72 protein-coding genes (1 of these 72 running past the window's edge) are annotated in these 51,230 nt (G+C 61.1%); 37 read left to right on the top strand and 35 right to left on the bottom strand.

The annotated features are described in order from the left end of the window. The 5 genes in view from DyAD56_RS15750 to DyAD56_RS15770 are tightly spaced (at most 46 nt apart) and all read right to left on the bottom strand, a layout consistent with a single transcriptional unit that may run on beyond the window. Window positions 1-233: the 5' end (the start) of a VRR-NUC domain-containing protein gene (locus tag DyAD56_RS15750; RefSeq protein ID WP_199179002.1), read on the bottom strand. Its footprint begins 280 nt before the window's first position; the window shows 233 of its 513 coding nt (coding positions 1-233); its start codon is at window positions 231-233; its stop codon lies beyond the left edge, outside the window. Further along, complete coding sequence (locus DyAD56_RS15755; protein WP_146010538.1) at window positions 226-453, bottom strand: hypothetical protein; 228 nt, start codon at window positions 451-453, stop codon at window positions 226-228. Before DyAD56_RS15755 ends, DyAD56_RS15750 begins: the two co-directional genes overlap by 8 nt. Before the next feature lie 46 nt (window positions 454-499). After that, on the bottom strand, window positions 500-1,012 hold the full coding sequence (locus DyAD56_RS15760) for a winged helix-turn-helix domain-containing protein (protein WP_102303724.1): 513 nt from the start codon (window positions 1,010-1,012) through the stop codon (window positions 500-502). After that, complete coding sequence (locus tag DyAD56_RS23940; protein WP_102303725.1) at window positions 1,009-1,578, bottom strand: hypothetical protein; 570 nt, start codon at window positions 1,576-1,578, stop codon at window positions 1,009-1,011. Before DyAD56_RS23940 ends, DyAD56_RS15760 begins: the two co-directional genes overlap by 4 nt. After that, window positions 1,544-2,368, bottom strand: a complete 825-nt coding sequence (locus tag DyAD56_RS15770; protein ID WP_102303726.1) for a helix-turn-helix domain-containing protein — start codon at window positions 2,366-2,368, stop codon at window positions 1,544-1,546. Before DyAD56_RS15770 ends, DyAD56_RS23940 begins: the two co-directional genes overlap by 35 nt. A 78-nt stretch (window positions 2,369-2,446) precedes the next feature. Here DyAD56_RS15770 and DyAD56_RS15775 point away from each other — a divergent pair, with 78 nt between their 5' ends. Then, complete coding sequence (locus DyAD56_RS15775) at window positions 2,447-2,695, top strand: hypothetical protein (RefSeq protein ID WP_102303727.1); 249 nt, start codon at window positions 2,447-2,449, stop codon at window positions 2,693-2,695. A gap of 168 nt (window positions 2,696-2,863) precedes the next feature. On the opposite strand, the gene DyAD56_RS15780 is transcribed toward DyAD56_RS15775, so the two are convergent. Genes DyAD56_RS15780 through DyAD56_RS15790 form a run of 3 tightly spaced genes read right to left on the bottom strand, consistent with a single transcriptional unit; the run spans window position 2,864 to window position 3,543 of the window. Further along, window positions 2,864-3,103 carry a hypothetical protein gene (locus DyAD56_RS15780; RefSeq protein ID WP_102303728.1) on the bottom strand — a complete coding sequence of 80 codons (240 nt, stop codon included), beginning with the start codon at window positions 3,101-3,103 and terminating at the stop codon, window positions 2,864-2,866. Beyond that, on the bottom strand, window positions 3,093-3,293 hold the full coding sequence (locus DyAD56_RS15785) for a hypothetical protein (protein WP_102303729.1): 201 nt from the start codon (window positions 3,291-3,293) through the stop codon (window positions 3,093-3,095). Before DyAD56_RS15785 ends, DyAD56_RS15780 begins: the two co-directional genes overlap by 11 nt. Before the next feature lie 40 nt (window positions 3,294-3,333). Next, window positions 3,334-3,543, bottom strand: a complete 210-nt coding sequence (locus tag DyAD56_RS15790; RefSeq protein ID WP_102303730.1) for a helix-turn-helix domain-containing protein — start codon at window positions 3,541-3,543, stop codon at window positions 3,334-3,336. Window positions 3,544-3,548: 5 nt separating this feature from the next. On the opposite strand from DyAD56_RS15790, the gene DyAD56_RS23945 reads away from it, so the two are divergent. Then, complete coding sequence (locus tag DyAD56_RS23945) at window positions 3,549-4,313, top strand: hypothetical protein (protein ID WP_158241363.1); 765 nt, start codon at window positions 3,549-3,551, stop codon at window positions 4,311-4,313. Window positions 4,314-4,348: 35 nt separating this feature from the next. Beyond that, window positions 4,349-6,007 carry an MASE1 domain-containing protein gene (locus tag DyAD56_RS15795; RefSeq protein ID WP_233202512.1) on the top strand — a complete coding sequence of 553 codons (1,659 nt, stop codon included), beginning with the start codon at window positions 4,349-4,351 and terminating at the stop codon, window positions 6,005-6,007. Window positions 6,008-6,029: 22 nt separating this feature from the next. Here DyAD56_RS15795 and DyAD56_RS15800 read toward each other — a convergent pair whose 3' ends face one another. Beyond that, window positions 6,030-6,488, bottom strand: coding sequence for a hypothetical protein (locus tag DyAD56_RS15800; RefSeq protein ID WP_146010539.1), 459 nt, complete (start codon window positions 6,486-6,488; stop codon window positions 6,030-6,032). Between the two features lie 200 nt (window positions 6,489-6,688). Between DyAD56_RS15800 and DyAD56_RS15805 the strand changes: the two genes are divergently transcribed. The 16 genes from DyAD56_RS15805 to DyAD56_RS15880 all read left to right on the top strand — a co-directional run bounded on the left by DyAD56_RS15805 (window position 6,689) and on the right by DyAD56_RS15880 (window position 15,333). Continuing rightward, window positions 6,689-6,928 carry a hypothetical protein gene (locus DyAD56_RS15805; RefSeq protein WP_102303733.1) on the top strand — a complete coding sequence of 80 codons (240 nt, stop codon included), beginning with the start codon at window positions 6,689-6,691 and terminating at the stop codon, window positions 6,926-6,928. Beyond that, complete coding sequence (locus tag DyAD56_RS15810) at window positions 6,925-7,191, top strand: hypothetical protein (protein ID WP_102303734.1); 267 nt, start codon at window positions 6,925-6,927, stop codon at window positions 7,189-7,191. Before DyAD56_RS15805 ends, DyAD56_RS15810 begins: the two co-directional genes overlap by 4 nt. Continuing rightward, window positions 7,188-7,379 carry a hypothetical protein gene (locus tag DyAD56_RS15815; protein ID WP_102303735.1) on the top strand — a complete coding sequence of 64 codons (192 nt, stop codon included), beginning with the start codon at window positions 7,188-7,190 and terminating at the stop codon, window positions 7,377-7,379. Before DyAD56_RS15810 ends, DyAD56_RS15815 begins: the two co-directional genes overlap by 4 nt. Further along, a complete protein-coding gene (locus DyAD56_RS15820; protein ID WP_102303736.1) occupies window positions 7,376-7,624 on the top strand; it encodes a hypothetical protein in 249 nt (82 codons plus the stop codon). The genes DyAD56_RS15815 and DyAD56_RS15820 overlap by 4 nt, the downstream gene beginning before the upstream one ends. A 231-nt stretch (window positions 7,625-7,855) precedes the next feature. Further along, a complete protein-coding gene (locus tag DyAD56_RS15825; RefSeq protein WP_102303737.1) occupies window positions 7,856-8,218 on the top strand; it encodes a hypothetical protein in 363 nt (120 codons plus the stop codon). Next, window positions 8,215-8,412, top strand: a complete 198-nt coding sequence (locus DyAD56_RS15830) for a hypothetical protein (protein ID WP_102303738.1) — start codon at window positions 8,215-8,217, stop codon at window positions 8,410-8,412. Before DyAD56_RS15825 ends, DyAD56_RS15830 begins: the two co-directional genes overlap by 4 nt. A 144-nt stretch (window positions 8,413-8,556) precedes the next feature. Then, window positions 8,557-8,748 (top strand): hypothetical protein, encoded by a 192-nt coding sequence (locus DyAD56_RS15835; RefSeq protein WP_102303739.1) that lies wholly within the window; start codon window positions 8,557-8,559, stop codon window positions 8,746-8,748. A 295-nt stretch (window positions 8,749-9,043) separates the two neighbouring features. After that, window positions 9,044-9,607, top strand: a complete 564-nt coding sequence (locus DyAD56_RS15840; RefSeq protein ID WP_102303740.1) for a DUF1566 domain-containing protein — start codon at window positions 9,044-9,046, stop codon at window positions 9,605-9,607. A gap of 9 nt (window positions 9,608-9,616) precedes the next feature. Further along, entirely contained in the window at window positions 9,617-10,051 is a 435-nt protein-coding gene (locus DyAD56_RS15845; protein WP_102303741.1) for a four helix bundle protein, read from the top strand. Next, window positions 10,048-11,400 (top strand): RNA-directed DNA polymerase, encoded by a 1,353-nt coding sequence (locus DyAD56_RS15850; RefSeq protein ID WP_102303742.1) that lies wholly within the window; start codon window positions 10,048-10,050, stop codon window positions 11,398-11,400. The genes DyAD56_RS15845 and DyAD56_RS15850 overlap by 4 nt, the downstream gene beginning before the upstream one ends. Before the next feature lie 12 nt (window positions 11,401-11,412). Beyond that, window positions 11,413-11,805, top strand: a complete 393-nt coding sequence (locus DyAD56_RS15855) for a hypothetical protein (RefSeq protein WP_102303743.1) — start codon at window positions 11,413-11,415, stop codon at window positions 11,803-11,805. 13 nt (window positions 11,806-11,818) lie between these two features. Continuing rightward, complete coding sequence (locus DyAD56_RS15860) at window positions 11,819-12,013, top strand: hypothetical protein (protein WP_102303744.1); 195 nt, start codon at window positions 11,819-11,821, stop codon at window positions 12,011-12,013. Continuing rightward, the gene (locus DyAD56_RS15865) at window positions 12,010-12,600 is read left to right on the top strand and encodes a DnaJ domain-containing protein (protein ID WP_102303745.1); all 591 of its coding nucleotides are present in this window, start codon (window positions 12,010-12,012) and stop codon (window positions 12,598-12,600) included. The genes DyAD56_RS15860 and DyAD56_RS15865 overlap by 4 nt, the downstream gene beginning before the upstream one ends. Continuing rightward, complete coding sequence (locus DyAD56_RS15870; RefSeq protein WP_102303746.1) at window positions 12,597-12,839, top strand: hypothetical protein; 243 nt, start codon at window positions 12,597-12,599, stop codon at window positions 12,837-12,839. The genes DyAD56_RS15865 and DyAD56_RS15870 overlap by 4 nt, the downstream gene beginning before the upstream one ends. Beyond that, window positions 12,836-13,363 (top strand): hypothetical protein, encoded by a 528-nt coding sequence (locus tag DyAD56_RS15875; protein ID WP_199179003.1) that lies wholly within the window; start codon window positions 12,836-12,838, stop codon window positions 13,361-13,363. The genes DyAD56_RS15870 and DyAD56_RS15875 overlap by 4 nt, the downstream gene beginning before the upstream one ends. Before the next feature lie 98 nt (window positions 13,364-13,461). Beyond that, window positions 13,462-15,333, top strand: a complete 1,872-nt coding sequence (locus DyAD56_RS15880) for a DNA cytosine methyltransferase (protein ID WP_102303747.1) — start codon at window positions 13,462-13,464, stop codon at window positions 15,331-15,333. A 2-nt stretch (window positions 15,334-15,335) separates the two neighbouring features. On the opposite strand, the gene DyAD56_RS15885 is transcribed toward DyAD56_RS15880, so the two are convergent. Further along, the gene (locus DyAD56_RS15885) at window positions 15,336-15,992 is read right to left on the bottom strand and encodes a hypothetical protein (protein WP_102303748.1); all 657 of its coding nucleotides are present in this window, start codon (window positions 15,990-15,992) and stop codon (window positions 15,336-15,338) included. 70 nt (window positions 15,993-16,062) lie between these two features. Continuing rightward, window positions 16,063-16,302 carry a hypothetical protein gene (locus DyAD56_RS15890; RefSeq protein ID WP_102303749.1) on the bottom strand — a complete coding sequence of 80 codons (240 nt, stop codon included), beginning with the start codon at window positions 16,300-16,302 and terminating at the stop codon, window positions 16,063-16,065. Between DyAD56_RS15890 and DyAD56_RS15895 the strand changes: the two genes are divergently transcribed. The 5 genes from DyAD56_RS15895 to DyAD56_RS15915 all read left to right on the top strand — a co-directional run bounded on the left by DyAD56_RS15895 (window position 16,301) and on the right by DyAD56_RS15915 (window position 20,917). Then, on the top strand, window positions 16,301-17,017 hold the full coding sequence (locus DyAD56_RS15895; protein WP_102303750.1) for a hypothetical protein: 717 nt from the start codon (window positions 16,301-16,303) through the stop codon (window positions 17,015-17,017). The genes DyAD56_RS15890 and DyAD56_RS15895 overlap by 2 nt on opposite strands. Then, window positions 17,017-17,223 carry an excisionase gene (locus DyAD56_RS15900; RefSeq protein ID WP_102303751.1) on the top strand — a complete coding sequence of 69 codons (207 nt, stop codon included), beginning with the start codon at window positions 17,017-17,019 and terminating at the stop codon, window positions 17,221-17,223. Before DyAD56_RS15895 ends, DyAD56_RS15900 begins: the two co-directional genes overlap by 1 nt. Beyond that, window positions 17,175-18,341, top strand: a complete 1,167-nt coding sequence (locus DyAD56_RS15905; RefSeq protein ID WP_102303752.1) for a DUF3596 domain-containing protein — start codon at window positions 17,175-17,177, stop codon at window positions 18,339-18,341. Before DyAD56_RS15900 ends, DyAD56_RS15905 begins: the two co-directional genes overlap by 49 nt. Before the next feature lie 245 nt (window positions 18,342-18,586). Continuing rightward, window positions 18,587-19,849: an integrase arm-type DNA-binding domain-containing protein gene (locus tag DyAD56_RS15910; RefSeq protein ID WP_102303753.1), complete on the top strand. Its 1,263-nt coding sequence runs from the start codon at window positions 18,587-18,589 to the stop codon at window positions 19,847-19,849. A 174-nt stretch (window positions 19,850-20,023) separates the two neighbouring features. Next, the gene (locus tag DyAD56_RS15915; RefSeq protein ID WP_102303754.1) at window positions 20,024-20,917 is read left to right on the top strand and encodes a hypothetical protein; all 894 of its coding nucleotides are present in this window, start codon (window positions 20,024-20,026) and stop codon (window positions 20,915-20,917) included. Window positions 20,918-21,069: 152 nt separating this feature from the next. On the opposite strand, the gene DyAD56_RS15920 is transcribed toward DyAD56_RS15915, so the two are convergent. The 3 genes from DyAD56_RS15920 to DyAD56_RS15930 form a co-directional block, all read right to left on the bottom strand. Next, window positions 21,070-21,936: a hypothetical protein gene (locus DyAD56_RS15920; RefSeq protein ID WP_233202514.1), complete on the bottom strand. Its 867-nt coding sequence runs from the start codon at window positions 21,934-21,936 to the stop codon at window positions 21,070-21,072. A gap of 445 nt (window positions 21,937-22,381) precedes the next feature. Then, window positions 22,382-22,825 (bottom strand): hypothetical protein, encoded by a 444-nt coding sequence (locus DyAD56_RS23950; protein ID WP_158241365.1) that lies wholly within the window; start codon window positions 22,823-22,825, stop codon window positions 22,382-22,384. 22 nt (window positions 22,826-22,847) lie between these two features. Continuing rightward, window positions 22,848-23,096 carry a DUF4113 domain-containing protein gene (locus DyAD56_RS15930; RefSeq protein WP_199179004.1) on the bottom strand — a complete coding sequence of 83 codons (249 nt, stop codon included), beginning with the start codon at window positions 23,094-23,096 and terminating at the stop codon, window positions 22,848-22,850. A 142-nt stretch (window positions 23,097-23,238) separates the two neighbouring features. Between DyAD56_RS15930 and DyAD56_RS15935 the strand changes: the two genes are divergently transcribed. The 4 genes from DyAD56_RS15935 (at window position 23,239) to DyAD56_RS15955 (ending at window position 25,936) form a co-directional block, all read left to right on the top strand. Then, window positions 23,239-23,586, top strand: coding sequence for a helix-turn-helix domain-containing protein (locus tag DyAD56_RS15935; protein ID WP_158241366.1), 348 nt, complete (start codon window positions 23,239-23,241; stop codon window positions 23,584-23,586). Window positions 23,587-23,914: 328 nt separating this feature from the next. Beyond that, complete coding sequence (locus tag DyAD56_RS15940; RefSeq protein ID WP_199179005.1) at window positions 23,915-24,175, top strand: addiction module antidote protein; 261 nt, start codon at window positions 23,915-23,917, stop codon at window positions 24,173-24,175. Window positions 24,176-24,272: 97 nt separating this feature from the next. After that, on the top strand, window positions 24,273-24,545 hold the full coding sequence (locus DyAD56_RS15945; protein WP_199179006.1) for a hypothetical protein: 273 nt from the start codon (window positions 24,273-24,275) through the stop codon (window positions 24,543-24,545). A gap of 302 nt (window positions 24,546-24,847) precedes the next feature. Further along, a complete protein-coding gene (locus DyAD56_RS15955; RefSeq protein WP_146010541.1) occupies window positions 24,848-25,936 on the top strand; it encodes a hypothetical protein in 1,089 nt (362 codons plus the stop codon). A gap of 71 nt (window positions 25,937-26,007) precedes the next feature. Here DyAD56_RS15955 and DyAD56_RS15960 read toward each other — a convergent pair whose 3' ends face one another. Next, a complete protein-coding gene (locus tag DyAD56_RS15960; protein WP_102303760.1) occupies window positions 26,008-26,262 on the bottom strand; it encodes a hypothetical protein in 255 nt (84 codons plus the stop codon). A gap of 56 nt (window positions 26,263-26,318) precedes the next feature. Here DyAD56_RS15960 and DyAD56_RS15965 point away from each other — a divergent pair, with 56 nt between their 5' ends. From DyAD56_RS15965 to DyAD56_RS15975, 3 genes are all read left to right on the top strand, one after another. Continuing rightward, window positions 26,319-26,516 carry a hypothetical protein gene (locus DyAD56_RS15965; protein ID WP_146010542.1) on the top strand — a complete coding sequence of 66 codons (198 nt, stop codon included), beginning with the start codon at window positions 26,319-26,321 and terminating at the stop codon, window positions 26,514-26,516. 105 nt (window positions 26,517-26,621) lie between these two features. Next, a complete protein-coding gene (locus DyAD56_RS15970; RefSeq protein ID WP_102303762.1) occupies window positions 26,622-26,837 on the top strand; it encodes a hypothetical protein in 216 nt (71 codons plus the stop codon). Between the two features lie 58 nt (window positions 26,838-26,895). Then, entirely contained in the window at window positions 26,896-27,834 is a 939-nt protein-coding gene (locus tag DyAD56_RS15975; RefSeq protein WP_233202516.1) for an SOS response-associated peptidase family protein, read from the top strand. Between the two features lie 49 nt (window positions 27,835-27,883). Here the strand turns inward: DyAD56_RS15975 and DyAD56_RS15980 are convergent, their stop codons facing one another. Next, the gene (locus DyAD56_RS15980; RefSeq protein ID WP_102303764.1) at window positions 27,884-29,305 is read right to left on the bottom strand and encodes an ATP-binding protein; all 1,422 of its coding nucleotides are present in this window, start codon (window positions 29,303-29,305) and stop codon (window positions 27,884-27,886) included. 213 nt (window positions 29,306-29,518) lie between these two features. Between DyAD56_RS15980 and DyAD56_RS15985 the strand changes: the two genes are divergently transcribed. Beyond that, entirely contained in the window at window positions 29,519-29,830 is a 312-nt protein-coding gene (locus DyAD56_RS15985) for a hypothetical protein (protein WP_102303765.1), read from the top strand. Window positions 29,831-29,906: 76 nt separating this feature from the next. Here DyAD56_RS15985 and DyAD56_RS15990 read toward each other — a convergent pair whose 3' ends face one another. The 19 genes from DyAD56_RS15990 to DyAD56_RS16080 form a co-directional block, all read right to left on the bottom strand. Continuing rightward, window positions 29,907-30,563, bottom strand: a complete 657-nt coding sequence (locus DyAD56_RS15990; RefSeq protein WP_102303766.1) for a recombinase family protein — start codon at window positions 30,561-30,563, stop codon at window positions 29,907-29,909. 369 nt (window positions 30,564-30,932) lie between these two features. After that, a complete protein-coding gene (locus DyAD56_RS23955; protein WP_343125308.1) occupies window positions 30,933-31,409 on the bottom strand; it encodes a response regulator in 477 nt (158 codons plus the stop codon). Between the two features lie 212 nt (window positions 31,410-31,621). Beyond that, window positions 31,622-31,918 (bottom strand): hypothetical protein, encoded by a 297-nt coding sequence (locus DyAD56_RS16000; RefSeq protein ID WP_102303768.1) that lies wholly within the window; start codon window positions 31,916-31,918, stop codon window positions 31,622-31,624. A gap of 71 nt (window positions 31,919-31,989) precedes the next feature. Beyond that, complete coding sequence (locus tag DyAD56_RS16005; RefSeq protein ID WP_102303769.1) at window positions 31,990-33,489, bottom strand: hypothetical protein; 1,500 nt, start codon at window positions 33,487-33,489, stop codon at window positions 31,990-31,992. Window position 33,490: 1 nt separating this feature from the next. Next, on the bottom strand, window positions 33,491-36,301 hold the full coding sequence (locus DyAD56_RS16010; protein ID WP_102303770.1) for a hypothetical protein: 2,811 nt from the start codon (window positions 36,299-36,301) through the stop codon (window positions 33,491-33,493). Continuing rightward, window positions 36,298-36,588: a hypothetical protein gene (locus tag DyAD56_RS16015; RefSeq protein ID WP_102303771.1), complete on the bottom strand. Its 291-nt coding sequence runs from the start codon at window positions 36,586-36,588 to the stop codon at window positions 36,298-36,300. The genes DyAD56_RS16010 and DyAD56_RS16015 overlap by 4 nt, the downstream gene beginning before the upstream one ends. Before the next feature lie 184 nt (window positions 36,589-36,772). Continuing rightward, window positions 36,773-37,066 (bottom strand): DUF5681 domain-containing protein, encoded by a 294-nt coding sequence (locus tag DyAD56_RS16020; RefSeq protein ID WP_102303772.1) that lies wholly within the window; start codon window positions 37,064-37,066, stop codon window positions 36,773-36,775. A gap of 5 nt (window positions 37,067-37,071) precedes the next feature. Beyond that, entirely contained in the window at window positions 37,072-37,920 is an 849-nt protein-coding gene (locus DyAD56_RS16025; RefSeq protein WP_146010544.1) for a hypothetical protein, read from the bottom strand. A 430-nt stretch (window positions 37,921-38,350) separates the two neighbouring features. Continuing rightward, window positions 38,351-38,698, bottom strand: a complete 348-nt coding sequence (locus DyAD56_RS16030; protein WP_102303774.1) for a hypothetical protein — start codon at window positions 38,696-38,698, stop codon at window positions 38,351-38,353. Beyond that, window positions 38,688-38,945: a hypothetical protein gene (locus DyAD56_RS16035; RefSeq protein ID WP_102303775.1), complete on the bottom strand. Its 258-nt coding sequence runs from the start codon at window positions 38,943-38,945 to the stop codon at window positions 38,688-38,690. Before DyAD56_RS16035 ends, DyAD56_RS16030 begins: the two co-directional genes overlap by 11 nt. After that, window positions 38,942-39,250, bottom strand: coding sequence for a hypothetical protein (locus DyAD56_RS16040; RefSeq protein WP_102303776.1), 309 nt, complete (start codon window positions 39,248-39,250; stop codon window positions 38,942-38,944). Before DyAD56_RS16040 ends, DyAD56_RS16035 begins: the two co-directional genes overlap by 4 nt. Then, a complete protein-coding gene (locus DyAD56_RS16045) occupies window positions 39,247-39,507 on the bottom strand; it encodes a hypothetical protein (protein ID WP_102303777.1) in 261 nt (86 codons plus the stop codon). The genes DyAD56_RS16040 and DyAD56_RS16045 overlap by 4 nt, the downstream gene beginning before the upstream one ends. After that, window positions 39,504-40,352 (bottom strand): hypothetical protein, encoded by an 849-nt coding sequence (locus DyAD56_RS16050; protein ID WP_146010545.1) that lies wholly within the window; start codon window positions 40,350-40,352, stop codon window positions 39,504-39,506. The genes DyAD56_RS16045 and DyAD56_RS16050 overlap by 4 nt, the downstream gene beginning before the upstream one ends. 686 nt (window positions 40,353-41,038) lie before the next feature. Beyond that, entirely contained in the window at window positions 41,039-42,172 is a 1,134-nt protein-coding gene (locus DyAD56_RS16055; RefSeq protein ID WP_102303779.1) for a hypothetical protein, read from the bottom strand. Further along, window positions 42,169-44,958, bottom strand: a complete 2,790-nt coding sequence (locus tag DyAD56_RS16060) for a toprim domain-containing protein (protein ID WP_146010546.1) — start codon at window positions 44,956-44,958, stop codon at window positions 42,169-42,171. The genes DyAD56_RS16055 and DyAD56_RS16060 overlap by 4 nt, the downstream gene beginning before the upstream one ends. Window positions 44,959-44,983: 25 nt before the next feature. After that, window positions 44,984-45,178, bottom strand: a complete 195-nt coding sequence (locus DyAD56_RS23655) for a hypothetical protein (RefSeq protein WP_146010547.1) — start codon at window positions 45,176-45,178, stop codon at window positions 44,984-44,986. Between the two features lie 638 nt (window positions 45,179-45,816). Then, a complete protein-coding gene (locus tag DyAD56_RS16070) occupies window positions 45,817-46,227 on the bottom strand; it encodes a hypothetical protein (protein ID WP_102303782.1) in 411 nt (136 codons plus the stop codon). Continuing rightward, window positions 46,224-46,478, bottom strand: a complete 255-nt coding sequence (locus tag DyAD56_RS16075) for a hypothetical protein (RefSeq protein WP_102303783.1) — start codon at window positions 46,476-46,478, stop codon at window positions 46,224-46,226. The genes DyAD56_RS16070 and DyAD56_RS16075 overlap by 4 nt, the downstream gene beginning before the upstream one ends. Next, window positions 46,475-46,717, bottom strand: coding sequence for an AlpA family phage regulatory protein (locus DyAD56_RS16080; protein WP_102303784.1), 243 nt, complete (start codon window positions 46,715-46,717; stop codon window positions 46,475-46,477). The genes DyAD56_RS16075 and DyAD56_RS16080 overlap by 4 nt, the downstream gene beginning before the upstream one ends. 381 nt (window positions 46,718-47,098) lie before the next feature. Between DyAD56_RS16080 and DyAD56_RS16085 the strand changes: the two genes are divergently transcribed. The 5 genes from DyAD56_RS16085 to DyAD56_RS16110 all read left to right on the top strand — a co-directional run. Further along, entirely contained in the window at window positions 47,099-47,350 is a 252-nt protein-coding gene (locus DyAD56_RS16085) for an AlpA family phage regulatory protein (RefSeq protein WP_102303785.1), read from the top strand. Window positions 47,351-47,608: 258 nt separating this feature from the next. Beyond that, the gene (locus DyAD56_RS16090) at window positions 47,609-49,096 is read left to right on the top strand and encodes a site-specific integrase (RefSeq protein WP_102303786.1); all 1,488 of its coding nucleotides are present in this window, start codon (window positions 47,609-47,611) and stop codon (window positions 49,094-49,096) included. A gap of 18 nt (window positions 49,097-49,114) precedes the next feature. Continuing rightward, the gene (locus DyAD56_RS16095; protein WP_102303787.1) at window positions 49,115-50,230 is read left to right on the top strand and encodes a DUF3800 domain-containing protein; all 1,116 of its coding nucleotides are present in this window, start codon (window positions 49,115-49,117) and stop codon (window positions 50,228-50,230) included. Window positions 50,231-50,252: 22 nt separating this feature from the next. Next, window positions 50,253-50,873 (top strand): hypothetical protein, encoded by a 621-nt coding sequence (locus DyAD56_RS16100; protein WP_102303788.1) that lies wholly within the window; start codon window positions 50,253-50,255, stop codon window positions 50,871-50,873. A gap of 173 nt (window positions 50,874-51,046) precedes the next feature. Beyond that, window positions 51,047-51,230: transposase (locus tag DyAD56_RS16110; RefSeq protein WP_146010548.1), on the top strand; the 184-nt coding region annotated here is incomplete at its 3' end.

Consider the following 51,230-nt stretch of genomic DNA (forward strand, 5'->3'; position numbering starts at 1 on the left):
GGAATCGCGAAGGTGCGCTTAGCGGCGCGCGCATAGCGCGGGTCTCGCAGCGCCAGCGAATCAACGCGCTGGATGAAGTCGACCTGCTCGCGGTGTTCTGGGTCGTCGCGCTTCACCTTCGGCGCCGACGGCAGCACGGGGAGCGTCGGCGTCTTCGGTACCGAGGGCAGGCGCGCACGCATGCCAGCGGGCATGTCGTCGACGCTGCGATAGCGGAGCGCGCCCTTAGGCATCGATGTCCACCTGCATCAGGTCGCGCTCGAGGTATTGGCTCACGCGCAAGCGGGACTCTTGGTTGCCCGCATCTTGCGGACCGATGCCCAGCTCCTTGCACGCCTGCCAGTAATCCCGCTTCTCCCGGCGACAGACGTAGCAATACCCACGCACGCGCTGCGAGCGCCACCTGATCCACTCAGGAAAATGCACGCCATGGCGCGCACAGCAGATCAGCACCTTCGTCCCTCGGAAAGGGAGCGTCGAATGCCGACGGGGGCGATCCTCACCCAACATAGCCGCCCCTCATGATCTCGCCGAGGCGACTGCGCATATCCACCGCCAGCCGATCCACCGAAAACTTGGTGCCATTGGCCGGCGAGGAGCGATAGGTACCGACAAGACTATCGATGTGCCGGTCCATGGCGGTGCCGTACTCGGCGTGGTGGTGGAGCGCCACTGCGCCCTCGCCATTGCAGCCGATGAACACTGCGACCTCACCGTGATCACGGAGGATCTCTGCGACTCGGCGCGATGCCGAGCCAACCGAGGCAAGCGTTACTTCACCGAGCTCGACCATGCCGGCCGTGGCAATGGAGAATAACTGCGTCGGACGGCCGTTCTGGTACTTGACCCGGTTTCGGACAGACTTCACCAGGCCCTCCGACTTCAGGAGGTTCAGCGCACGGCGCACCACGCTGTCACCCAGCGCCAGTTCTTTCATCATCGCCTCGACGGTCATGGACTCACGCTGGAGCGCGGCGTAAATGCGCGAGGCGGCTGGGCTCATGCTGATCACGCAACCTGCTCCTGAGCCTGAGCGCCCGAGCCAAGGATCTCGGCCATGCGCGCCAGTTCGCGACGCACCGTTTCGTCGTTCGCTGGCACCGGCTTCGCTGGCTTCTCGTGCTTGATCACCCCGGCGACCGGCGGAGGCAGTGGCCATCCCCGCATCACGTGCTCGCACGTCAGTTCGTAGGCCTCACTGACGGCACGCTCGCAGCGGAACTGATCGCCCGAGTTGTATTCGCCCGTGTTGAGGTACGTCCAGAACTGGCGAACGAACGGAGTGATGAACTCACCCAGGTGGCCCATGTCATGGCGCACAGAGGCGATGCTCGGAATGCCCATGCACATCGCACGGAAGCGTGGAGCCGATGGGGGCCATTCCAGTCCGCGCGCCAGCGCAGCCTGTAGCCCCAAGGCGATCTGCGCAGGCGTGACGCCAGCGAGCGCCGCAGACCACGTGTCGGCAGCGTTGCCGGCTGGGTCTACCCCGTACTGCTTCGTCCACGTGTTGCCGAACATGTGCGCCATCTTCAACCAGAACTTATCCAGCAGGTCCTGCGGTGCACGTGCCTTCAACGACCTCACTCGATCGTCGGCCGTCTTGCTCACGGGCTTGTCGCTCGTCGATGGCGCGCTGGACATCGTCGCCAACGCCTCCTGCGCTGCCGCTGCTACGGGTTGCATGGGTGCCTCCGTTGGAGTTCTGCTTCGGCGCGAATAGGCCGCGCCAGCCGAGTTCGATCGCGTTGTCGATAACCTTCTTGGGCGGCCAGCCTTCGGCGCGCAGCCTGCCGAGGGCTTCGATGGCCAGCTCGGCGGCGCGTTGGGTCAGCGGCTGCTTGCGCTCCTTCCGGTCACTCACCCAGGCATCCCAGACGTCGGGCGGCAGCCAGGGGGGCAATGTGACTTCGATCGGAGGTGTAGCTGAACGCGTGCGCTGACGTTTGCTCTTATTGACGGTTAATGACGGTTCTTGACGGTTAGTGTCCGCCTGGCGGACTTCGTCGTCCGTCTCCCGGACTTCGTTGTCCGGCAGGCGGACTAGTCCGCCGTCATCCGAACTAGTACGCCTGCCGGACTGGTTGCCCTCGTGGACTAGTTCACCTGCCGCGAAAGCTGCCGGCGTGACGTTGTAAGTCGTCTTGTAACGGTCGGTCCGATCCGCCTTCACCGCCTTGTACTTTTCCAGCCACTTGATTGCGTCGATCACCGCCGTGCGACCGAAGCACGTCCGCTCGCAGATCGTCGTCAAGGAGGGCCAGCAATAGCCTTGGTCGTTGGCGTTGTCCGCCAGCGAGATCAGCACTGCCTTCGGCGTCGGAGGCATCTGCAGGGGCCAGCACTGCGCCATGATCATCGTGCTCATGGCGCACGCTCCAGGGCGGACCCCTCACGGTGATAGGCTGGCTGTGCGACCAGAACAACCACACACCGAAGGGAATCCATGAACGAGGAGCAGCTGGAAAACGCCTTCTCCCATATGATGGGACGAGTCGTCGCGATGGAGTTTGCGCTGAAGGTACTCATCAGCACTCACCCCGATCCAGAGAAGTTAGCCGCCGTTTGGCGCGCACGTGTACCGGATTTGGTCGACGCCGGTAGCGAATCGCCGGAGACCGTGCACGACCCTGAGTTCCGCGAAGGACTGACGCGCCAGCTTCAACTGCTCGGTTCCCACCTGTCTCAGAAGTAGGCCACCAGATCCATGGACGCCATCGGATGTCGCGATTGCGGTACCGCACGAACGCCCAGCCAACATGCACCCACCAACCACGACCATTCGCGCGATATACAGGGCGCATACCCATTACGAGCGCCAGCGCGTTCATCTTGATTGGGTCGAGGTTGGGAGTGATGTCAGTCATGTCTGTGGCGTGAGATGCGCGCGATCGAGCTCCCGTAGAGCAATCGCTGCGTCGCTGGTGGTCATACCTGAGCGCGCCGCCAGCTCTTTGCAGGCGGCTTCGAAGGCAAGTTCTTCAGGCGGTTTTCCGAGAAGCGATGCAGCGCTGATGAGTCGCCCGTAGGCCTCGTCACCACCAAGCTCCAACGCAGATAGACGGCCGTTAAAACGGTCCTGAACACGGACTTCAGCCTTCATGCGAGCCAGCGCTACGCTGTTCGCCGAATTCCTCCAGGATCTTCTGAACGCCCATGTTGATGAGCTCGCGCTTCAGCTCTCCCCACGTACGTCCGGCCAACACGGCAGCTTTCTTGCCGCGCCCGCGCTCGATGTCATTGAGAGCGACCTTCTCGTCTTGGCGCCGAAGCTGGGGATCGAGGTACGTCATAGTCAGGTCCTTTGAACTGCGAGTTGGTCTGTGGTCACGGTCAAGCGGCCTGATTGGGCTGCTTGTCGTTGTTGGCGGGCGGCTGGCGACCTACAAGCTGCAAGATGCGAAACCCGGTGTCGTAGCTCACGGAAAGAACCCCGTTCCGGATGCGATTGATCGTCGAGCGGTTAACGCCAACGGCCTGGGCGATTTGATGCTCGTTCCAGTGGGCATCGATGAGGGCTTGCACAGCGGCTTTAGGAGTCATGGGCCATGAGCATTGTGCGTTTACGCACAAATGTCAATGCTTTTGCGCAATCAACTGCGCAGACGCAATGTCCGAACATGGAGGGCATGAGCTACCTCCAGCAGAACCTCAAATGGCTGTTTGAAACGAAGAAGACCAACGGCTACCAAGTGGCCCAGAAGACGGGCGTGGTCGCGAGCACGATCAATCGCATCGTGAATAGCAAGTTCAACGACGCGCGAGACAGCACGATTCGGCCAATCGCGGAACACTTCGGCCTTTCAGTCAATGACTTGAAGAATGTGGACCTGCAGGCCCAGGAGAAGCTTCTGGCCGTGGGTGAGGCCGTGGGTAAGCTGTCAGTGGACGCGTGCCTGATCACGGCGGTTCCCGAATTTTTCCCGGAGGATGCTCCGCTCATGAACCTGCTGGCACCTCAGGACACGATCGCCCTATCGAAACCTGCGCTCGCGGCTATCACGACCGCCCCGCCATCTGATGTGCGTTTCGCGATTGCCCTGGACGATGCCATGCGCGGCGAGATTGAAAAAGGTGAGCTGGTTCTCATTGATACCCGTGTTCGGACCGTTACGGTCGACGGCATCTATGCTTTTACTTACTTCAAGCGACCGCACATTAAGCGAGGCGGTCACGAGGGAGCATCAGGTGGTTTGATGTTCACCGGAACCAATCCAAGGGTGAACAATATCCCCGTGGAGACCGAGGAAGAGATGAAAGGACTCAACATCATCGGCCAAGTCATTGCCTCCTTCACCAGGCGGCGTTACTGAGTCGATTGCCTGCGGCCTTCAGGGGGAGGGACAAGGTGGTATATCTAGCAAAGTGGGCCAGGAACTATTGGGTCCAAGGGACTGCCTTTGCCGTCCTGTATGGATTGACCTTCTACCATTTGAAGGATGCCTCGCCAGCTACTCTTAACTTGCCTGTCGGCATGCGACTAGCGCTTTTCCTTGCCCTTCCACCGCGTTGGTGGCCTTGGCTTGTCGCCGGAGACATCGGAGCAAACGGGTACTGGAACATCACCGTTGCCGTGAAGCATCACTTTCCTGCCCTTTGGGCGGCGGTGGGTACGTCAATGCCGGTGCTCGCAGGCCTGATCCCTGCACACTTCAACAGGAAGTTTGGCGGCCCATACGATTTTGATAAGCCCCGCGACGCGATGCGCTTCCTTACCACCGCAGCCGGCAGCTCGCTCCTCACCGCGCTGGTATGCATCCTTGGCATTCTGGCCGCATCCATCGGCCGCCCCACGGGCATGACCTATGCCGACCCGGCCTTGGCGTCCCAGTTCACGATTTATCTCACTGGAGCATTAGCTTCCACTGTGCTCCTGCCGCCACTGGTGCATGTCGTTCGGGAGTTCTTTCCTAAAGGCAAGCGTGCTCTCACGGACAAGGACCTGATCCTTATCGGCGGGTTTGCCGCCTATGTGCTGGTGGGAACGCTCTTCCTACAATCGGTCCCAATCGGCATGCTCACGCTTGTCCGATGTGCTCTCTATGCGCCCCTGATCCTCATGACGCGCATCATGGGTTGGCGTGGCGCCACCATCATGGGGCTCGTTTGTGCAATAGCTCTTCAGGCGACGCAACGCGTTGACGTGGAAGGGCCATTTATCTCGGTGCAGGATATCGCCACTGCCTGCGCGGTCACCATGTTCATCTTCGGGTCCGTTATCTCCGAACAACGCAAGCAGGTGATAGCTGCCAAGGCGCAAAGCGAGCAGTCGCAGAGCGACGTGCGTCAGATGCGTGGCCTTGTTAAGCGCCACGCAACTCGTTCCGAAGCGCTCTTTCGGCACAGCGCGGGAATCATGGAAGATCTCGTGCGCGGCGCTCAGCAGGCGGAACGACAGATGCAGGACACGCCCGATCGTGGGGAGCGCGCCCTCATCCAGTGGGAGGCGATGAAGGGAATTCGCGAACGAATGCGCTCACTGAGTGAGATCTTCCATCCAGAATTGCTCGAGCAGGCAGGGCTCAGAGCAACTATCTCGTCCGGGCCGCTGTACCAGATACTCAGCGCCTGCGGGATTGCGTTTGACGACGATCTACGTGCGCGTCCGGGCCTACTCTCGCAAGAAGTCCAAATGTCGCTGTACCGCCTTTCTTACGAAGGGGCGTGCGTCATGCTTCGCGATAAGACACCGGAGAGGATGGTGGTGTCACTTCGGATCGGCAGAATTGCTAGGGGGCCGCGCTACGCGATCCTGCGCTTGAAAGGCGTTGTTTCGAGCCCTGAGGGATGGCGTGCCCCGACCAGTGTTGTGACCACAGGTTTCAGCCTGGATGGTATGGGCTTGGTGGCGGAAAGCTTCCAGGGTCGCGTCAAATACAGCAGGGACGCGCACCGCATGACCATCCTCTTGTTCGACGGTGCAACTCAGGCGATCACTGAGACCGTAAAGGCCCTACCGTTCTCAATGAACCAAGGCCACCCCTCGGTTACCGACGCCGCGGGCTAAACCCGCGGCGTCGTGGGACGCTTTAATTGATCTTCGTGCAGTCGGTGACACTGGTGCAGTCCGCCGCCGCGACAGGTCTCGCGCTGGGCGATGCCACAAGCCCTCTTGTTGGCGATGCAGTAACCGTGGTGCCGCTGTCTGAGTACACGGTCACGCCGTCAGCCGGTGCCGAATCAGTGACCGCCTGCAATTGACCGGCGCCCAGCGGCAGCGCGAGCGAACTCGTCCCATCAGGCGACGCCGCCACGCCGCCGCGCACAGTTCCGTTCACGTCGTTCACCTGGATGAATTTCAGGCCATTGACGGCGAACACGTAGACATGGAACTGCGGATTCGCGCTTACGTCCTGGGCGTTTGGCCACGATTGGCCCAAGCCGCTGGCCGGCGCAGTCTGGGCTACTGCAACGCCCAAACCACCCATCAGCAAGCACAGCCCCATCGCCAAGGCCACAACGGCCCACTTTAATCTGCTCCGGTCCATCCCCTGCTCTCCTTCAGTCTGTTGGCCTTTCGGCGATTCTTGCGCCGCCAACTCAAGCACTGAACCTGATCAAAAACATGAACGCCCACTGAATGCCGCGCACATTTCAGTGCGGATGTGTGCGTTTTCGCACGCACCCCTATTGCAAATAGTATGTGCGTTTACGCACAATTGATTGCACTTCACGAGGGGCCTATGCGATGAGCGCCGTCTACCCAGCCGAACTATTCGTCCTGCGCCGTCAGGTCCGAAACGTCTCACTCGCTCCAGCCAGCGTCACCAGGACAGCCGAACGCATCGCCCTTCGCGCCCGCGCCATCGGCATCTCCACCTTCCGTGCCCGCGAGGGCGCCCTGAACTACCTAGCCTCCCTGTCGTATCTGGGCGGTATGTACGTCCTCGGCGCCAGCGGCACTGACAAGCCGAAGGGTACGGCATGACCACCGAGCCGAGTTTCCGCGCCCGGTGGGTCAATGAGGCGAGCTCCACCACCAAAATCCCGTCAGACGTCGCTCCCATCACCGTCCACGGATCAGGTGTTGAAGACGCGATCACCAAGATCTCAATCAACATCGGGTCCGCTTGCATAGGCATCGATGACGCAACGGCCGAGCTCATTGCCGAAGCACTCGTTTATGCAGTGAAAAAGCGGCGCGACGCGTTCGCCCAGAGAGCCGCGGCGCAGCGGGAGCAGTCCGCATGAATCCGATGCCCGCCCCGCTCACCGATGCAGAACTCGACGCGCTCGGCGCACTCGCAGGCCTGCGCATCAATCGCTGCATCGACGAAATCCTTTCCAGTTTGCCGGCCTCGCCGGGGACGTCCGCCCCCTCTCCCCCCTCCGGTGTTTCCGGCGGGGCTGGCACCTTCTCTTCGGAGGATCGCACGTGAAGCGCATCGCTCTGCTTGCATTCGCTTGCCTGGCTCTCGCCGCCTGTACCGATGAGGCCACCACGCGCGCCGCTCTCGACGCCGAGGGCTTCACGGACGTCCACATCACCGGATATGCGCCGTTCTCGTGCGCTGACAGTGACGACTATGCCACCAGCTTTGTTGCGACCAACGCGAAAGGTAAGCGCGTCCAGGGTGTCGTCTGCAGCAGCTTGATGGGCAAGAACGCAACGGTGCGCTGGTGATGGCCGTGGCCGCGCTCTTCTCGATCTTCCGCACTCGTCGCGGCGAATGGACGGGATGCACTCCGCCCTCAGCAGCTGAGCGCATGGCGCTCTACAGCCCGCGGCATGCCGCTGAGATCCAAGCGCGAGAGAACGCCGGCACTGCCGCACCTCGCTTCACCCTCCACAACGGTCGGCCTGTTCTGGTCGCCTTCCCCACTCGCCTCAACCCCGTGCCCAAGGAGAAGACGAATGTTCGGACGTAAGCACCAGCTTGCCATGGCCCTGCAGGCCCTTCGCTACTACGGCAACGAAGAGACCTATCGGCGTCGCGGACGGAAGGATGACTACCAGCCCGCGCCCTTCACCACCGACCACGGTAAGCGCGCTCGCGCTGCCTTGGAGGCGATCCGTGACGATCAGGCGCGTTCGGTCCTCTCGCGCGTGGGTGCCCTCTTTCGTCGCCGCCCTACGTCGCTCGGTGTGTTTGAGCCGCCCAGGGTCCCCAAGGCGCTGTCTTCCAGCGAACGACGTGCGCGCAAGGCCTTTGAGCAGTCGCAGCGCGATGTGGCTGCACTCAATGCCCGTCGCGATCGCGAGGAAGCGGCTGCGTGAACCGCACGCCCGATCTCTTCGACGGGATCTTCGACAACCAGTCCACCGGTCGTCGTGAGGTCTGGCTCGATGGGAACGTGACACGACATGCGCGCCGCAATGCCGTCGGCGACGCGCAATCCAACTGGCGCGAGATGCGGGCTCCGTGGGGTTCCTACCCCGACCTCCCGGCAAACGCATCCGCGCCAATCTGACGGGCAGCCGATGCCGGCGGCATATCCGGCGATCCGAACACTGAGGCGAAGAAACGGCTGCTCTGGGTTCCTGTGGTGACGACCCATGCATCGATCAGCGCCGGAGAACGTAACCGGCAACTCACCAACCAACTGGAGCCAACCATGGCGTTCAAGTTCCGAATGAAGGCGAAAGTGAAGATCAAGGTCAGCGGCGAGACCGGCACGATCATTGGCCGCGCCGATTACGAGGCAGCGGAGAACAACTACCGCGTGCGCTACGTCGCCAAGACCGGCACCGCCGCAGAGCGCTGGTGGACGGAGTCCGCACTGGTCGCAGCAACCACCTCGAAGTGATCTCCCCGCCCTGTGGAGTGACACAGGGCACATGAAGCGGGCCTGGCGTTCTTGGGCAACCACACCGGAATGGGTTCGGCGGGGTTTGAAGGTCCAGGCTCGCTTCATGTACTGGCAGTACGGCGCGCAGCGCGCGACGCAAAGTCCGTAGGTAATCAGACCTCGTATCCACTGAGCCGGTTCAAGCACGACGGCCAAGACCAAAAGGCACTCGGGGCCACGGCCGGACGATCCGGCTACTGCCACCTAACACATCACATCACATCACGTCGGCGTCGCCGGCAAGGGAATCGAAGTGACTGCACCGACGATTATCTTCCAGAAGGCCTTCATCAAAATCAACAAGGCCCCTGACATCAATGGCATTGCCAGCCTGCTGGAGCCGCTGACGCTGTCATCTATCACCAGCCAGGTGGATGGCTTTCTCAACCCAGATCCGAATCGCTTCGAGCTCGATGCATCCAGCGGAATCATCTACGACCCGCTCACTGGGTTGATGTGGGGTGACGAGACGGACGAGCTGACGCCGGACGAAGCTATGGAAGCATGCAAGGCATCGCGCCAGGGTGGCCATTCCGACTGGACGAAAGCGGGCCTACGCCCGTGGCTCACCATTGTGGATTACACGCGCAACAACCCCGTGTTGCCACCGCCGTTCAAGACCCATGGCGACTCCGTTTGGACGGCTGACGAAACTCCTTGGAGCAAGAAGGAGAAGCGTACGGGTTCTTCCCGCTCCTTCTTCTACGTCGGCATGTGCTACGGCAACGTCAACTACTACCTCGCCGGCTACCGGCGGCGTGCGCGGCCGGTGCGGCGCGCGGCGCCGGCCAGTCAGTGCTTGGTCATTGGCCAGTAACAGCCTGACATGACCTTCCACCTTCCTCCCGCCGTGCGGCTCGCAGAAACCCTTGCTCGCGACATCGAGCAAGCGGTCTCGAAGTTTCACCGCGCGCACCGCTACACGTTCGGCGCTGATCTTCGCGCCGATATGTGGGCCGTGCTCACGACCGCGAACCGTGCGGCGAGGAAGCCTTCGGAGCGGGCCGCGTTGCTCACCAGGCTGGTTGATCAGGTGGATGACCTCAAGCAGCGCCTGCGCCTCGGCCAGTCGCTGCGTCAGTTCAACAGCTTCGGTCAGTTCGAAGCGCTCATGCGCTCGGCGATAAACCTCGGCCAGCAGATAGGCGGCTGGCACCGTCAGCACCACCCCAAAGGCCAGGATGGCCGGTCGCACGCGGCCGGACAGCGTGCCATGACACTGAGTACCCGTGACACCTCGATGGTTGAGGTCAATCAATGACGAAGCTTCGCTACCCACAGGGATGTGCAGCCAGGTCGCAAGTGCACGGGGACGCGGGTTCTTCCCGCTCCTTCTTCTACGTCAACATGAACAACGGCAACGTCAACAACAACAACGCCAACAACCGGCTGCGTGCGCGGCCGGTGCGGCGCGCGGCGCCGGCCAGTGAGTGTCAGGGTGGGGTTACTGTTCGCCAATTGCACGATGCGATGTGCGCGGCTCGACGCCGGAAGAAACCCAGTGCGAACCAGCTCGCGTTCGAACTGGCCTGGATGGATCGCCTCATCGCCATTGAGGCGGACATCAATGCTGGCCGATGGTCTCCAGCACCCGCAACATGCTTCGTCGCAACGCGCCCGAAGGCCCGTGAGATCCATGCGCCTGATTTCGGCGACCGCGTGGTTCACCACTGGCTCGTGCCTCAGCTGGAAGCCATCTACGAGCCGACGTTCATCCACGACAGCTATGCCAATCGAAAGCGCAAAGGCTCTCACGCGGCCGTTCTTCGGCTCAGGCAGTTCGTTCGCCAGACCGTCAGCGGTGAAGGCGGCGGCTGGTACCTGCAGCTCGACGTGCATAACTTTTTCAACAGCATCCACCGACCCACCCTGTGGCTGATGTTGAAGGACCGCCTCACGCGCGCCAACCTCGATGCTGCAGCTTTGCGCGTGGTTCATGCACTCCTTCGTCATCCTGTTGAGCGCCAAGGCGTGCACCACCGAGCCACGGCCGCACAGCGCGCCATGGTTCCGGCTCACAAGCGGTTGGAGAATGCGGCGCCTGGATGCGGTTTACCAATCGGCAACCTCTCGTCTCAGTTCTTCGCCAATGTCTATCTAGACGCGCTCGATCAGTTCGTGAAGCACACGCTGAAGGCGAGGCGCTATGCCCGATATGTCGATGACTTCGTGCTAGTCCACCGTGATCGCGCCGTCCTGGAACAGTGGCAGCACGACATCGAGACTTTTCTTGGCCGGGAACTGGGCCTGAAGCTGAAGGCTGACATTCGGCTACGCCCTCTGTCAGCCGGCATCGATTTCCTGGGTTATGTCGTCTATCCAACCCACACGCGAGTTCGGGCTCGTGTGCTCCAGCACATGACGCAGAACCTCGCTGCTTGGGCCCAAGCACACAGCGTGAGGCACGGGTTCGCTGCGACACCCGCCGATATCCGCTCTGCCGGTTCGATTCTCGCGAGCTTTGACGGCCATCTGCGCCACGCGAATGCGGCGCGTGTGCGGCTCCAAATCTTGAGCCGCTTTCCCTGGGCCAGTCGAATTCCGACGAAGGCCTCCTTTGCCCCAGCGCTAGAGGGAACGACCGTTCTCCTCCGGCATTCACACTCCTAAGAGGATTTCTAAATGGCTCAGGCCAAACGCAAGACCGCTCCGAAGCGCACCACCAGCCGTCCCCGCGCGCGTCGCACCGCCAGCAGCAAGATCAAGCTCCGCGCGATCAAGCCGGCTGATGAAGCCGTGCTCATGAAGGAAGTCGAGGTCGAGTTCGAAAAGCTGTCGCCTTACGATTTCGCGCACAGCGAACTGCTGAAGACCCTGGATCTGCTCACCGATCTCTCCGCTGAGTTGGAGCGCCGCCTGACGCCGGTGCTGAAGCCGAGCGACCTGGTCAAGGGCGAGAAGCTCATCCGACAGGAGAACGTCGCTCCGGTCATCGAGGCCTTTCAGTCGGTCGAGGCCCGCGTGGACACGGTCGCCCAGCGCGTCCAGTACCTCCTCGCCCACCTCGCCATCTGATCGGAACGCCTGCATGCCTCGTTACGGTCGCAATGGTCGCTTCTTCCACTCGCTGAGCCCTCTGGCTCACAAGCTCGATGCGATCGCCATCTCCGCGCCGCACGTCAGTTCGGCACCCAAGGACCATGACGAGGCCGTGGCCAAGCAACAGGCGAAGCTTGCGCGGCGTGCGGCGCGTGCTCGCATCGTTGAGGGTGGCCAGAAATGATGATTGCCGCCTTCCCTCTCTCGTGGCCAAAGAATTTCGGCCGCTTCGCTGATCGCGAAAAGGGTTCGTTCCGCGCCACGCTCGCCGGTGCGCTGAAGAACGTCCAGGACAGTATTCGCCTGTTCGCCAAAGACAGCGAGGTCGAGCTGGCCGGCTTGGTCATCTCGTCGAACTGCACCCTTGGCGTAACCCGCCCCGCTGACCCTGGCGTCGCTGTGTGGTTCACGTGGGGAGGCATGCAGGTCTGCATCCCCGTCGACCGCTACGCGACCGTGGAAGCGAACCTGCAGGCAATCCACCACATCATTGAGGCGCGCCGTGTGGAACTACGCCACGGAACACTTGAGCTCGTGCGCGCGTCGTTCTCTGGCTTCCTCGCATTGCCGGCACCCGGCCCAGACGACGCGAACCACTGGAGCGCGGTGCTCGCTGTGGATCGTGGCGCCTCTACGTCCGAGATCCGCGCAGCTATGCAGATTGCGCGGCTGCGCGCCCACCCGGATAAGTCGACCGGATCACCCGAAGCGTTCAAACGCGTCATGGAGGCCTGGCAGCAGGTCTGCATCGAGCACGGTATCCCCGAATGACCGACATCCTCTTCCTATGTCGACGGGCACGCGCCAGCACGCGCTGTGGCGCCAGCCTCGACGCAGCCCTACGCCACGCGCGCCAGGCGCAGCTGGAAGGCACTGAGGCAGGCCTGCGCCCGCAGGACAGCGCCGCCATTGATCGCGCGCTCCGTGACTTGGAGTTCGCCCTCAAGAGCACCGAGACCCACCGCCAGCGCCTTCTGCGCAAGGCTGATCGAAAGGAGCAGAACCAATGAACATCGACGTCCGCGATGAAGTGATCGAGCGTGCGTGCCAAGCCTACTTCGTCGGCAATGTGCGCAAGCCCTGGCCGTGGCGCGACACGCAAGCCCTGGACGAACCGGACGCTGTGTTCGCGGCGATGCGCCTCGCGCTCGTTGCAGCCCTGGAGAAACTTGCCGGTACCGGCGTTGGACTCATCCTGGCGGAGCGCCAGCGGCAGATCACTGCCGAAGGCTATACGCCGGAGCGCGATGCCAAGACCTACGCTCAGGTGCCGGATGGCCACTATGCCGCCGAGTTGCCCTGCGCAGCCGCGGCGTATGCCTGCTTCGCAGGCATGATCGCCGACTTCCGCGATCTACAGCGAACTCAGGAACGCCCCGAACACCAGCCGCCGTCATGCTGGCCCTGGAGTGCTACCTCGTGGAAGCCTGGCGCAGACAACTCGAACGCGTCGCGCATCCGTGAACTGGAGAAGGCCGGCGCGTTGATCGCAGCTGAGATCGATCGCCTCCTCTCTGCCAGTGAGGGCGCCTGACATGAAGTGGTTCATGAACCCCGACAACAACCCGACCATCCTGGTGATCGCGCTGGTTATTGCAGCCCTGTGTGTCTTTGCCAGCTTCGGAGCTGCCAATGGCTGACGGATCACATCAGGACGGCTTCAACTTCCCACGCCGGAAGTTTGCCTCTGCCCTTCGCCCGGGCGAAATCGTCGTCGATTTCTTCGCCGGTGGTGGCGGCGCCAGCGAGGCCTTGCGCCAGGCGCTTGGTCGTGACCCGGACGTTGCGGTCAACCACGATCATCTGGCGATCAGCATGCATGCGGCCAACCATCCGTTTACGCGGCACATGGAGGCCGACGCCTGGACGGTCGATATCCTTCGGGAGGTCAATGGTCGCAAAACCGGCTGGTTCCATTCGAGCCCCGACTGCACGCACTTCAGCCAGGCCAAGGGCGGCCAGCCGCGCGATCGCCAAGTGCGAAGCCTCGCCTGGGTGATCGTCAAGGTCGCCGGCATCCTCAACAAGCGCGGGCTCGCACCGCGCATCATCAGCCTGGAGAACGTCAAACAGATGCTGCTCTGGTCGCAGCTGGTCGCGAAGCGCGACAAAGCGACTGGGCGCGTCGTCAGGCTCGACGGGTCTATAGCTGCACCCGGTGAGCGCGTACCGCTGCGCGAGCAGTTCCTCGTGCCTGACAAGAAGCGCGCTGGCAGCATCTGGCGCCAGTTCGTCGGCGCGCTGCGTGCGCTCGGCTATGTCGTCGAGCATCGACTTCTGAAGGCCTGCGACTATGGCGCCGGCACGAGCCGCGAGCGTCTCTTCCTGATCGCGCGGCGCGACGGTGAGGCCATTCGCTGGCCAGAACCGACGCACGGGCCCGGTCGTGCCAAGCCCTACGTCACCGCAGCGGACTGCATCGACTGGTCCATTGAGTGTCCGTCGATCTTCCAGCGGAAGAAGCCGCTCGCCGATGCGACTTGCCGGCGCATCGCCAAGGGCATCCAGCGCTACGTCATCACCGCTGCCGAGCCCTTCATCGTCCAGTGTGCCAACGCCTCAGCCAACGGCGTTGCATCATCCGACGACCCGCTTGGCGTCATCACAGCATGGCCGAAGGGCGGCTCGCATGCAGTCATTGCTCCGACACTTGTGCAGGCCGCGCATGGTGACGGCAAGCCACGCGGCGTGCAGCGCTGGGGTTCCGGGCACAGGCATGTCGAGAGTCAGCTTGGTGCGATTACAGCAAGCGGCGGCCATGCCGTCGCAGCGGCCCATCTGATCAAATTCCGCGGCGACAGCGATGGCGGCCCGGTGACCACGTCCATGCCGACCATCACGAGCGGCGCCGGGGCTGCCAGGCCTGCCGGCGCAGCCCACGCCATGGGCATCATCACTACGTTCCTCGAACAGGCCAACGGTGGTGGCGAGAATGGCAACCCTGCCCGGGCACGCGGAGCTACCGAACCCGTCAGCTCGATCACCGGTACCGGCAGCCAGCAGCGCATTGTGACCGGTCATCTGACCGCCTTCGGTCAGAACGCCAAGGGAACGAGCGCGGGCGAACCGCTGCAGACGGCATTGGGTGGCGCCACGCGATTCGGAGTCGTTGAGTGCACGCTGAGCCCGGAGCACGAGGCCGGTGCGCTGCGTGTTGCCGCCTTCCTCATCCGCTACTACGGCGAGGGCGGCCAGCACGGAAGCCTGCGCAATCCCGCGGCAACCATGACCACGAAGGAGAGGCTCGCGCTGGTCACCGTGACGATCCAGGGCACGCCCTACGTGATCGTGGACATCGGTCTACGCATGCTGCGCCGTGAAGAACTATTCCGCGCGCAGGGCTTCCCGGCTGACTACATTATCGATCGCACAGCCGACGGCAGGAAGTTAAGCATCAGCGCCAGCGTGCGCATGGTCGGTAACAGCGTGAGCCCGCCTCCGCTTGCCGCGCTTGCTCGCGCAAACCTCGAACTGAACGTCAAGAACTTCAGGGAGGCGGCGTGATGTCACTGCGGCTTGTTTGGAGGCCTAGCGACCGGGAGGAAGGGCTTCATGTTCTTCATTTGCCGCGGGTTGATCTTCTTATCGAAGTACTGAGTCGCAGCATTGAACTCAATGGCGCAAGCCGCAAGAAAGTCCTTCACTTCGGCGATCTTCTCCGCGACAAATTCGTCCCGAGGGTCATTAACAAGCGTCGCGAGTGCGCCAGTCTGCGCCTCGACGGCCGGGAGGGCATGGATACAGGTCGGAAGGTTGATCGTGAGATGCCGTGGCAGGTCAACAAATGCATCAGCTGGGAGGCTCTCCAGAGGGCTACGGAACTTAGGCCCATTGCGCCGAAACCAGACCGCATGGCCGCCGTCACGCAGGAACTCCCCTTTCATGCACCCGAGGCGAAGATCAGCCTCCACGAACAGGGCTTTCAGCCGGCTCAGTTCCGGCAACGCCATGGCCAGAACAACATCACCTCGCCCCCGACTCGCGCTCCTCCTCCTAACAGCGTCCGACAACGCGATGCCAAGAGCCACTACGGCCGCGGCGAATGCGCCTATGCCGGCGAACCAAGTCCCTTGCTCGACAGCGTTGAGGCCAAGCCACCAACGAACTGTCGGAGCCGAATGAGCCAGCGCTTCGACCCCTGCACACAGCGAATCCATTGCCATGCGTGAAATCTCCATCCTGTTGAATGGCCGCATCGTACGCCTTCCGCTGCTTCAGGGAGGCGGCGGGACGTCAGACCTCGCGATCCACTCCAACGCCACCGCCGATCGCCGTCGCCACCGTTTGGCGAACGGACTCCTCGTTCGACAGCTCAGAGGCATCTCCGAGAACGAGGATCGAGCCACCTGGTGTGCCGGCGATGTCTCCACGGCTGTTGCGCACCTTGGCGTTCCACAGGATGCGATGGTCCGTGGGCAGATCCCAAATCGCCTCGTAGGTGTACCCGTCAAACTCACCGGTAATCCGCGCCATGCGTGAATCCCCCATCCTCTTCAGTGCCCCCATGGTCCGCGCCATCCTCGATGGGCGCAAGACGGTGACGCGGCGCATCGTGAAGCCGCAGCCGGACTTCGTGGTTCCGCAAGCCGATTCGAGCAAGCTGCCCGTCGTCGGCAAGTGCACGCCGGACGATGAAAAGCACGGACGCCTGGCCAAGTCGCTTTGGTGCCCGTATGGCCATGTCGGCGACCGCCTGTGGGTGCGCGAGACTCACATGCGTGTCCCTCATCCGGCAGAGTTCGGCTTTACCAAGGAAATGCTGCCTCACACGTGGGATGCCTGCTGCGAGGTTGCCGGCACGTTCCTCTATCGCGCGGACCCATGTTCTGACTTGGTCGCAGATGGGCGCCAATGGACGCCCAGCATCCACATGCCACGGGCGGCCAGCCGCATCACCCTGGAGGTGACCGGCGTGCGCGTCGAGCGGCTGCAGGCCATCACGCATGAGCAGGCCGTGGCCGAGGGCGTGCATCGCATCGACATCGGCTCGGGCTATCGGCCGCGCTACAGCGCTGCACAGACGACCTGGCAGGAAGTCGTCGAAGGTACGGCCGATGCTTACGAGGACGCACGCCTGGCGTTCCGCGACCTGTGGCAATCCATCAACGGCCCCGGCAGCTGGGACGCCAACCCCTGGGTGTGGGCAGTCGAGTTCAAGCGCATCGAGCAAGAGAGGAAGGTGGCCTGATGCTCCGACACGTGACCATCAGCAAGTTTGCCAAGGAATCGGGCTACACCGAGAACGCCATCCGCATGAAGATCAAGAACGGCGTATGGTTGGAAGGTGTCGTCTGGATGAGGTCACCCGATGGAAGGGTGTTAATCGACACAGAGGGATATGAGACATGGGTAGCCGGTCAGCAGGTGTCCGCGCTGCAACGCAGCGCAGCGTAGAGATCGATTTTTATTACCGCGGTGCCAGGTGTCGCGAACGTCTCAAGCTGCCGCCGACTGCCGCCAACCTGAAGTTCGCGGCCAACTTGAAGGCCCAGATCGAGGCTGAGATCGCTCGGGGCGCTTTCGATTACGCGAGGTTCTTCCCCGACAGCAAGCGCGCCAGGACGCTCAGCAAGCTCCCAGGCGCAGCGCTGACCATCGAGAAGGGACTGGAGACTTGGCTCAAGGGGATGAAGAGCCAGATCGAGCACACGACCTACCGCGACTATGACCTTGCCATCCAGCGAGTATGGGTTCCGGCGTTCGGCGCCAAGCGGCTGACAGAGCTGACGCGCGGCGAGCTGAAAGAATGGGTGTCAGAACAGACCTGCGGGCTGAAGCGCATCCGCAACCTGCTGCTCCCCATGCGCGGCATGTTCGCCCAAGCGGTGGAGGATGAGCAGATCACGGCCAATCCGTTCGTCGGCTGGACACCGCGAAAGATCGAGCCGCCCAAAGAGTCGGACGATGTCGACCCGTTTACGCCGGCCGAGGTGGCGGCAATCCTGGAAGCCAGTGAGGGCCAGGTCCGCAACCTGTTTGAGTTCGGATTCTGGACCGGCCTGCGCACCAGCGAGCTGATCGCCCTGCGCTGGGAAGATGTCGACCTGGTCAATGGAATGGTCAGCGTGCGGCGGGCAAAGGTGCGCAAGAAGGTCAAGGCGCCCAAGACCAAGGCGGGACGGAGGACGGTTCAACTCCTGGTTCCGGCATTGAACGCCATTCAGGCGCAGCGCGCGCATTCTCAGCTCCGCGGCGAAGAGGTGTTCCTGAATCCGCGCACTGGCGAGCCATGGCTTCATGACGGGCCAATCCGCAAAACGGCATGGCACCCAGCCCTCAAACGCGCGGGCGTGCGATACCGATACCCCTACCAGATGCGCCACACCTTTGCCTCGACGCTGCTCAGCGCTGGCGAGAATCCCGTCTGGGTGGCGACCATGATGGGGCACAAGGATTGGGCCATGATCATCAAGGTCTATGGACGGTGGATTCCTTCGATCGCTCCTGACGCCGGACAGAAGGTGGCGGCACTTTGGTCAACATCTGGTCAGCCCACCGCCGCTAAGCGTTGAAAATGCTCAAAGAACGCGGGTTCGACTCCCGCCACCTCCACCAATAGAGCATATGGATCGTGCGATATCGATCCGAATGTGAATCAGAAAAAGGCTCGGAAACCTAGCAATAGCGACGGTTCCGGGCCTTTTTCATGTCCACAGGTACGCGGATGTTGGGGGATCGCGGGGAATCTTTAGGGATATTTTAGGGATATGGGATAGGATACCTGCCATATCCCCATCCTCCCCGTATCCCTAACTCTATGCCGCGCATCGCCAAGCCCCTCACGGACTCCCAAGTCAAAGCCGCCAAGCCAGGCACCGGCAAAACGCCTCGGCGCCTCTTTGACGGTGGTGGCCTCTACTTGGAGATATCGCCGGCCGGCGCGAAATACTGGCGCCTCAAATACCTGCTCAACGGCAAAGAGTGCCGCATGGGCCTGGGTACCTATCCGCCGGTGACGCTCGGCGAGGCGCGCACGGCAGCCGCCGATGCCCGCGCGTTGATTGCCAAAGGCACCAGCCCGGTGCAGCAGCGCAAGGCGGACCAGATCGCCGCTGCCACAGCTGCCGCAGACACCTTTGAGGTTGTCGCCCGCGAATGGCACGAAAAGATGTCCGCCACGTGGAAGCCGGCACAGGCCAAAACGGTCATGGGTCGACTGGAGCACGACCTCATCCCCTACATCGGCCGCGTGCCGGTGGCGGAGATCGGCAAGGCGCACGCGCTTGACGTGATCCGCCGGATCGCCGCGCGCGGGAAGTCGGAAACGGAACGCCGAGTGCTGAGTAACCTGCTCCAGATCTTGGCGCACGCATCCAAAACGCTGCGGATTGAGCGCGTACCCTTCGCGTCTGTCGACATCGCCATATCGCCGGTGAAAAAAACCAGCCATGCCGCGCTCACGTCGCCGGACGAAGTCGCCGCCCTCCTCCGCTCCATCCACGCCTACCAGGGGTCCGCCATCACGCGCTACGCGCTACAGCTGGCCATGCTTACGGCAGTGCGTCCTGGTGAATTGCGCCACGCGGAATGGGTGGAAATTGACCTCGACGGCGCGCGCTGGGATATCCCTGGCGCCAAGATGAAAGGCGGCACCGATCACTTGGTGCCGCTGTCTAGCCAGGCCGTGGCCGTCTTGCGCGCCGCGCGTGAGATTACGGGCGGCGGCCGTTACGTGTTCCCGAGTGCGCGCACGCCGGACGGCTCGCGCGCCATGTCCGATAACGCCGTGCTGGCAGCGCTCCGCCGCATGGACTACAGCAGCGACCAGATGAGCGGGCACGGTGTCCGTGCCATTTTCCGCACGCTCGGCGATGAAGTGCTGGGAATGCGCGTGGAATGGCTGGAGATGCAACTCGCGCACGCGGTGAAGGATGTGCACGGCACAGCCTACAACCGCACCAAGTTTCTGCAGGAGCGCAGGGCCATGATGCAGACATGGGCGGACTATCTCGACTCGCTGCGCACTGGCACACCGATGCCGGCGGCGGAGAACGCCCACCAGCTCCGGCACAGCGCGTAGGCGACACAAGCGCCCGCAAGCAAGAACGATCACGCCTGCATCACGTGGGCTTTTTCGTGTCCGATGTACGGACCTGGTTGCGGACGCCCGAAATGAGGCTCAACCTTTCGACTGACGGGCGCCGCCCCCACGTACGAGCCACGCCCCACTCATCACCCAGCCAACGGAGCAGCTGTGCAGAGCATTGACGACCTGATCAACGCACTCAGCGACACAAGCGTCTCTCTGACTAGCTCATTGCTACGCGCCCAAGTGCTCGCTCATCAGCTGGGTGATCAAGAGCTTTTAGGCTGGGTCAAGGGCGAGCTGTCCGGGTACCGCGACGACAGCCCGCTACCGGCCTACCGCGCCCGGCGCGGGATTACGCAAGGCACTATCAGCGATGGATTTAGAACTCTGTCGGACTGCACCCTGTCGACAGCCAAAATGGACGAACAGCAGAGAGCGTATTTTCTTTCCCCAATTAGGTCGGGTATCGGCGAGCTCGAACATCAGGCAAGGCGAGAGATAGAGGGGAAGGAATTCGCCGTGCCCGTTGACCCGGTCTGGTTTCCACTGCTGGACTACGGGTTGAACGAGGACTTTTCCGTCCAGCAGGCCTGGCTTCGTTCGCCGGCTGGATTCTTTGGCCAGATCGTGACGGAAGTGCGTAGCCGCTTGCTCGACTTCGCTCTGCAGCTCCGAGACAAGGTGCCAGCTGATGCGGCCCCGTCCACGCTGAAAGACGCGATCGCCATGCCCGACCTGCGCAACATGTTCCACAGCGCCATGGGTAACACCATCACGTTGGTGATCAATGCCGGCAATGCCGGCGACGTCTCAACCGCCATCTTGCTGAAAAACAACCTGGCGGCCCTCAAGTCCGAGTTGTCAAAGCACGGAATCGACAGCGACCAGCTGGAGGATTTGGGGTACGCGATCGAGGAGGACAGCGACGAACCGCAGCACGGCGACAAGAAGCTGGGCCGGTCAGTCCTCGCGTGGCTGGGGGATGTCACCAAATCGAGTCTCAAGTCCGGCACGGAGGTCGCCATCAAAGCAGCGCTTGAGCACTTCTACGGCCGATAGGAGCTGGCGACATCACAGTGGCGCGCGGCCAGAGTATCGGCCTCGTGATTCAAGCCGCCAGTCGCTCATTCTCGTAGAACGGGTGGCGCTCATCGCGCAAACTGCCACTACCTAGCGGTGACGTCGGCGGATGAGCGCACAGCTTGAGATGTTCAACCCGTGCCATCGGTGGGTAGTGGATCGGGGAAAGGTGGAATTCGCCCATGTGTCGACATCGCTTGCGCGATCCTGCGTCGCTCATCGCCGAATGTCGTCTGTATCCTGTTGCCCGTTGCTGCATCGATCGCAAGAAATGGGGCGCCCGACCCATCGATGCCAATTTCAGGATATCGGCTGAGCTGATGGCTTACAGGTATCGCTACCGCGTAGATATCGAACACTCGCACCGCAACGAACACGGTTTCTGACTCGACCAATGCAAAAGCCAGGTGATGTGCCTTGTGCGGAGTCCAGAACTTGAACACGTCACACGACGAAGCCCAGCCCACGTATCCCATCAACGAGTCCGTCGAGGACGAATCCTCGGACAAGATCGCCGCTCTCAAATCCGCCGCTAGCGGGTCGTCCAAATAGCTCTCACCGAGCCACAAGAAGGCCAATTCATAAGCGATCTTCATCATCGCATGGCGCAGATACTCAAATTTGATAGGGATTTCCACTTTTATAAGCGGATTCTCTACGGATGTGACTTTGAATTCGCCAGCCTTAGTTGCTAGTTCCTCCGGTGAGAGCGGCGGCAGGCCCTGCCGCTTCCGCGCACGCTGCAGGATCTTTGGAATTTGATCCTTGTCGCGCTCATCGAGCGTTATCTGTCGCGCCTTCCTACCGTCCGGCAGAACGACGTCAGTGGCGTGATAGAGCTGGCGATGATCAAGCTTGCCGGTTACCTTGTTCAGCGATGTCTTGATGCGCTTTGCCTCCGGTCCGATCAGCATTTGATCGCCGAGGAATATCTCTAACATCGAGGGCGGCTCGCCGCTATTTCCAGCAAGCATCAGTTCGGCGCGACGCACGCGCACGGGCAGGAAATCATTCAGCGCGGAATCGACACGGCTCCCGAGAATTGAATTACAGCTGGCGCAAACCCGGTCCGTGGTGACCGTGCCGCCAATGGCAAGCGGGAAGATGTGTTCCCGACTAGGTGGACGATCCTGAGAGCAAAAGATACACCGCACAGCGCCTCCCCTCGATGGACTAAACCATAATCACGATTGTTTACGCCGCTATCTCGTACTCATAGAGCGGCCGCTCTCTATCGTCCAAAATCGCCTGCATCGCGGCAAGGTTTGACGGGTCCGGCGAGTCTTAAACAACCTACTAACGCTGACCAAGGATGGACGACCTACTGCCATCAGCCATCACTGTGACTATTGCGATGGTCGCCGACGATGCAGGTGCCGCTTGTGCCGTCGCCGGATTGGTCGTTGTGCTCATGATCTTTCCATCCTTTGATGTCACCCCAGCCTATTCCTTCTCATCGTCCTCATCGTCCACGCTGTCATCGTATTCAAAGTGCGTGAGGTATCGACCAGGCCTCCCTTTTTTGCGCCAGTCCATCGTCAATTTTTCGATTGCCGCCTCAGCTCCTTCAAAACCCACGCCATCGGCGTCAGTGAGGTACAGCACATCGAAGACATCATGGTTGTCGAGATCGTCGATGGTGTCGTACGTGCAGATGCGCCCCTGGCTGTTGACCACATAGGTCAACAGCAGCACATCGCCCTCCTCTTCTTTGCCCCACCGCGCGGGTCGCCGCTTCAACTCTTCGGAAATGGCATTCCTCCGATGCATCTTGGTCGGGCGCGTGCCGATTTCGACAATCAAGACTTCATGTTCCAGAAGGTCGTCGCAGATTTCGCTGTCCGTCCGTGACGGGTCTGTGTCGATCACGATTGTGCCGATGCGCATGCGTTTCTTCTCCATTGTTTGCTCACGTCACTTCCCGCAGTTCATTCCAGTTCGTGGTGTACCGCGGGCTCAACATGTCCCGCTGCATCGCCCACGCACGCTGCTCTTTGATGCCGCCCTCTCCAATCCCCATGGTGCCACGGCCCCACTTCTGATTCGCGTGGTCGAGCACACCCATCAGTTTTTCCCGGCGCAAATCCTGCTCGGGCGGTGCAAATCCGAACAGCGATCCCTGCACCAAGCTATGTGGGCGGGTTTCATCGAGCATCATGCCCACTTTGACGTACCGGTACCCCACCCACCAAGACGGCTCCATACCTAGGTGCTCTGCTCATGCGCCAGGTGCATGTTGGCCGCGTCGAGCGCCGCACAGCGCTGTACGCTCATCCACGCGAACACACCGAGGGCGAGACATGAAGCCGCACACCACCAATCCGACCAGCCCAACCATCGGCATCGAGGAAGCCGCCGAGATCCTGCGCTGCGGTGTGGCAGTGGTGCGCGAGATCATCGACACCGGCGAACTCCCCGCGCTCCAGCTGACGCAGCGGCACTGGGTGCTGCTGCGTGATGACGTAGTCGACTACATCCGCTCGAAGGCGCGCGAGCAGGCGAAGGTGCGCCAGGTGGAACACGCCAAGCGCAACGCGCCCCGGCCGCCGGTCCCGGCACCACAGCACAAGCCGGGCGAGGTGCGTCGTCGTAAGCCTCTCCCCGACCTGGACGCTTGCGACATCGCCAATGGAATCTGCACAAAGTAGAGGCGCGGCCGAAAGCGGCGCCCGTTGCCGGACCTGGACAAGTATGAGCGCCCCCCCCCCCTGCCCTTGACGCATGTAGCCAAATGGCTACAATCACCCTATCGAGCAGGACTTGCTGCAGGGAATTCACGATGATCACTACCGCACGATCCAGCTGCCGTTCGCCGCTCCCGGCAGGTCCGCACACTGCACTGGGGCGTAACTCGTGCTCAGGACCAAAGCCGCTCGATTGCCTACGTCCGTCCGTTGAAACCACTCAAGGCGGGCGTCGTCCAAAAGAATGACGAGCGCCGTGTGGTCTGTTACCACCCATGTACGCAGAGGCATGATGAAAACCAACGACAAGCAAGATCTCGCCGCACAACTGTCGAAGCCGCTCGCCACCGGTGACGTTGAAAAGTTTCTAGACCTTCTCGGCCAGATCGTGAAGGCGGCCGGTGTAGCCGAGATCGCCGCCACCGCCGGCTTGAGCCGCGAAAGTCTATACAAGGTATTCAGGCCTGGCGCATCTCCCCGACACGAGACCATCGTGGCGATACTCACCGCGCTCGGCTTGAAGTTCACGGCTGAAACCATCCCCACTAAATAACCGCACCACCGCCGCGCGCCAGCGCGGTAAAGCGGCGACCGACCCCGCGCCAACGGGGGCGGCCGCCTAACCACAACCGACTGAATTGGAGTCAATCATGGCTAACACCGGATTCTATTTGCTTGCGCAAGCCGCTGCACTGGCCGCTGCGGCTTACATTGGCGCGCGGAACACCAGCGCCATAAACCAGTATTTCCGTGCCCAGGACGAAAGCCACTTGTATCCCTTCTGCGGCCGTTTCAATGCAACAGAGCGCGCTATCCGCAAGGTGCGCCGCGAGTTCGCCGAGTGTGGGATGAGCTGCGAGGGTCTGGAGTACGCGAACGCCATTGAAGCGACGCTCACCCACCTCACCGCCGAGTATTCGTAACGCCAACCAGTCCATCGGCACTGATGAGGATGCGAGTTCTGATGAACAGGCAGTTCCTTAGTCCAAGGCAGTTGAGCGAGCGGTACGGAGAGGACTCGCCCTCTGAGCGGACACTGATGCGATGGAGGTCGGAGGGAATCGGGCCGAAGTTCGTAAAGCTGGGGCTAAAAGTCGTCTACCCACTAGACCAGTTGCTGGAGTGGGAAAACAACGGCGGCGATAGCTGCCACTAATCCACCTCGCCAGCCTGCCGCTCACCCGGTAGGCTGGCACCCTTTTGACGTCGTGGACAGGGGCACGAGATGACGGACAACATTGAGACACAGCCAGCGATTCGAGGGCCACTTAGGGTGCTGGGCATCATCGTGGTGGCGACATTCTTGCTCGCGGCTGGCGCCGCCATGTTTGCGTCGGACGATAACAAGCAACAGCAGGCCGCCCAGCCGACCAACAGCGAGCCCGTCACCCATGCAGCGCCGTTCACCGTGCGCCGCGTTGTGTTGACCGGCGCTGTCTCCGGCAGCCCAATGATCGAGGTCAGCGTGACGGAAACCACGGGCACTGAAGCTAACCGTGCCGCCACAGTTAAGGCGATCGCAGAGCGCGTCATGAAGGCGACCCCGCAGGCTGATAGCGTTTTCGTGCGACTGATTCGCTCAGATCTGCCGGCCGGCGGCGATGAGGTGCTGCACGGCCGGATCGCGCACGCCGACTACACCCCTGGCGGCAAGAATGCGGCGCAGCCGTGGACGGTGGCGCACTCGACAGACACCCAAATCGTCTCCATGCACGACTTCGCCATTGGCGACGCGTTCGGTGATCTACAGGAAAAGATGGAACAGGCCGCCGGCCAGAATGCCGACGTCGATGTAGTCGACGAGCAGGTGCGCCAGGCGATCATTCGCAAGTACAAGCTGCCGGCGACCTGGAAACAGCAGGATGTGCCGCTCGCCAACCCCGACACGAGCGACGGCTCCGGTCCGGCCAATATCGACGCATCAGCAGCAGAGGCCAGCCTCAAGGTGATCGATGCGTGCGTAAAGAACGGTGGCTGCGATGGCGCCCAAGCCAAGACCTTCGCCGGCATCTCCGCCGCTGGTGGTGAACCACTGGTGGCCGGCTCGCCGATGCAGGCATCAGCGCAAACGGTCGGTTGCCCCAACATCCACTCGCTGGACATCGCCATGAAGGCGATCAGGTCGAACGATGGGGACTCGGCGATGCAGGCGCTCGCCAGCGAAGTGCAGTCCGGCACGTGCTCGCTCATCCCGGCGGGCGCACGCGTCAAGTTCCAACACTTCGGTGGACGCAATGACGACCTGGCGCAGATCCGTCTTGCGGATGGAACCGTTGTGTGGACGCTCGGCGCCGTGCTGGTTGGGTCTAACTAGCCTGCACACCAGTACCACTGTGACGAACAAGGCCTGCGCAATGCGGGCCTTCCAGTCTCGATAGACATCGGCTAGTCGCTTAGACCAGGTGGTTTCGTATGGACACTGATGTGGCCCATGCCTTGGAGAAAGTTCTTGTAGCTAGCGATCGCCACGTTCCAGGCCTCCTCTGCCACGGCTTCGCCGGCCTCGATCACATTCCCGTGCTCGTCGATGATCGCGATCCGTGCCGGGAGCCCGTCGCGCGTCGTTACGATCAATCCCTCATGGGCGACCGCGCTGATGATGGAATTTTGTAAAGTACCGACTTCAATGGGGCCGATCATGGCTCTCCTCTTCGACAGATCGATCAACCAAGCCTAGTTTCAAAGGTGTGATCATCATGACTGACAAACTCATTCCCTTCGACATTGTCGACTACCTGGACAGCGAGGAGGCGATTGCTGAGTACCTCTCTCAGGTCCAGGCCGAAGGCGACCCCGACGAGCTTCAACGTGCCTTGATCTATGTCGCCAAAGCTAGAGAGATTTTAAGAGCGAAGTCCGAGCGGTCGTCGCTCGACATCAAACCAGCTGAGTAAGAGCGCCGCGACTACGGCACCAACCGAATCGGGATTACCAGCCCAGCCCATAGTGGGCTTTCTGCTGTCTCGCTCGGTGAGATTGCAGCGACATACCCTCTGCTCATGACCGACAGAGCCCGCCTTCACCAGAAGTTGAACGCCATAGAGGCAGAACTGCCCGCCCTTATCCGGGAGCACACTGATCCAGCCGAACTCTGGCCTGCGTTCGCCGGCATCGCGGACGAGGTTCTCGACGCCGCCGGCCCCGACTTGTACGAGTGGGTCGCCGATAAAATCGACGGTATGCTGAGCTTCCACGGACTAACAGCCCGCCACTGAGCAGTGGGCCATGTGCTACTCGGCCGAAGTAATGGAGGATTTCCGCCTCTATGAGCGGATGGGCGGCACGCTCGACGTGCATGCGTTCGCGCAGATGATGGAAGCGCGCCGATCAACGGGTGACCTGTTCAAGACGGTGCCACGCGCCATGCGCGAGCCGTTCGAGCGCCCGCGCAATGAGGGCGAGAAAGGCGTTCGGGAAAAGATGCTGGAGGCGTACCGCGCCGCGACGCTGGTGATCGAGGAGGAGATCGCCACGCAGACCGAGCGCCTGGTCAAGGCGGAGGCGGTGCTCGCCTCACCAAAGCCGACCAAGAAAGCCGAGAACGACAAGCGTGTGGCGACGAACAAGATCGCCGCCGCTCGTGAGCGACTGGAGGAGGTTCAGTCCGAGGCGAAGTCCGATGGCTATGGCCGCATGTGGCCCGGCCAGTTCGCGCCGGTGCTGATCCGCGACCCCGCCACCGGCGCGCGCATGATCGTGCCGGCGCGATACCGCTGCCGCCTGCCTGGCTGGACCAAGGCCGATGAGCTGGAGAAGCCGGGCACCTACAACGCGCGCAAGGACAAGCTATCCACGGTCTGGAAAAAGCTATTCGGCTACAACCACGGCGTGATCGTCGCGCGCAGGTTTTACGAGAGCGTTTCGCTCCATCGGCTGCAGCAGCGCGAGCTGGTGCCGGGTGAGCGCGACATCCCGGTGGAGATCCGCTTCACGCCGGAGCCGCAGCAGGAGATGTTCCTGGCGTGCTTGTGGCGCTATGTCGAGGCGACCGACACTGAGGAAGGTTTCTACAGCTTCGCCGCCATAACGCGCGACCCGCCGCCCGAGGTTGCAGCCGCAGGGCACGACCGCTGCGTGATCGCGCTCAGGCCGGAGAACATCGACGCATGGCTGGAGCCCGATCCTGGCCACCTATCGGAAATGCTTGCGATCCTGGACGATCCGATCGACGCGTTTTACCAACATGAGCTACCCGAGAGGGCACAGAGGTGACGCGGCACCCGCGCATCACGCGCTGAACGGAGCGCCGCATCCATCCAGCTCAATCGGCGGCCAGTGGTTCGGCTGGGGGCGCATCGTCTTTAGCGGCTTGGACCTGGCGCCAGGCAGGTTTCTTACCGGCCTCCTTAACCTGCACGATTTGACCGGTGTCTCGGAGTCGATAGAACACGGACTTCATAGTGTTTTCAGAGGATATGCCGGTGATGTCGCGTCCAATGCTGTTCGTGATGAGGTCGTTCTTCGAGAGGTAGTCCATGACCAGCTGTTCGGGCGAGCCCAAAGATTCATGACGTAGAGTCACCGTTACAGATGTATCTGTCTCGACGATTATCGGCTTTTTCAAGAGCAGCTTATTCATTGCGTCGAAAGCAGTATTTAAACCTTCGCCGACATCCTTATTGGGTGGATTTTCGAATTTATTAATCAATCGCACTAGCTTCGGGTTGCGGGCGAACTGCGTTTGAATAATGTTGCCCAGGGTGACGTGCCCCGGAAGTCGCCCGGGGCTTTCGATTTCGACCCGATTGTCGAAGATTCGCACCTGCACGTCGGCAGCGACGTTATAGTCCCTATGCAAGACAGCGTTCGTGAGGATCTCATGCAAGGCCTCATGAGGATATTGGATCCGCTCCATCCCGTTAGGGCCCAGCTTCTCAATGCCTTCGATGATCTCTTTGACCTTTTCAACGCAATCGTAGATCAGACTGTAAATCGGACCCTCAATAGTGATCGGATCGAATGCTAGGAAATCTCGCTCGGCGTCAGTCTTGGTTTGATATCGAAGCACCTTGACCGCGCTTCGTTTGGCGAGCGTAGCTTGCGGCAGATCGGAGAACAGCAGAATGCCAGCCACCGTTGCACGATTATCGATAATGACCTGTTGCTTTTTTAGCCATTCATCTGGCTCGCCGGTGGGAACGATACTGAGCATGAAATCGATCACGGTGGTCGAATTGGTAATGTCGGCCGTATCGATGTTCAGCAATTCGTCCTCGTACGACTTGACTCCTTTGTCGTAGCGCAGGCGCTCCAAACCGCCTTCTGAGACCGGCAGGCTCTGTGCACTTCGCCGAATGAAAGCCTTCTTTTCAGTTGAAAAGACGATTTCCCTGCTCTTGAATATAGTCAGATGCAAGACTAGGCCGGTGAGACCATCGGCTGTCAAGAATTCAGCGCGCACTATGCCCGCGAGAGCACCATTTTCCGCTATGACTTGGAATATCGGGTTGGCAGCCTCTTGGTCGACAAAGCCATCCCAAATGCGGCGCTTGCCGTCCAGGGTGTCCTCTTCCTGGATGCCCACATAGATCTCGCCGCCACTGGTATTGGCGAACGCGGAAATCGTTCGGCTGAGCTTGGCCGGCGCGATTGCTGCGGCTTTGAGATCCACAAAATGAGACTCCTGGATGCTCAGGAGCATCTCAATCTCAGCCCCGCTTACCTGCTTTACTTCGACTTCCATGTGGCCTCGCTATTGGTTCATTCGTGGGTCCAAGGGACACCGGTGAGCTTTTGAGCTTTCTTGCGCGCAGGGCTGATCTTAGCTGAGTACCAAGGCGCGACTCCTCGGCGCGCGCCCTGATCGTTTCGAGTGAGTTGGCGTCCATACCGTGCCCTGGTCGAGTGGTAGCCCATCGTATCCGCCGATGAGACCGCCTGGGCGTAGCGTGGCGGCATGCCTGCCGAACCTGTCACCGTTGAGTGGTCGCCCGTCACCATCACCGGCATGACGTTCGACCCGCCGCGCTTTGCCGCCTACCTGGTCGAGCCGTTCCACAGCGCCACGTTCGCCACGCTGAGCTACAAGCCCCAGGCGGGCGTGTGGGCGCTTCGCATGCTTCCCGGAGGTAGTGACGGCCCATGCGCTTTCGTGGACTTCCTGACGCGGGAGAAAGCCGAGCGGCACGCAATGCGATGGGCGGCGCACCACGGCCGCAAGCTGCCAGAGTTCGCCAATGGGCTGAGACACAAGCCGGCGGTGCGGTGACGCCGTAGTTAACGTGCACCACCAGAACGAACAAGGCCCGCATTGCGGGCCTCGTGGTCTGAGTTGATGGTGTTTCTCAGGTCTCGACCTTGAACACCTCGGCGCCGCGTGGTGCCTTGTCCAGGTAGCTTACGTCCGCCGGTGAGGGTGATGCGTCGCGCGCCGAGTCACGAATCCGCATGATCGTCTGCCGGCTGGTGCCGAACCTCTTGGACAGTGACGACACCGATTCACCTGCAGCCAGTAGAGACGCAACGTCGCGCTGCCTGTCAGCCGTCAGCGCGGCCGGTCGACCGAACCTCTTGCCCTGCTCACGCGCGCGCCTGATGCCGGCGTGTGTGCGTTCTTTGAGGAGATCCAGCTCGAACTCGGCGACGGCCGCGATCACAGACATGGTGAGCTTGCCCGCCGGGCTGGTGAGGTCAGCGCCGCCAAGTGCCATGCAGTGCACCCTGATGCCGAAGCCTGCGAGCATGTCGACGGTGGCGCGCACGTCGACGGCGTTTCGTCCGAGACGATCGAGCTTAGTCACCACCAAAACATCGCCCTCCTCCATGCGCTTCACCAGATCGCGGAAGGCTGGCCGCTCCATCGCAGGCACTGACCCGCTGATGCTTTCCATGACGATCCGGCGCGGGTCGACCTGGAAAGGCAGGCCATCGATCTCCAGACGCTGGTTTTCGGTGGTCTGCTCGGTGGTCGATACGCGGCAGTAGGCAAATGTGCGGCTCATCGGTGACGCCATGTCCAAAAGTGTGCCGGAATATTAGGACATGTCCGATATGCGCACAACGATCACTTTCGTACATCGATCGTGACCATCGTCCGCATGGGGTCGGTTTTGGACAGCGGAGGCGAGCAGAAGTCATTGACGCCAGAATCGCATCGTGATTTCCGCACACACCCGCGCCATTACGCGCGCCATAAATTGCCTAAGCAGGTTCCCGTCCGGTGAATAACGGTTCCGGGAACCCGCAACGCCTCGCTGATGCTGGCAATGGGTGTCGATGGGCTGTTACCGCCATACTCTTGTAAGGTCCGCTGTCGCCCCGAAGCGGGCATCCAACGCATCAATGCCGCATCCGGTAGTTAGCCAGACTAACTAACCGCTGGAGGCGCGGAGCTTCGCTATCTGGGTCTCAAGGTCCGCGATCATGAATGGCTTGCTAAGTTTTGCCGTGTCCGGGGGCAAGTGAGCCAGCGATCCGCTGTCATGACCGGTGACAACGACCATCATCATTTCCGGACGAAGCTGTCTAACTGCGGCGGGCAGTGCAGCTCCGCCCATTGCTCCAGGCATGCGGACGTCGGTGAGTATCAGGTCAAAGCGTTGATCAGACGACAAGACATTTAGCGCCGCCTCCGCACCGTTAACGGCGAAAGTTGCGAAACCGAGATACTCCAACATGTCGCAGAAGGCTGTCATTACCTCTTCGTCATCATAGACAACCAACGCTGTAAGTCGCTGTCCAGGCGACCCACCAACTACATCCCCCGGCGTGTTCATTTGCGGACCTCGAAGATCGTTACTACACCCTAGACACCGTTCGTCAGCGCGTAGATAAATTCCCACAGGCATGAAGCCGAAACAGGCACCAGCTATCAACTTAGGCACTCAATTTCACGACCAGAACCGTGAGCTGGTGATGAAAAATCATACGGCATTAGTGCCTAAGATGAAGCTTGGTTTAGCTCTGATTTCTAAATCAATTCATCCTGGCATCGGCACGCACGACTTGGCGTCAAGCGATGTGCTGATGGGTCTTGGCCCTGACGCCGCCAACTTGGCGCTCAGGCGGACAGCTCGTCGAGCTTCGCGCCGATCTTTTCCGGCAGGTGCCCTTGCCTTTCCAGAATGCGCTCGATGCCCTTCACGTCGGCCGCATCGATCCTCCCACGACGCAGCGCGATGCTGGCCTGCAGCTCTCGGTGAGTGCGCTCCTGCTCAATCGTGCGGGTGCCGGCCTTGCTGGCGCCGCCGTCTTTGAGTGCGCTGGCGCGCGATACCTCACTGGCGAGCTGGTCAAAGGCTCCTGGCGCCTTGCGCGTGATGATGGCCCCGCGCGTCTTGTGTTGTGTTGCTTTCATCTGATAGTCCTTTACGGTTTTCGTTTTTGAGTAGATGGGCCGGACCTCCCGACCCATCCCCTGCCCGCGCGTCAGCTCAGCGCGGGCGTCGTCATCTGCTCAGCCAGGTACGGGCTGTCCACTCCGCCGCCGCGCGTGACGCGCTCGATGAAGCCGGTGCCGCGCTCAAGAGTGAGCGTCGAAAAGACACCCTGGAAAGGCATGAAATCGTTCTCGACTTTGACGACGTAGTAAGTCGCCACGAACGTGCCGCGATGCAGGCGGACATACATGCCAGCTCGGATGTTCTCGTTACCGCGCACGCGCATGGAGCCCTGCTCGTACAGGACGTTGTCCTGGTTCATCTGGAGCATGATCTTTCGGCGATTGTTGACCCAGCCAACAATGTCGGTGTCACGCGCGTTCATTGCCGTTGCCAGATAGCCGCTGCTGTTTGAGATCACCTGGTCGCCGCTCATCTGGGTGTCCGACTGCATCGGGCGAATGCCATAGAGCGACACCAGGTTGTTCGGGTACGTCGTCTGCAGGACGGTTTCCTTGTCGGCGCCTTCCATTGCCCAGAGCCTACGATTCGACTCGCCGTTGATGTCGCTTTGCGGCGCGTTGCTCCAGAAATAATTTGCGACGTTGGCCTCCGAACGCGACACGTTGAGGCTGATCACGTCAACGTCGCTGATGTCGACATACTGCGGCGACGGCGCATCCGGCTGGATCAGGTCGCCATTGATGTCCATCGCTGGGATCGGCCGGAAAACGCAGTGCACGCCGTCTTCCTCATCCTCGATAAACAGCTCGTTCCAGGTGCCGACGTCGCAAGAGGCCTTGAGGATGCCGTAGATGGTGGACTCGAAATTCTGCGTGTTCGTGAAGTTGGTTGTGCCGTGAGCGATGTAGAGGTACTGCCCTGCCTCGATCGTGGCGGGCACTGGCGAGTCGGGCGGCGCAAAGGCCGTGATGAACGGATTGACGATCAAGTCAAAGATCTGCTGCACGAACTGCGCCGCCGGCAGCATGCTCAATGCACCGCCGTAGCGCTCGAACAGCTTGAAATTGGTCAGGAGTGACTCGCCCACTGTGAACTGCGGGTTGTACATGACCTGCATCATCTGCCAGATCTTGCCGTAGTCCTGGCCGGTCACCGTCACGGAGCGCTGCGCCTGCCCGTTCGTGCCCATCGCCTCGGATCGGCTCACGTCCGAGACAAAGCCGCGCATGATGATCGGAGGCTGCTGGCCGGCGGCCGTGGCCGGGTTGTGCCGGAAGCGGATCTCGATGTAATCCATCGGCTCGATGAGGCCATAGAGCGACTCGAACGTCTGCTGTCCCGCGTACTCGCCGATGTAGGGGATGTCCGCGAACGTAAGCGCGAAACCGCCGGCCGGGTCGCGCACGGATTTCGACGTGCGCACGGAGCCTGACTCACCGAAAAATGGGGTGAGGTCGTAGGATCGCTGCGCACCCTGGTACCGCTGCGACGTCGGGTTGCTGCCGTCCAGCGTCGTGCGGGAGATGGTCTTGTAGAGCGTGACCTTGAGGTTCGGGTCGTAGATGTTGATGTTGGGGGATGTCATTTCAGGTTCCGTAGGGCTTGGCGGCGGGCGAATTGCCGCTGATGCTGTATGTGAATGGTGCTGCAGCCGGCTGGCCGTTCGGATGCGTCAGGGTGATGTTGAGGTCGTGCTGGACGTACTGCGTGCCTGATGCGCCGTATGCGCCGAGGCCGCCAGGTGCACCGCCGGTGTCCGGCATCGGCGTGCCCTGCAGTGCCTTCGCGTTGCCCTCGTGGTTGTAGATCGCCTGCTCAATCTTCTGGCGCGTCGCCGCATCAGTCAGGTCGATTCTCTGATTGGCGCCGTATCCCGTCCAGGCGACCAAGTCTCGGATGTAGGCCGCAACATCGTTTCCGTCTTCCTTGGGCGCCCATCTGTTGGCGACACCGGAGAGCGTGTTGATGCCGTGTTGCGCGTAGTTGGCGAGGTTGGCATCCGCCGCCGCCAGTCCTGCCTGCAAGCTAGGGAATACCGCGAAACCGCCATTCGATCTGGTTGCGCCCAGTCCCCTTGTGTAAGCGTTGAAGCGGAGGTTGCCGGGGTTGTTGTTCCTGATGCCGATCGGATCTCCACTGCGCGGAGCGCCACCGGTGATCGGGTCGAATTTGTTGCCGCCGCTGCCGGGCGATGCTGCACCTGCGCTGTCTTGCAGGTAGGCCGGCAGTGCTGACGTGCTGCCAGGGGATGCGGCACCAGCACCCTTGGCCTCACCAGAGTCCAGCGCGATGAGTTCCTGCCCGCGCTGCAGCTCAGCCATGCCCTTCTCGGACTGGTAGTTTGCCGCTGCCTCGCGGATCTTTTTCTCAAGCGCGGGATCAGGTGCGCCCTGCAGGCCCTTGGTCAGGCTCAGGTAGCTGCTGCGCGCGGCCTCAATGCGCGCGTCCGCGCGGTCATTGATGTCCTTTCGCTGACCCTCCACAAGTGACTTGTGGATCTCCTCGGGCGACATGACGCCGCCGGTCTTGGTCTTGCCGAACGCCCAGATCATCGTGTCGCGCATGACGTTCAACGCAGGCACGGCCTTGCCGGCGAAGTCCTGCAGTGTCTTGTCGACACCCTGGATGGACTCACGGGTCTTGCTGCCTTCGGTGTCGCCCTGGCCGTGCGCGGCGGAAAGCTTCATCAGCTCGTTGCGGTAGCTGTCATCGCCGCCGGCCTGCGCCTTGTTGAGGCTGTCCTGCTCGGCTGGGCTCAGCTTGCTCCAGAGCTGGCGGCCCACGTCATTGGCCTGGTCACGATCGCCGATCGCAGCCTGCGCGGCCAACGCGTAAGCCGTTGGATTCAGCTGGCTCGGATCGATGTTGGCCTTCTTCAAACGATCCGAGACATTGCCCATCTGCGCGGGCGTCATGTCATCCAAGAACGCGGCCTGGTTGTATCCGACGCCGAGCAAGTTGTGCATCGCGTCGAGGCGCAGCTGGGCGCGGTTATCGCCGTCCCCATAGGTGGCTTTCAACTGCTGCTGGAGCATCCCCCAGTTCGTGCTCGTCGAGCTTGCCGCGCCACCAGGGATGTTTACGCCGTGCCGACGAGCCCATGCGCCCATCACCGACGCGTCGCCGAACTCCTGCTGCCCGGTACCGAACGCGCCCTGCTCGCGCAGCGCTGCGGCCATGATGGGGTCGAGATTGAGCTTGCGGCCGATGGCCGCATACATGAAGTTCTGTCCGGCCTCACCAGAGCCACCGTTGATGATCGCGCCGTTCACGCGACCCAGCAGGGCTGCCGAGCCCTGCACGTCCATGCCAGGCACGCCTGCACCGACCATGCTGGTCATCATCGCGCCGTAGCCGCCCACATTCGCAGGCGACAATCCCATGCGCGTCTGCTGCGACGCATAGGTGCCGATCGCCTGGATCACCTCGTCGGCCTTAGAGAACGCGCCGGACTTGGTGATGACCTCGCCGATCTCGACGCCGAGGCGCTTGATGTCGCGCGTGTCCTTGGTTATGCCCAGGTTGGTCATCTGAGCAAAGAAATTGCTCGACTGGTTCGGGTCGATGCCGAACGCGCGACCGAAGCCACCACCAGCAGCCACTGATTCCGCGATCGTACTGGCGCCCTTGCTGCCCGATACGCCGGAGATGTGTGCGTAGTCGAGCGCCATCTTCTGCGCTTCGGTGTAGGTCACGTCAATGGCGTTCGATGCCGCATGCATGCTGTCTTTCAGAACGCTGAAACTGACGTTCACGTCGCCGAGCGTGCGCTTGAGGGTGTCGTAGCCGATGTCGTCTTGCTGGGCGTCGCCGATCTTGTTTACGACGGCGCCGATCGCCTTGCCGACACCAAGCGCGACAATGCCGCCGACCAGGCCAGCCATGCCGGCCATCATTCCGCCGGATGCGCCCGCGCTGATCGCTTCATCGGCGACTCCACCTGCGGCGCCAGTGGCGCGCAGGCCCGAGCTGACGATGCCGCGACCAGCGCTAGCCCAGGGAGAGCCACCACCGCCACCACCGCCAGGTGCAGGCGACTGCTCGAACGATGCGCCGGTGCTGCTCAACACCTTGTTGAACGCACCATAGCGCCGTGCTTCACGCGCGACGTGGTTGCTGCCGATGTTGGACCAGTCGAGATCCAGGAACGATTTGCCGCCCTGCCCCGTGCGATTCAAGTCGGCACCGAGACGGGAGTTGTTCTTGAGTTTCTCGAACTCAGCATTCATCCGCTTGATGTCATCAAGGGATGCTTTGTTGATCGGGTTGAACTTGACCTGATTGGCTTTGGCGATGGATGCGCCGAGCGCGTTGATCTTGGCAGTCAGCTGTTTCAGCTGGCCATCAATGTCGCCAGCGTCTAGCTTGGCCTCGACTGGGATTTCTACGCGACTCACTTCTCACCGCCGGTCGTGTCGATGGCCAGCAGCGAGTCGCGCACGCGCGCGGGGAGCTTGTTCTGTCGACCCAGGAGGTCCAGGTACGAGGCATGGGCGCCGGTGATGACGCCGGAGGCGGCGCAGAACTGCAGGGACTTCGCGAGCTGGTCGCCCTCGTCATCCTGCTCGCGCTTGGCGGAGACCTCCTCACCTGCAGCATGGATCTTTTCATTGGCTGCCTTGGCCTTACGCCTGCGCGCCTTGTCGAGGTCAGCAACCAGGCGATCAAAATTTGATGGTGTCACGTCAATTCCTTTTGATGATCAGACTTGATTAGGTCGCAGGGGATGCGGGTGAGTCAGGCCCGCATCCCCCACTTCGGTGACGCCGAGCAGGGCGTCGCCGCGTTGAAGGTTGGCCGCCGGCCCGTTGCGGAGCGCAGGCTGGCGGCCGGCACGCAGCGTCTTCGCGCCACTGCATGCCATCGCATCAGGACTCGGCCCCACGCCTATCCGTCTGCGAATTCGATGTCGGACGCACTGCCGGCTTTTTGGTTGGCTCGACGACGGCCATCATCAGGTTCAACACCGCCGCGATGCACGCTGAGTCGCCGCTGGCGGCCTTCTCGACGGCGAGCTGCACGATTTCATCAGCACGACCAGCGAGCTGCGTCTGGGCGGCTTTACGGAGGTTGTGGTTGATGGTCGACATCAGCAGCGTGCGCTTACGTCCACGGGGGTTGGCGACGTAGCCCGGCTTGAATCGGGTGGCGATGTTGGACATGAGGGTCAGCCACCGTAGGTGCGCTGCTGCGCTGGCATTTGGCCATGCTGCAGCCCATGGCGCAGTGCCGGGCTCGGGCGCCACAGCATGTGCAGGCTCTTGCCAACTGCGCGGCCGGCGACCTCGGTCTCGTACAGCGCCTTCTCCAGCGCACCGGTTAGCAGGGCAACGTGATCGGCCAGGAGCGTGGCGCGGGCTTCGACAAGCGCGCGGTCGAGAGCCTGCCGGGCATCGGAGACGGCGCGAGCGCCGAGGGTGGGGGTCAGGCCTTCGGCGGTGGCGCGCACCTGGGTCAGCATGTTCTGCAGGTCGCTGATGTCGGTGGCCAACGCATAGAGGCGTGCTTCCTGCGCCTCGCTCGTCTTGCCGCTGCGTCGATCGGCAACGATCATTTCGTGCCGGGTCCGTGCTTCGGCTAGCTTGCGCTCGACGTCGGCAACTTCGCGCGTCGCGTTGCCGTGCAACTGCGCGGCTTCGGCGTGGCGGCTCTCGGCGAGTGCCAGGTTGGCGGCGGCCTGCTCGATGGCGATGGCGTGCGTCGGGTGCAGGTGCGCCGTGTCGAGGTTCGGGGCGGAAGCGGCGGCCAGGTGACCAATGGATGCCTCGATGCCTGCGACGGCGTCAGCAGCGGCGGTGCGGCCGGCAGCGTGGGCGTTGACGTGGATCTCGGCCTGCTCCTGGGCAGCCTGAGCGCTGGCGGCGGAGCGTGCGGCCTGCAGACGTTCGGCGACCTCGGCCAGTTTGCGGCGCGTTTCCAGCGTCGGTTTGCCGTGCTTGAGGCTCTCGGCGATCTCGGCCTGGAGTGCGGTGTGTTCCGCTTCCAGGCTCTGTAGTGTTTCGTGATGGTCGGACATGAGGTTCTCTCGTCGGTGGGCAGCCAGTCCGCCCATGACTAAATGTTCGTGTCACGACCAAATCCTTTCCTGCTGCGTCCAGCTAGATCACCATCTCCTTTGGTTATTGGTCTTGATCAAATTCGAGTATTGACTTTCCGCAAACGCATACGCGGCGCTGTCACGACCGGATACCAGATACCAGCCGTCAACGACCAGCTAAGAGACCAAATCCTTAGATCAATTCCGCCGGTCGTCGTGCATGCGCATGCGCGTACCTAGTGCGCGTACCTGACCCCGAGTCAGGGAACAAGCGAGCACCAGCGCGCCTCCCAGCCACCCCACGCAAAATTGGCGCACGAAGGGCGCACCAGCGCGCAAAACAAAGGCCGCATGAGCGGCCCTTGTCGGCGATGTCTCGTCCGTGAGGTGGTGTGGGTCCAGTATCGCGTCACGCCGGCTCGGCACTGAGGCCCATCAGGCTACTGCGGATGCCGCGCCGGATGATCTCCTGCCGGTGGCGGGCGATTGCCCGCACGACCTCGTCATCAAGATGATCAACGCGCCGCCGCGCCATAGCGACCTGGTCGAGCTTGGCAACGCTCTCCGGCTCGCGGCCAAGCTGGCGCAGCTTGCGGTACAGCTCGCCCGCCGAGGCCTCGGTGGTGGCGACCAGTAATGCCCGACCCTCGCCGCGCAACGTGCGCACGTCGGCCACGATGCGTTCGAGTTGCGCGCAGGCCAGCCTGCAGCTCAGGGCTTGCTCAGTGTCATCCTTGACCTTGATCTCAGCATCCATGCTCATATTCCTTCGAGTGCGGGGCCGGTGCCGACAAGCGCGCGAGTTCGTCTATGAGGGCCTGCGCCTGTACCTCCAGGGCGCGCACGGACATGTTCCGCCACTCACCCTCCGGCAGCGCCTGCGCGGCCTCCAGCCGTCCGGCCAGGTGCGCTGCCTGGCGTCTGCCGAAGGCAGCAATACCTACGCGCGACAGCTCCAACCTGGAGGCCTCCGCCTCGATCCGTTCGAGCAGCCCGTGCTTCATGCGGATTGCCCTCGTCCATGGGGCACCTCGGTGCTGGTGCTGGTACCGAACTCATCACCCAAGCGCGCCGCACGGCGCGAGGCGCGCTCGACGTATTCGAGCAGATCCTCAATCGCTGCACGTTCTTTGCCGGTCGCGTGCAGCTTGAGCACGCCACGTTTGAACTCAGCAACGGCAGCGTCAATGCGCTCGATGATGTGCCGGGGCTCGGGATCGGCGCGGAGGCCGGTGACCCTCTCCAGCCCGGTGATCAGCTCGCCAAGCGACGCGACCGGATCGAACACGGGTTTCTTGCTCCGCCTCATGACTGCCTCCTTGGCTGCACATAGTTCGGTCCCTTGCGGCCCCACTCGTTGAGACCGTACTCGGCAAAAATCTGGGTCATCGTCTTTTCGCCACTGGCGATTTGCGACTTTTCAAACTCGAACTGCTCGCTGCTGATGATGCGATCGCCGCGAACACAGGAAAAGTCAGGCTCGCACTCCGGCCACACGTATTTCGGCCGTGGCGGCAGCGGAGGTGCATCCAGGTCGTCAGCGTCGTCGTACGCAATCGTGTTCATCGGTCGGAACCTTCCATGGCGGGTTGGGGTGTGGATTCGTCTGCGGGCTTCGGCATCATGTCGCCGCCCAAGAATTCGCGCTCAGCGTGGCGCCGTGAGATGACACCGAGAACGGCATTGCGGACGCGGTTCGCGATCACGCGCTGCGCTTCGTCGCGTGTCTTGCCGAGGGCTCGATTGATCTCACGAAGCATCTCGGCCTCCCAGTGCGCAACCCTCTCGGCGCCGTACTGTGTGGACTCACGATCTGCGGCCAGCTTCAACGCCGCCGTGCGCGCGCTGATCGACTGGCGCAGGACCATCGGGTTTCGCACGCGCTCGACGCCGGTGGTCGGATCAACGTGCACCGACTGCCGAGTCAGCAGGTCGCATTGCTTGAGGAGGCCGCCGATCTGGGAGAGCCAGTTGATGACGCCGGGCGCCGAGTTGTCGGTCTGCTCATCGGATGCCATGCCAGCGGGCGCATAGACGGAGGGCGGGATCGACGAAGCCGGCAGGCCTGCCTCACGCAGTCGCTGAGCCTCGTTCCATTCTCCGCGTACTTGTTTGACGTGACGGGACCAGCTCGACGCCGGCACGTCCTGGAACTTCAAGCGCGCGATCTTGGCGCCCGTGACCTCACCGTGCGCGTCGATCTGGGTGCGCAGTTCGGAAAGGATGTCAACGGTGGTGTGCTTCGGATGATTACTCACGGTTGGAATTTCTTCTGGCGTTAAAGCAAATATGCCGTCACGACTTCCAAAGTGATCACGCAGAAACAGGGTTTGACAGTTGCACGCTGGCAAGACTTGCCGGCATTCGCGCATTTTCTTGAAACAGCCTTTGGCTTGACGGAAAACGCACATTTCCAGCACACGCCGATGGCGGGCATCTCACCACCACCCCCTCGCCGCCGTCATGTCCGCCTCGTCGACATGCGCCTGCCCTCGTGTCGACTCCTGCCCATCCATTCGACATGTCGAGCATCACCACCCAGGCCACCAGCGGACACCGTCGTGGATGGTGGCTGCGACGGGGTTGGTGTTCGTCCACGAGGTCAGCTCGTAGTGACGGTGGCGCCTGGCTCCATCTACGTGGTCCGTCTGCGCTTCTCTTCCCGGTTCCAGCAACAGGGTGGCAGGGGTGGCAGCCTGCCACCCTTACTGCCACCCTGAAAAGCAGGACTCAAAGCCGTATAACTAACTAATTCTATTGACGAAAATTAGATTAATTATATAGAGGGTGGCAAAAGTGGCAGTAAAGAGAGGTATACGAGGAGGAGAGGTATGGGAGTGTTGTAGGGGTGCTATGTATGTGGATTGGTACACCTCCCTGATGCCCGTGCTTTGTATCTTGGGGTAATAGGTGTGCGGAGCTGCCACCCTGCCACCCTAGTGCCAATTTCTGGAATTATCGCAATAAATACAATACCTTGTGCCGGGTGGCAGCCTGGTGGCAGGCCTGGTGGCAGGTTGGCACTGCCACCCTCCATGCCCAATTGCGTGGTCGGTGGCGCCACCTGAGAGACGCGTGGGCAGGACGCCACCGCGCCTCACCACATCGGCCCGCCGGCCACCGTCGCTAGTGATGAGTTGCGCCCATGAAAAAGCCGGCGCATGGCCGGCTCGGTTTCAGTGGTGATGGTGGGCGATGCCGCCGTCTGTGCCGGCGCCATCGATGCCACCAGCCTTGCTCTCACCTTCCGCAGTGCGGTCACCATCGCATCACGCGGCGCACTACGATCGTAACCCCTGATGAGGATCTCCACGGCCTGGCCGATCGCCTGGAGCTGCGCCGCCCGGTCGTGAATCGGCCCGGCCGCCGCCGAATACACCTCGGCATGATCTGGGTGTTCCGCTGCAAACCACCTACCAAGCTCGGCGCGGATGTCCTGCAGCGCCCAGGTGATCATGCTGGTGGGGCTGGACGCGATCAGTGCATTGAGGGTCGACGCGAGCGCCAAGTGCTGTTCCATCGGCAAGATCTGCGCAGGGCTCGGCGCATCAGCCCTCATCAGCGTCCGTCCCTTTGGCGTCGTCACAGAGCCGGCAACCGATCTCCCACTCCACACGAGCGGCCCGGCCGCATCGATCCGGCCGATAGCTGCAGCCAACACCGCAGCTGTGGCCTCATCGCTGCACATGAGGTGCGGCAGGGCGACCGCACGCGGCCCCCACGCATTGACCCAGTCTGGCGGCAGGTACGCGATGCCGTTTCGCCTGCACCAGGTGGCGCGCGCGCCCGACGACGGCTCAGCTGAAGTAATGGCCGCCACCCATGCGCCGCTGTCGACATGCGCCCAGGCCGCCGCGATGACGCGGTTGTGGCCAGGCGTACCGTCGAGCGCCGTGTATGCGCGATCGATCTCCACCTCCGTCGCCGGCCGCATACCGGTATGCGCAAGAAAGCGAAGCATCCGCGCCGCACCTAGGACGCGATCACGTGCCGCAGCCTTGCCCTCCCCGACATCACGCAGCTCAATGCACCCTGTCGTTTCATCCATGAGCGCACCGCGCATGATGCCGGTCGTCTGCACCTGGTGGATGTTGATCATCTGCGCCAGCGGCATCGGCATCCCGACCTCCAGCACCTCGCGCCTGAACGCGCCTTGCCAGTACCACCGCGCGGAGATCTGCGCGGTGTGCCTGGTGCTGGACATGTCTTTCATCGATGTCTGGTTGCTCATGGGAAAATCTCGCTCTCGCTCGCAATGCTGCGTGCGCCGAAGCCGATCATGCTGAGCGGCAACCTGGTCACGTACTGGGGCTGGCCGCTGAACTTCAACCTGTTAGCCCTCGTCCCTTTCTCGGCGCCGGGCAGTCGCTCGAACGCGGCGCCAGGATCGGTCGCGAACGGCGTGCTGTTGAGAAGCCTTTTGATGGCGCTGGACGAGTTCCATAGGGCGAACTTGTTTCCATCCAGCGCTATGCCGCGCTGGCGCAGCTCCGTGCGCGCCTGCCGTGCATCGAGGCTGCGTCCCTCGACCTCCTCGTTCAAGGCGAAAGAGATCAAGTTGTGCACGGTGTGGCTGGTTCCGAGAACCGTGACGAACGCCCCCATCAACTCCTGGAGTGCGTTCTGCGAGTCGTCAGCTTCGGTGGCTTCTACGTGCTCGGACCAGTCAAAGGAATCCAGCCAGGCACGCGCATCGTCTTCGCTTGCCACCCCCGAGTTCTGCATCGACCATGCGCCACCCATCATGGCGCCGTACTGGTCGCCGTCGCGCTGGTTGCCAAACTTGTCCGCAGCAGCGCGGGTGAACGTGTCGACGTTCGCCAGGATGGTCGGCATGTTGTCGATCACGCGACGCAGCATGCGCCCGCGCAGGTCGGTGTCGCGCTCCAGCCAGTGGAGTTCCTTACTCGTCTGCTCCCATTGCGTGACCGCCTCCGGCACGCCGCGTGAGGTCTTGAGCGTGAGCAATGCCATGCGGTCTACGTCGGCCTTCCTGAGCGTGCCGACATAGATCGAGGCCAGGCAGAACATGGATCGCACGTGGAACGCCATGCCGCCGCCGGAAATGGTGCCCTTGAGCGTCTTGGCGTCGGATGAGCTGGATGATTGCCTGATCAACGACATCATGTTCTCGACGCGCTGCGTCTCCCGCTCGTCGTTACGTTCGGCCTCATCGAGCAGAACAGGAACGCTCGTGGAACCAAGGGCCTGGCGCACGCCGGACTCGGTCGAGTTGCCCTGGGCATACTGGCACGCGTGCTCGCCAAGTAGCGGGTAGATGTACTTCTGCATGATCGTCGACTTGCCGTTGCCCGCCGGGCCAGTCAACCAGACATGCGGACGCCACCGGAGCGCACCGCAGATGGGCGACAGGAACGTCCAGCCAGCCAGCAGGGCCGCCGATGAGTCGCGCTGCCAGCGGAACATCTTAGCGATGTCGAACAACTTGCGTCCCTCCGCATCGGTGAGAGCCGAATCGGATGGCGGAGGCAGCGGCAACGTCATCTCGTACACGTATCGACTACGGATCTTGGTCACATCGGTCGGGACGCCGTCGACGGACAGGTGATCACCGTGATGGAACACGTGACGGCCCGTGTCGATCCAGGCTCCGCCGGCACGCACGCGCGCACGGTCGTAGATGCCGCGACGGTGCGCGGTTTGGATGATGAAGTTGATCGCCATGTCGACATTGATACCTCCCTTTGGGCCAGCGAAGTGCGTTTCCCACCACTGGAGATCGCAGATCTCGATCAGGCAGGCTTTCGAGAACGAGCCGCGCGTGTATTCCATGATCTGCCGCTTGGAATGCACGAAAACAAAGTACGCCCCGTGGTCGTAGCCAAGGATCTCGAACCCCATCTCCCTCTCTAAAACACGGGCAGCTTCGTCGGCAGCGTCAGCCATAGTGGTCTGCTTAGCCTTCGCTGGCTGCTGCGTCGGCACATCATCGTCGCCGCCCTGCTCGCCCGTGTGCGCGTCCTGATCGGCGCTGTACTCCTCGTGCACCGGCTCGGCCTCATGCTCCGGCGGGTATAACGCGCAGTTGATCCAGGCCTCGACCGCGCCCGCGCCTTCGCGCTCGTGCAGGTCGTTGAAGTCGCCGCCCTTTGGCAGGCCGTCGACGTCCTGGAACTCAGGGATCGCCACCACGCCGCCCACGGCAGCAGCCGCCTTGCGCGCGTAGGTGACGCCTGGGTTATTGACCGGCGTGACGGTACCCCAGTCGTTATCTGCCGCAAACACGATGATCGCGTCCGCGTACTTTGCGCGGATGACCTTGGATGCGTGCAGCAGATTGCCGGTGTCGAATGCCACCAGCACACAATGGCCAGTGCACTCATGGACGGTGGCTGCCGTAGCGTAGCCCTCCGCCACGATGAACACTTTACGGCCATCGATCTCCTGGGGCTTGCCGATGACGTGAAACACGCCCTGGCGCTCACCGCTGCTCAAATATGTCTTGTCACGCTCGTCGTCGTGAATCTTGACTTTGGTCGGAAAGATGGCCTGCAGCGAACTGATGTCGGACTTGACGAGGCCATGCATCGGAACGAGGAGCGCGTTCTCGCACACCACGTATGGCTTGCCCTCCTCTGCATCCCATCCCCACCACTTCCCCACGCGCAGGCCGTGCGCCTTGATGCCCTTCTTCTGCAGGTACGGATGATCATCGGTCGCCTGCGCTGCTCGGTCCCAGATCTTCCGCGCGCGCTCGGCGGCATTGGCCTGGGCTTCCTTCATCGCAGCAGTTCGGTCGGCCTGCTTGCGCTTGATCTCGGCGCGATGGCGATCCCACTCCTCTTGGCTCATCGGCGCCACGCCGGCACCGGAAGACCATGTGCATTTCTCGCCGGTATTCCAGATGCCGAACGATGCGGACGGGTGATCGTCCATGAAGACTTTCAGGTAGCCGTTACGCTTGCCGCCCTTGCTCTTGGCCGTCTTGAAGCGCTGCCACCCGAGATGATGGATGTCTATGTCACCTGGCTCGGCGATGATGCCGATCGCACGCATGGCCGCGCTGATTTCCGCAGCGACGTCATGATGGTTTAGCACGTTCGTGCGGTTGTTTTTGATTGATCCGTTCGTTGAACTTGTCGATCCTGACATGTAAAATCATTTCCACAACGTTCCGCGTCACCCGAACCTCGCTGGCTGCAACCAGTGGGGTTTTTACTTTTGAGGCTCGGGCATTTTTTCTCTCGGCGGCCAAAGCGACCGGCGAGCGATCCACGCGAAGGGATCGCCCTTGAGTTTCGTGTCACGACTTTATTCGCGCGCGCAAAAAGAGCCGGGCGATGCCCAGCTCTCTTTCGTGGATTCGGTTTCGATACCTATTACACGGAGGTGGCCGCACCCATAGCAGCCACCTTCATGGCTGCGCGGCGCCTGGCCTGTCGCTCGCGATTGGCAGCCCGCTTTCGCTCAGCCTGATCGGGTGTAAGGTTTTCAACGCGATGACGCGCCCGGTACCCATCATCGCGATGGTATCGGGCTCGCTGCCACTCGCGCTGGTACTCGTTGTGTCGGGCTCGCTGCTCTGCAGTCATGTCGTGAACTCCACGGGGTCTCAGGATCTGCGCCGGCCGCCATCAACCGTCCAGGTCCGTCAATTACCTTCAAAGACCGGCGCTATAGGCCAATGCTGGCGTCACGACACATCCCGGTGCATCGGATACGGCGGTGGTACTGGTGGCGCCACCTTGATCACTGCTCAAGTTGAAGCCTGTCACGACCGTTGGCACTACGTCGGCAGGCTTGATCCATATTCAAGGCTAGCCTCTGCCCGCGCAGTGCTGTCGCCGCCCACTAGCCCCAGAAACGAAAAGTCCGCACAAGGCGGGCTTCTCGTCGGCGAGGTTTGCGGCCAGCTCAGTGCACGGAGCCGCCGGCCATGTTCTCCATGATGGTGCGCCGATCGCGGAAGGCGATGACCTCCTCACGAATGAACACCGCCGCCTCGCCTCCGATGTAGATGGGGCGCGGACACAAGGGGTCGAAACGCGGCATTGGGCGCAGTGTCATTTGCACGACATGCGCGATGTCAGTGCCGAGTATTTCCGCAGCCTCCGCCGCGCCGATCAGCTTGCGCGATTCTAGTTTGGATGCATCACCCAGGGACTGGCACCACGCCGCGTAGTCCTCCACGAGGTAGCCGCTGATGACCTCGCCCTCGGGGCCGGTGCTCTCGACAGGTCGCGGGAAGCCAGGGATGTCGCGCAGCGCGTCGGTACTGCAGCACAAGATGTTCGCGAGCTGCTGGGCGGTGAATACCTGGCTCATGCAGTCACCTGAGCGCCGGTGGTCTGCTCGCGCCGCCACGCCAACATGCGCTCGCCCAATATATGCGCTTCCGATTCATCCAGGGAATCGAACAGCAGCCGAAGCAGATCATTCGCGTTCGGATAGTGCCGCACAATGGCGTACTCCGGGGCGCACATTGCGTTGAACTGCGCCATTAGCGAATTCAGTTCCTTGATGCGCTCGTTCATGCGCCAGATAAGGTCCAGCTTGGTGTCGGGTGTCGCGCTCATGCGGGAACTCCCTGGGCGCTGGTGCGCTCGGCCAGCCACTGGTCGACAGATGCGGTGCTGTAGATCACGAAACGCTTGCCCAACTGGGTGGGCTTCGGGAAGTTGAGGGTCTCATCGGCCTGCCAGGCGTACAGGGTGCTGGCGCTGATGCCCAGGCGCTGGACAAGGTCGGCGATGCGCTCGAAGCCCTCAGGCGCCCGGCGCCTCGGCTTCTGCTCGGCTGTGACTTGCGTGTTCATCTTGGTTCCACGGTGGTTAGCAATTCCGAGATGGTGCTGTCACGACTTTCTGTCTCAAAGCCTGACGTCATCCATCGACGTGCGGTAATGCCCGTGGTTCTGAATTTTATGCCACGAAAAGCCCCCTGCAAGAGGCGCCATATCGATGGATGAACTCTCCAATGGGGGATTGGCGCGACTGCGTTAAGACGTCCATCTTCTGCTCCCTGATTACCTATCAGGTGACACCCGCCGCCCTCGCCGCGACGGGACTAGGTTTTCGCGGCGGGACTCGCCGCCGGGCCCATATAGGGCGCAGTGCGACGAAGCGGCCCCGGCGAATTGCTGCGAGAGAGAGTCGTGACATAACCATCGATAACCAGTCATTCACTGGTATTCCCCATGATCAACCCAAATTCACCCAATCCCGTGCCCCGCGAGCGCACGTTGATTCGCATCAACGACGTGGCAAGCTTGCTGGGTGTGACGCCCAGCTCTGTCCGCGACTATCTGGCGCGCATCCCAGAATTCCCAGAGCCGTTGCGGATCGGCGCATCACTTTTCTGGATCAAGCAGAGCATCGAGGAATACATCGATAGCCTGGAGCGGGCAGCGGCTGAGCGTTCTGCTAAGCGCAGGGCGAGCGCAGCTTAAGCACCCCCAAAGGGCGGCAGGTGGGCCCGTCATTGATGGGTCCATTAGCCCAAACGTCTCGCCGAGGTGACCAGAAGCCTTAAGGATACGGGAAGGGATATTTTGTGCGCACCACGGTCGAACAATGGCATAGCGATGCGGCTCGCGGGCCACAATTAGACTCCCGCCACCTCCACCAACAATTCGGCAGCTCTTTAATTTTTAAGAGAAAATTTGGTGCCTTCACTACCCCTCACGGGGTACCAATGAAGGTACCAAATGCCGAAACCTCTTCTGATGAACCGGAAAAGCGGACTTTACGTCCGTTTTTTTGTGCCCGTCGATTTGCAAGCACGAGTCGGTTCAAAATATTTGGTCCGAAGCCTTCAAGGTGTCCGAGCTGACGCAGCCCGATTGATGGCCGCTGCCCTGGGCTATGCTCTATCCAAAGCATTTGAACGACTGAGGATGGACCCGATGTCCGACCCGGATGACCTGCTAGACAAAGCAAAAGCAGGACTAGCGACCGGGAAGGTGTATGACATCGAGTTTCCGAATGGGCTCAAAATTCATACGAATGGGACCGATGCGGAACACCAGCGGGTACGAGAAACCATCGCAGATCTCACCCAAGCAGGTGCGTTCTCCTCTGCCCCTCCGATTGCACCTACTCATCCCAAAGCCGGATTGCTGTCCGAGCGTATCGAGAAATTCTTAGCTCAAATGAAGGGGCAGGAACGAAGTGAAACCAATCACTTCGATACTGCTTTCACTTTGAAGGTGTTCCTCGGACTGGTGGGCGATAAAGACTTGAGTGAAGTGTCACCAACGGACATGGACACCTTCATGGACGCGTTGGCCCATTGGCCCGCCAACGCCAGCAAGAAACCACAGTACAAAGGTCTGACGCCCAAGCAGGTGGTCGCCAAGGCCAAGGGTAACTCCGATAAAAAACTGGCACCACGCACCAAAGAAAAGCACCTCGACCGGTTGAGAGTGTTTTTGAAAAACTGCATGGACCGAAGGTTGATTGCCTACAATCCATGTGATGGGCTTCGCGTCACGGGCAAAGCTCAAGATGAAGAACAGACCAAGCAACCTTTCAACGAAAAGGACTTGAAGGCTCTGTTCGACCCAAGCCATATCACGCCCATCATGCCCCACAAGCATTGGATTCCAATTCTTGGCTTATACACGGGCGCCAGGCTCAACGAACTGGCCCAACTGCATGTCGAAGACATCGAGTGCATTGATGGAGTCTTCGGCATGCACATCAGACGCAAGGTCAAAAATCCAAGCTCAAGGCGCTTTGTGCCGCTTCGGCAAGAATTGCTCGACCTCGGGTTCATCGACTACATCGAGAGCGCCAAACAGGCCAAGTTTGAGCACGTATTCCCAGGCCTTCCTCAAGATGGCAACGGCCCCGGCGACCCTGTGGGAGATTGGTTCAACCGAACCAATCTCAGGAAAACATGTGGCATCAACGACCCGTCCAAGTCGTTTCATAGCTTCCGCCACACCTTTGCAAGCCTAGCCGAACGGTCAGGATTATCCGACCAACGCATAGCAAGGTTGACTGGTCATAGTTCGGGAAGCTCCGTTCTTCGACGGCACTACATCCAAGCATCGACCTTACAAGAACGCTTCGAGGACATCGGAAAAATTCGCTTTCCTGAGCTTTCCATCAAGGCGTTAAAAAAAGGGTTTTTCGAACCCTACTTCAAGCGGTTACGAGCGGTAGAAGCAAGAAAAGAGAGAGTCATCTGAAGAAATCATGGGGGGCGTATGGACGACCATCAGCCAGAAGGCAACCAGGAAGGTCCTGGCAAGAAGAAGCCAGAACTATCCAAAGAAGAGAAGCTTGCAAAAGAAAAAGCTCACTTCATGGAAAAATTCGCGGCGGGCGATACCAACCATGTGCAGACACGGGTTGCGTGGATACTCAATCGATACCCGGCCGCTCGAAACTCTGATGTGACCCTTCAAGTTCTCTACTGGCGAATATTTAACCGGGATCTTCTATCTGGTCCCAATACGGTTTCGCTGGAAAATCTCTACAAGCTCGCGCGTCTGACAGATATCGCAAGATCACGAGCGAAAATTCAGAACGAATATCACCTCTTCCAAGCATCTGAGGGCATTCGAAAGCGACGAGTGGTCAAGGAAGGTGAAGAAAGGGCCCGTCAAATTGATGACCAACCACCCATTCCGACGTTGACCGTCTATTCGGATGAGAGTGGAAAGACCGATAACTACCTCATTGTTGGTAGTGTCTGGTTCCTGCGGGGTGAAGACGTCCATAACGTAACAAGCGCATTGAAGGAATGGCGTGAGCGCACGGGCTTCAAGGACGAACTTCATTTTACAAAAATCAGTGACCGGAGCATCGACCGCTACTTGGAGGTCATCGATATTTTGGATGCTTTTGCAGCGACGATTAGCTTCCGAGCAATCACCATTGAGCGAAGAGGACACGCAGACATTCCAAGGGTCATTGATGACCTACTCCTGCACCTTCTAGTACGTGGTGTTAGACATGAGCATGAAAGTGGCCGCGCCCCTCTACCCCGGTCCCTAAGCATTTTCAAAGATGCGGAAGAAGAGGTAAGAGACAGGCTATCCGTTGCCAACTTGGAGCTCGACCTCAAGAACGTCGCGAGAGCCCAATTTAACAATGAGCTCCACATCTCTCTCGTTCACGCCATAGACTCGAAATCGCTGGTTCCAATCCAATTGGCAGACCTCTTCATCGGAAGCCTCAATCGACGGCTTAACGTCGCTCAGAACGGAAACCATGCCAAAGATAGGTTTGCCAATGCGTTTTTAGGACGATTTGCTGGGGACGGTGGGCAACAGCAGTACGACCAAGGCGGTGACATGACCGTCATCGATAAATTCTGAGAAGCGATTGGAAGGCACGTACATGAGCACTCATATCATCGTCGTCCACGTTGACGAGCTGTCATCAGAACCAGCCGAACAATTTGCCGAAGGCATCGCTCACCATGGCTTAGATGTACAAAGAATCGCACGACCGGCCCCTGGCCCTTATGCTGGCATGCAATGGTTGCTGCCCACGGCAGTCGTGCTCTTCTTCGGAAAATCCTACTTCGATGGGTTCCTCAAAGAGGCAGGCAAGGACCATTACAACCTGTTGAAGAAAGCGACGGCCAAACTCACGAAGGAATACATCGGCCCAGCAGCCAAAAAAGTCCTTGTGGTTTTTTCTAAGGGAAAGATTCAGTCCGGTGACCCGGAATACTCGCTAACGTACTCTGTGGTTGGAGAGCTCGATGAACGCGTCACTGCGAAACTACTTCTTGAGCCGCAACTATCCAATGATGAAAGTGCCGCAGCAGTTGCGGCCTTCTTGGACTTCCTGAAATCGTTTCATGATGGGGCGCTGGATGCCGACTCTATCAGCGGACTCAAAGAAGCTCCCATGATGGGTGGGAAGCTTCTTGTTCACTTCAATCAGGAATCCCAGAGACTAGAGGTCATAGCTCCTATCCCCGAGCATGTTCGGAACGGCCTTCCTACTTAGCCAGTCAAAATAAAACGCCCAAGCAATCAGACATCACAAAAGATGAGAGAAGGACGGTCTCATTCTCGTGAAGCCGTCCAACTGAAAAATAGACTAGTTGACCGGCGACGTCCCCCCGCTTTTGAGTAGCGATTCGATTTGGAGTCCAATCCCCCAACCGAAGGAGATTGGACGTGAAGAAGCGTTTTACCGAAGAGCAGATCATCGGCTTCCTGCGAGAGGTTGAAGCCGGCATGCCAGTCAAGGAGCAGTGCCGCAAGCACGGCTTCAGTGAGGCTTCTTATTACCTGTGGCGCAGTAAATTCGGAGGCATGAGCGTGCCCGAAGCAAAGCGACTGAAGGATCTGGAGACAGAGA

Origin of the sequence: Dyella sp. AD56, assembly GCF_002878475.1 — a bacterium.
In the GTDB taxonomy this organism is placed as follows: Bacteria; Pseudomonadota; Gammaproteobacteria; order Xanthomonadales; family Rhodanobacteraceae; genus Dyella.

Bases quoted from the DNA above. Each gene is read 5' to 3' on its own strand.
- DyAD56_RS23945 (WP_158241363.1), top strand. From the start codon at position 3,549: ATGAGCATTGTGCGTTTACGCACAAATGTCAATGCTTTTGCGCAATCA.
- DyAD56_RS15855 (WP_102303743.1), top strand. From the start codon at position 11,413: ATGGCTCAGGCCAAACGCAAGACCGCTCCGAAGCGCACCACCAGCCGT.
- DyAD56_RS16080 (WP_102303784.1), bottom strand. From the start codon at position 46,717: ATGAACACGCAAGTCACAGCCGAGCAGAAGCCGAGGCGCCGGGCGCCT.
- DyAD56_RS15990 (WP_102303766.1), bottom strand. From the start codon at position 30,563: ATGAGCCGCACATTTGCCTACTGCCGCGTATCGACCACCGAGCAGACC.
- DyAD56_RS16000 (WP_102303768.1), bottom strand. From the start codon at position 31,918: ATGAAAGCAACACAACACAAGACGCGCGGGGCCATCATCACGCGCAAG.
- DyAD56_RS15910 (WP_102303753.1), top strand. From the start codon at position 18,587: ATGCCGCGCATCGCCAAGCCCCTCACGGACTCCCAAGTCAAAGCCGCC.
- DyAD56_RS15865 (WP_102303745.1), top strand. From the start codon at position 12,010: ATGATGATTGCCGCCTTCCCTCTCTCGTGGCCAAAGAATTTCGGCCGC.
- DyAD56_RS15835 (WP_102303739.1), top strand. From the start codon at position 8,557: ATGGCGTTCAAGTTCCGAATGAAGGCGAAAGTGAAGATCAAGGTCAGC.
- DyAD56_RS15930 (WP_199179004.1), bottom strand. From the start codon at position 23,096: ATGATGCTCGATGAAACCCGCCCACATAGCTTGGTGCAGGGATCGCTG.
- DyAD56_RS15975 (WP_233202516.1), top strand. From the start codon at position 26,896: ATGGGCGGCACGCTCGACGTGCATGCGTTCGCGCAGATGATGGAAGCG.
- DyAD56_RS15870 (WP_102303746.1), top strand. From the start codon at position 12,597: ATGACCGACATCCTCTTCCTATGTCGACGGGCACGCGCCAGCACGCGC.
- DyAD56_RS16025 (WP_146010544.1), bottom strand. From the start codon at position 37,920: ATGTCCGACCATCACGAAACACTACAGAGCCTGGAAGCGGAACACACC.
- DyAD56_RS16070 (WP_102303782.1), bottom strand. From the start codon at position 46,227: ATGAGCCAGGTATTCACCGCCCAGCAGCTCGCGAACATCTTGTGCTGC.
- DyAD56_RS15905 (WP_102303752.1), top strand. From the start codon at position 17,175: ATGGGTAGCCGGTCAGCAGGTGTCCGCGCTGCAACGCAGCGCAGCGTA.
- DyAD56_RS15985 (WP_102303765.1), top strand. From the start codon at position 29,519: ATGCCTGCCGAACCTGTCACCGTTGAGTGGTCGCCCGTCACCATCACC.
- DyAD56_RS15900 (WP_102303751.1), top strand. From the start codon at position 17,017: ATGCTCCGACACGTGACCATCAGCAAGTTTGCCAAGGAATCGGGCTAC.
- DyAD56_RS16030 (WP_102303774.1), bottom strand. From the start codon at position 38,698: ATGGATGCTGAGATCAAGGTCAAGGATGACACTGAGCAAGCCCTGAGC.
- DyAD56_RS15960 (WP_102303760.1), bottom strand. From the start codon at position 26,262: ATGATCGGCCCCATTGAAGTCGGTACTTTACAAAATTCCATCATCAGC.
- DyAD56_RS15860 (WP_102303744.1), top strand. From the start codon at position 11,819: ATGCCTCGTTACGGTCGCAATGGTCGCTTCTTCCACTCGCTGAGCCCT.
- DyAD56_RS16095 (WP_102303787.1), top strand. From the start codon at position 49,115: ATGGACGACCATCAGCCAGAAGGCAACCAGGAAGGTCCTGGCAAGAAG.
- DyAD56_RS23950 (WP_158241365.1), bottom strand. From the start codon at position 22,825: ATGCGCATCGGCACAATCGTGATCGACACAGACCCGTCACGGACGGAC.
- DyAD56_RS15845 (WP_102303741.1), top strand. From the start codon at position 9,617: ATGACCTTCCACCTTCCTCCCGCCGTGCGGCTCGCAGAAACCCTTGCT.
- DyAD56_RS16020 (WP_102303772.1), bottom strand. From the start codon at position 37,066: ATGTCCAACATCGCCACCCGATTCAAGCCGGGCTACGTCGCCAACCCC.
- DyAD56_RS15850 (WP_102303742.1), top strand. From the start codon at position 10,048: ATGACGAAGCTTCGCTACCCACAGGGATGTGCAGCCAGGTCGCAAGTG.
- DyAD56_RS15935 (WP_158241366.1), top strand. From the start codon at position 23,239: ATGAAGCCGCACACCACCAATCCGACCAGCCCAACCATCGGCATCGAG.
- DyAD56_RS15965 (WP_146010542.1), top strand. From the start codon at position 26,319: ATGACTGACAAACTCATTCCCTTCGACATTGTCGACTACCTGGACAGC.
- DyAD56_RS16085 (WP_102303785.1), top strand. From the start codon at position 47,099: ATGATCAACCCAAATTCACCCAATCCCGTGCCCCGCGAGCGCACGTTG.
- DyAD56_RS16075 (WP_102303783.1), bottom strand. From the start codon at position 46,478: ATGAGCGCGACACCCGACACCAAGCTGGACCTTATCTGGCGCATGAAC.
- DyAD56_RS15790 (WP_102303730.1), bottom strand. From the start codon at position 3,543: ATGACTCCTAAAGCCGCTGTGCAAGCCCTCATCGATGCCCACTGGAAC.
- DyAD56_RS15895 (WP_102303750.1), top strand. From the start codon at position 16,301: ATGCGTGAATCCCCCATCCTCTTCAGTGCCCCCATGGTCCGCGCCATC.
- DyAD56_RS15970 (WP_102303762.1), top strand. From the start codon at position 26,622: ATGACCGACAGAGCCCGCCTTCACCAGAAGTTGAACGCCATAGAGGCA.
- DyAD56_RS15810 (WP_102303734.1), top strand. From the start codon at position 6,925: ATGACCACCGAGCCGAGTTTCCGCGCCCGGTGGGTCAATGAGGCGAGC.
- DyAD56_RS15775 (WP_102303727.1), top strand. From the start codon at position 2,447: ATGAACGAGGAGCAGCTGGAAAACGCCTTCTCCCATATGATGGGACGA.
- DyAD56_RS15780 (WP_102303728.1), bottom strand. From the start codon at position 3,103: ATGAAGGCTGAAGTCCGTGTTCAGGACCGTTTTAACGGCCGTCTATCT.
- DyAD56_RS15770 (WP_102303726.1), bottom strand. From the start codon at position 2,368: ATGAGCACGATGATCATGGCGCAGTGCTGGCCCCTGCAGATGCCTCCG.
- DyAD56_RS15885 (WP_102303748.1), bottom strand. From the start codon at position 15,992: ATGGCAATGGATTCGCTGTGTGCAGGGGTCGAAGCGCTGGCTCATTCG.
- DyAD56_RS16090 (WP_102303786.1), top strand. From the start codon at position 47,609: ATGCCGAAACCTCTTCTGATGAACCGGAAAAGCGGACTTTACGTCCGT.
- DyAD56_RS23955 (WP_343125308.1), bottom strand. From the start codon at position 31,409: ATGCCTGTGGGAATTTATCTACGCGCTGACGAACGGTGTCTAGGGTGT.
- DyAD56_RS15875 (WP_199179003.1), top strand. From the start codon at position 12,836: ATGAACATCGACGTCCGCGATGAAGTGATCGAGCGTGCGTGCCAAGCC.
- DyAD56_RS15890 (WP_102303749.1), bottom strand. From the start codon at position 16,302: ATGGCGCGGATTACCGGTGAGTTTGACGGGTACACCTACGAGGCGATT.
- DyAD56_RS16035 (WP_102303775.1), bottom strand. From the start codon at position 38,945: ATGAAGCACGGGCTGCTCGAACGGATCGAGGCGGAGGCCTCCAGGTTG.
- DyAD56_RS15800 (WP_146010539.1), bottom strand. From the start codon at position 6,488: ATGGACCGGAGCAGATTAAAGTGGGCCGTTGTGGCCTTGGCGATGGGG.
- DyAD56_RS16100 (WP_102303788.1), top strand. From the start codon at position 50,253: ATGAGCACTCATATCATCGTCGTCCACGTTGACGAGCTGTCATCAGAA.
- DyAD56_RS16005 (WP_102303769.1), bottom strand. From the start codon at position 33,489: ATGACATCCCCCAACATCAACATCTACGACCCGAACCTCAAGGTCACG.
- DyAD56_RS15980 (WP_102303764.1), bottom strand. From the start codon at position 29,305: ATGGAAGTCGAAGTAAAGCAGGTAAGCGGGGCTGAGATTGAGATGCTC.
- DyAD56_RS15815 (WP_102303735.1), top strand. From the start codon at position 7,188: ATGAATCCGATGCCCGCCCCGCTCACCGATGCAGAACTCGACGCGCTC.
- DyAD56_RS15955 (WP_146010541.1), top strand. From the start codon at position 24,848: ATGACGGACAACATTGAGACACAGCCAGCGATTCGAGGGCCACTTAGG.
- DyAD56_RS15805 (WP_102303733.1), top strand. From the start codon at position 6,689: ATGAGCGCCGTCTACCCAGCCGAACTATTCGTCCTGCGCCGTCAGGTC.
- DyAD56_RS15825 (WP_102303737.1), top strand. From the start codon at position 7,856: ATGTTCGGACGTAAGCACCAGCTTGCCATGGCCCTGCAGGCCCTTCGC.
- DyAD56_RS15945 (WP_199179006.1), top strand. From the start codon at position 24,273: ATGGCTAACACCGGATTCTATTTGCTTGCGCAAGCCGCTGCACTGGCC.
- DyAD56_RS16040 (WP_102303776.1), bottom strand. From the start codon at position 39,250: ATGAGGCGGAGCAAGAAACCCGTGTTCGATCCGGTCGCGTCGCTTGGC.
- DyAD56_RS16045 (WP_102303777.1), bottom strand. From the start codon at position 39,507: ATGAACACGATTGCGTACGACGACGCTGACGACCTGGATGCACCTCCG.
- DyAD56_RS16050 (WP_146010545.1), bottom strand. From the start codon at position 40,352: ATGTGCGTTTTCCGTCAAGCCAAAGGCTGTTTCAAGAAAATGCGCGAA.
- DyAD56_RS16055 (WP_102303779.1), bottom strand. From the start codon at position 42,172: ATGAGCAACCAGACATCGATGAAAGACATGTCCAGCACCAGGCACACC.
- DyAD56_RS15785 (WP_102303729.1), bottom strand. From the start codon at position 3,293: ATGACGTACCTCGATCCCCAGCTTCGGCGCCAAGACGAGAAGGTCGCT.
- DyAD56_RS15880 (WP_102303747.1), top strand. From the start codon at position 13,462: ATGGCTGACGGATCACATCAGGACGGCTTCAACTTCCCACGCCGGAAG.
- DyAD56_RS16060 (WP_146010546.1), bottom strand. From the start codon at position 44,958: ATGCGTGCGATCGGCATCATCGCCGAGCCAGGTGACATAGACATCCAT.
- DyAD56_RS15940 (WP_199179005.1), top strand. From the start codon at position 23,915: ATGAAAACCAACGACAAGCAAGATCTCGCCGCACAACTGTCGAAGCCG.